This is a genomic window from Paraburkholderia sp. GAS199, assembly GCF_050436585.1.
Lineage (GTDB): Bacteria > Pseudomonadota > Gammaproteobacteria > Burkholderiales > Burkholderiaceae > Paraburkholderia.
Genome location: NZ_JBNDMM010000004.1, coordinates 287,453 through 345,123 on the forward strand (window position 1 = coordinate 287,453; position 57,671 = coordinate 345,123).

Consider the following 57,671-nt stretch of genomic DNA (forward strand, 5'->3'; position numbering starts at 1 on the left):
GACGAATTGCCGCTGCTGGTCGATCTGTTGCGTCTACTGCAGGGCGTGGGCCTTTCGCTCGATCAGAGCCTGCAGGTCATGGTCAACGATTTCCGCAGCATGCTGCCGGTTTTGTCGAGCGAACTCGAAATCGCCCAGCGCCAGTTCGCGACGGGCCGCACGCGCGAGCAGTCGTTGAACCGTCTCGCGGCGAGCTACGACAACGAAGATCTGCGCGCGATCGTGCGGCTGCTGATTCAGGTGGACCGGCACGGCGGCGCCGTGCAGGAGCCGCTCAAACAGTTCGGCGACCGTCTGCGCGAGTCGCGCCGCTCGATGCTGCGCGAACGCATCGGCCGGCTCGCCGTGAAGATGACGGGCGTGATGATCGTGACGTTGCTGCCCGCGCTGATGATCATCACCGCGGGCCCCGGCGTGCTGTCCGTCATGCACTCGTTGCACACGATGCACCGGTAAGGATTTTTTATGAAACACCTTCTGTCGTCCCATTCTTCCAGCGTGCCGCGTCAGGGCGCGCGGCACACGGTTCGCCGTGCGACGACGCTCGCTGCATTCGCCACGCTCGCGTTGCTGGGCGCCTGCGCGGCCAATCCGTCCGGCTATGGCGTGGGGCCGCAAGCGGAGCGCGCGGCGATGGCGCAGCAGCAGTCCAATCGTGAGCCCGCGCCGGATACGCCCGGCATGTATCTCGGCCTGATCGATCAGATGCAGTCGCAAGGGCTTTACTTCGCTTCGCTCGCACACATCGACGCCTACGAAAAGCAGTATGGCGCGAGTCCCGACACGATTCTGCTACGCGCCGACGCGCTGCGCATGACGGACCAGACCGTGCCCGCCGCGAGCGCTTACGAGCAATTGCTGAACACGCCGCTTGCCGCCGCCGGCTACCGCGGTCTCGGTCTGATCGCGGGCGGCGCGGGCGACTTCGCGCGCGCCGCGCAGCAACTGGAGCAGGCCGCGCAGCGTACGCCGACCAATGCGTCCACCTTGTCGGACCTCGGCTATGCGCGCCTTCGCAATGGCGACGTCGCCGGCGCGCGCGTGCCGCTGCTCAAGGCGGTCGAACTCGATCAGAACAACACGAAGATTCTCAGCAACGTCGCGCTGTATCTGCTCGCGAGCGGCGATCAGGCACAAGCGCTGGCGCTGATGAACCGGCAGAAATTCGGCGCCGACGTGCGCACGGCGATACGCGCCGACGCGGCGCGGGTCGCCGCGGCAGGCCGCGAACAGATGCGCGGCCAGACATCACAACAACAGTCCGGACAGCCAGCGGCGGGAACAGTCGCGAGCGTGCAGGGCACACAGGGCATCGAACCCGCGCCGCGTCTTTTGCAGCGGTTCTCGCAATGAGCGGTGCGGTAATCAGGGGAAGAAAAATGAAGTCTGGAACGAAGGGACGGGTAGGGGTCATGTCGCTGCTGTGCGCCGGCATGCTGATGGGCGCGGCCAGTCTCGCCACGGCGCAGACGACCGACACGCCTGCCGTGCAGGCCAGCGAAGTGGGTCACGCGACCCGCACGTGGCTTGATCTGCAGAGCAGCAATCGCGAAGCCGCGCCGGCCCAGCCGATGCTCGGCGCGGAAGCGGGGCTCGCCTATCGGCGCTACATGGAGTCGTTCAAAAACAAGATTCCCGATCTCTACGGTTCGATGCTGAGCGGTAGTGGCGGCGGGGGCGGCGGCTCGTCCGGCGGCTCGGGGTCCATGCCGGGTGGTTCCGGTGCAGGCGCAGGCGCTTACTGAGATGCCCCGGCTTCGATCGTCCGCTGCTTTTGCCGCGCGCCGCTGGCGCACGCCCGGCGTGCGGCATGACGTGCCCCGCGAATCACGGCACGAGACACGGCACGAATCGCGGCACGAGACGCGACTCGCGACGCGTCGCGAACGCGGTGCCGTCGCCGTGCTGGCGGCAATCTGGCTGAGCGTGGCCATCGCGGCGCTGGGCGTGCTGGATGTCGGCAACGTGTATTTCGCGCGCCGTCAATTGCAGCGCACGGCCGACATGGCGGCAATGGCGGGCGTGCAGGTCATCAGCACGGCCGGCGCGTGTTCGACCGCGAACACGGCCGCGCAGCAGAACGCCTCGATCAACGGCTTCACGGCTAACGGTACGACCACCACGCTCACGACCACCTGCGGCCGCTGGGACACCACCAGCGCCACGCATTTCGGCACCAGCGGCAGTCCGTTCAACGCGGTCCAGGTGCAGGCCACGCAAACCGTGCCGTATTTCTTTCTCGGTCCGCGCCGCAATGTGACGGCCACGGCGACCGCCTACGCGTCGAACATCGATGCGTTCTCGCTCGGCACCGGCATCGCGACAATCAACACGCAGCAGTCCGCGCTGCTCAACGCGATTCTCAGCGGCCTGCTGAAAACCAGCGTTTCGCTGAGCGTGGGTGACATCCAGAGTCTCGCGACCGCGCAGATCAAACTGCAAAACCTGATGGTGGCGCTCGGTGCGTCGACCATGCAGGGCTTGCTCTCCACCACCGTGAGTTATCAGACGCTGATGCTCGCGATGGTGAAGGCCTTGCAGACCGGCGGCGACACGATCAACGCGGCGATTCTGCAAACCGTGGCGGTCGCGGTGCCGGGCGGCCAGAACATCACGCTCGGCGACAACGGCACGGGCGCGCCGGGTCTGCTGGCGCTCGGGCTTGCCAATCCGAACGCCGCGATGACCGCCAACATCAACGCGTTCGACGCCTTGACGGTGGCCGCGCAGATGGCGAGGCGCAGCCCGGACGGCACGCCGGCCAACGCGCCGATCATCAACGCGGCGGTCGGGCTGACGGGTGTCGCGGGCGTGTCGTTGCAGGTCATCAATCCGCCCGTGATTGCGGTGGGCGAAGCGGGTTACACCACGAGCGGCGGCGTTTCCACGCCGCGCACGGCGGCGCGTACCGCCGCGGTGAACGCCACCATTACTTTGCTGCCGGTCGGCTTGCCGCCGTTGACGATTGGCTTGCCGCCGTTGCTGTCGGTGTCGATCGCGGCGGTGAGCACGCCGATCGTGATCCAGGTTGGCGTGGCGCCCGGCCAGGGCATTCTCAGCTCGGTTGGGTGTGAAAGTACGAAGCCTGCGACCACGGCAACGATCAATACGACGCCGGGTATTGCCACGCTGTGTCTGTCGGGTAATAGCTCGGCGGCGTGCTCGGCGCCGATCACCGTGGCGTCGATCAAGGCGTCGCTGGGGGTTCTCAGTGGGACAGTTGCGAACATAGGGCTGAACCCGCTGAGATTGCAGCTTCAGCCCGGCATGACGCCGCTGACGTTCAGTGGATCGTCCGGCAGTTTCGATTCGAGCCAGAGCGTCAACACGAATAACCTCGGCAGCGCAGCCGGTTTCATGACTTCGCAACTGCTCAACGCTTTGCCCGGTACGTTGAGCATTTCGCTGCTGAGCAATCTGATCGACATCTCGTCGCTGCTCACCCCCATCCTGACGCTCGTCGGAACCACCTTGACGCCGCTGCTGCAACCGGTCTTCGCGCTGCTCGACTCGGTACTGGTCCCGACGCTCAACCTGCTCGGGGCGCAGATCGGTGTCGCCACGGTCCACAACATGTCGCTGACGTGCGGCGTTTCGCAACTGGTCAACTAGCCTAACCACGATGAGAACCACCACCAAAATCGAGGAACTCGATATCTACGTCTGGGAAGGCAAGGCCGACATCGTCGACCGGGTCGCGCGCTGCATGGCGAGCTTCGATGTCGAAGTGATCCGCGCGGACGATATCGCGATCTCGCCGGAACGGACTGCGCTGCGGCCGTCGCTCGCGATCATCAGCGTCTCGGTGATCGACAGCGGCGCGCTGATGATGCGCGACTGGCAGGCGGCGCACGGTATCCCGGTCGTGTGGGTCGGCGCGGCGCCGCGCGAGCACGATCCGGCCGCGTATCCCGCCGACTATTCGCACATCCTGCCGCTCGATTTCACCTGCGCGGAATTGCGCGGCATGGTGATGAAGCTCGTGCTGCAACTGCGCGCGCACAGCGCGAAGACGCACGAGTCGGACACGATGATCGCCAACTCGGAATGCATGCAGGCGCTGCTGCACGAGGTCGATACTTTCGCCGACTGCGACACCAGCGTGCTGGTTCACGGCGAGACCGGCGTGGGCAAGGAACGCATCGCGCAACTGCTGCACGAAAAGCACACGCGCTACGGCCAGGGGCCGTTCGTCGCGGTGAACTGCGGGGCGATTCCGGACGGCCTGTTCGAGTCGCTGTTTTTCGGTCACTCGAAAGGCTCGTTCACCGGCGCGGTGGTCGCGCACAAAGGCTATTTCGAACAGGCCGACGGCGGCACGCTATTCCTCGACGAAATCGGCGATCTGCCGCTTTATCAGCAGGTCAAGCTGCTGCGCGTGCTGGAAGACAGCGCGGTCACGCGGATCGGTTCGGCCACGCCCGTCAAGCTCGATTTCCGGCTGGTGGCGGCCACCAACAAGCTGCTGCCGCAGCTCGTGAAAGAAGGCACGTTCCGCGCCGACCTCTACTACCGGCTTGCGGTGATCGAACTGAAAATTCCGTCGCTGGAAGAGCGCGGCGCGGTCGACAAGATCGCCATCTTCAAGGCGTTCATTTCGCAGGTGGTGGGTTCCGAGCGGCTCTCGAGTTTGCCGGATCTGCCGTACTGGCTCGCGGACGCCGTCGCCGACACGTATTTCCCCGGCAACGTGCGCGAACTGCGCAACCTCGCCGAGCGAATCGGCGTGACGGTGCGTCAGATCGGGGCGTGGGACGCGGCGCGTTTGCAGCGTCTGCTGGCGCTCGCGCGCACGAGTCAGCCGGTGCCGGCGGAGAGCGTCGCGGAGGTGCTGGTCGATCGCAGTAAATGGGACATGGCGGAACGCAATAGGGTGCTTGCCGCACTCGACGCAAACGGCTGGCGACGGCAGGATACGGCGCTTTACCTCGGCATCAGCCGCAAGGTGTTGTGGGAGAAGATGCGCAAGTACCAAATTTTCGACGAGGAGCCCGAAACCCGAGAAAGTGAGTAATAATGAGACGGTTGTACTAAAACAAAAACTGTTCAAGCAGGAATTACATGGACCACAAGTCGAAACTACGACAGATTGCCCTGGCCGCATTGTTCGCGATGGGGGCCGTGCAGGGCGTGAATGCGCAGGCTCTGCAAGATAGCGGAGCGAGCGCTGGCGTCGTTTCCCAACCCGGCACCACCACCGCGTTGCCGGCAAATTCGCAGGCGCCGCAGGTGCAGACCGGTGCGCTGACCACTGACGAGGCAAAGCAGTCGGCGGCGGGCAACGTGGCGGAATTGCAGCAGATGATCCACGGTTCGGATCTGAGCGAATTGCGCACCACGTACAACGGCAGCTATGGAGCAAGTCTGCTGTTCTACGGCAAGGAAATGACGTACTACGTCGCCTTGTTCCAGCAGAAGAACTTCTGGCGCGTGATCAAGACGCAGGACCCGACTCGGGCCGACATGATCTACAAGGATTTCGTGCGTCAGACGGTGCAGCTGTCGGATGTCGAGATTCGCCGCACGCAGCTCGAAGCGCAGAAGGCGTTCACGGAGCGCATGATCGCGCTGTCGCAAGACCGTGCGAACCGCCTGCAAGCCGACCTCGACGTGGCGCATCAGCAGCAGAACATCGTGGCGACCCAGCAGCAGCAAACGCGTGCCGAAGCCACGGCGCTCGCGCAGCAGAAGGCGGCGGCGCAAGACCAGTTGCGTGCGGCACAGCGTCAGGTGCGCGAGTTGCAGCGTCAACTGGAAAGCGGACTGCCTTCGCACTGAGCGTGGTGTAGTCGCCCGGCGGTGGCCGCAAAGGCCGCGCTGGGCCAGAGAGAGAGCGAACGAGGGCGCCGTTGCGCCCAGCCTCGCTTTTCTGCAATTGCTTCCGGGCGCAGGTTTTATTGCAAGGCTGCCGCGATCGCGCGGCGGCCTTTTTCATTTCTACTCGGGTCGCACCGCGCCGGGTTATGCGGTTCAGTGTCGTTTCTTTCCCACGCCCGATGTTTTCGCGGATTCCGTGCGCGGCGGGTCATCGTCGTCCGGATCGATCGCGACCGGATCACTCGCCGGAAAACTTTCCATCAGCGCTTCATCGAGACGGCTATCGGCGTCGTCGGACGGTTCGTCTTTCTCGGCGCCGTGAGCGGGCGTTTTCGGCTTGGACATGAGCGTGCTCCACGTGGACAGGATTGATTGTCCAGCATAGACCATCGCGTCACTGCACGTTGCCTGGCTGCCGCGCCACGCTCGACGCCGTCGCCGCGCACGAAAAAAATCGCGTTGGGAAGTAAAAGCTTAAAACCAGCGCGCATAGCGTCGTTTTCCCGTTGTCGCTGCCGGAATCGAAGCATTGGCCGGTTGGCCGGGTGCGCCGACGGCCGGCGACTTTCTGCCCAGCACTTGGCGATCGGTCAGCCGCGCTGTCTAGCCGGTTGCTGGCCGAGTTGCCAGCAAGTTGCCAGCCGAACGGCCAGCCGTACTGCCAGCGAACGTGCCCGACAAGATAACCGGCGGACGAAAACCAGCGGATACCATGAACGCGAAAAAACCTGCACCTGGGAAGCGACTGAACGCCTCGCACGTCGTGGAGGCGGAACTGGACCATCTGGATTGGGCAACGCGGCAACCGGCGCTGCGCATGCTGGACGCCGTCTACTGGCGGCGCCGCGTGCTGGCGGTCGAGGGGAAGTTCGAGCTGACGGAGCAGCAGGGGATGCGTCTCGCGAAAATCTTGCAGCGGCTCGGTCAGACGGGTGACTAGCGAGCCGCCGCGGCGGACTGTCTGGCTAACTTGTGGCGAATGCTTTCTGGCGAAGGTCGATTCGCGCTTATTCCTGGCCGCCGGAAGTGCCGCCGCCATTGTTGCCGCTGCCGCCACCATGATGACCGCCGCCGTGGTTGCCGCCGCCGTGATTGCCACCATCACCGCCGCCCGTGCCGAACAGACGCCGGCGACGCGTGACGACCACCGGGCCGTCCGACGAACCGCTGCGGTCGGACGAAGCCGGCCGGTCCGACGAAGACTGCGAGCCATACGACTCGCGCGGCTCACGCGGTTCCCGATGATCGCGCGGCTCGCGTGAACCGTGCGGTCCGCGCGTGGTGTGCTCGCCATGCGACGGGCGCCCCGTGCGCGGCGCGGGACGCGTGCCCGTGTCGAGCTGGATCGTGGAGATCGCGCGCTTGTAGATACCTTGCAGGCCGACGGGCGTGCGCAGCATCACCAGGTACTGATCGAACGACTCGATGCAACCTGTCAGGCGAATGCCGTTGACAAGATAGATCTCGACGCGCTTTCGTTCTTTGCGCGCAGCGTTCATGAAGTCGTTTTGCGGGTGCGATTCTGCGGAAGCCATGGACAATTCTGGTTAGTAAGACGGTTGTTCGCCGCGATTCTACCCTGTGCGGGGGCAGAACGCGTCGACGGGCGAACTGCAACCACTATAACGGCTTGCGCGGACATAAGCATCCGATAACTATTGGCTGTAACGTTGAGTTACGAATATAGGGACGATTTGCTGCTTTGGCAGTCAGCCTTGCGCACTTGTCGGACAGACGGCGGAAAAAAATGGCGCATGAAGACGAGGCGCATGGAATAAAAGCTCGCCGGGCCACGTTAAGTCAGTGTGGCTACCGCGCATCGTGCGCGTGCCGCGCGCGGCCCCGCGCAGGCGGTTCCCCGCCGTGCCGGCCAGCGCCGCCCAGGATGTCTTCAGGAGACTCGTCATGAAAGCAACCCGCCTTTTTTCCGCCGTCTTTTTGCTGCTTGCCCTCGCGCTCGGTTCGCTCGCCACCACCGCCTGCACGTCGGCGACCGACGGCGGCGCGTCCAGTAGCAGCGGCAGCAGCGGCGGCTATTGAGCGTCCGTACACCGGGTGAACTTCGAAGCCGAAGTCATATCGTGGCTCCCGCAGTTGCGCCGCTACGCGCGCGCACTGACGGGCGACCGCGCGTGGGCCGACGATCTCGTGCAGGATACGGCGGAGCGCGCGCTCGCGCGCTGGTCCGCGTTCCGCCCGAACAGCAACCTGCGCGCATGGCTGCTGACGATCCTTCGGCATCTGTATATCGACCAGTTGCGCGGCCGTCGCGAAATCGCCGTCGACGACGAAAGCGCACCCTGGCGCAATCTCGAAGCGCCGCATGGAGAAGTCGACGGCCTGGTGCTGCGCGATCTTCAGCGGGCACTGTATTGTTTGCCGGTGGAGCAGCGTGAGGTGCTATTGCTCGTGTGTGTGGAGGAACTGACTTATCAGGAAGCGTCGAGCGCGCTCGGCGTTCCGATCGGCACGGTGATGTCGCGCCTGTCGCGCGCACGTGAGCACATGCGCGTACTGCTGACCGAGGGAACGGCCGAGGGCCCGGCGCGCAAAGTCCCGCCGCTGAAAGTTGTGAGAAACCCGTGATGAATAACGACGACCACGATTCCAGCTTGCCCGACGGGCTCGATCTGCGAGCGCTGTCGGCGTTCGTCGACGGCGAGTTGCCGCCGCACGAGCGCGCCGCGATCGAGGCGCTGCTCGCGCAAAATCCGCAAGCTGCCGCGCGGGTGGCCGCATGGCGCGCGCAGAAAGCGGCGCTGCGAGCACTGTGCGGCGCGCCGCAGCCGTTCGAGCGCAGTGTGCACGACGAACGCGGCGAGCGTGGCGAACGCGACGGCGGGCCGTCCTTCATCGTGGTGCGGCGCGGTGCGCCGTGGTGGCAGCGCGCCGGCCTCGCGGCCTGCTGGCTCGCACTCGGCGCGGGACTCGCACTGGCGCTCGGGCCGCTCGCGCCGCGTCTGACCGGCGGCGCGTGGAACGGTATCGGCGGGCAGCCGATGAATTTTGCGCAGCGCGCCGACATCGCCTACGCGGTGTACACGCCCGAGCAGCGTCATCCGGTGGAGGTGGCGGCGAGCGAAGAGGCGCATCTGATCGGCTGGCTTTCGAAGCGGCTGAACCGGCCGTTGTCGGTGCCGTCGCTGCAGGAATACGGCTACTCGCTGGTGGGCGGCCGGTTGTTGCCGGGCGAGGCGGGGCCAGCCGCGCAGTTCATGTACGAGAATCGCAACGGCGCGCGCCTCACGCTCTACATCACCGGCATTTCGCGCGACGAGACCGCGTTCCGGCTGTTTCGCGACGGCAACCGGCGCACCTTCTACTGGGTCAGCGACGGCATGGGCTACGCGCTCTCGGGGCCGATCGCCGAGGGCAAACTGCGCTCGATTGCCGTCGACGTATGCAGCGCGCTCGGCGGCAAGCCGGAAGCGTGGCAGTAGCCGCGGCACTCGTATCCCGACATCGCGCCGCGAGAGACATGCCTTGACACGCAGCTTGCCGCCCACGCTCAGCGCCGCGCAGTTCGACCAGGCGCTCGCCGGCTGGCGGGCGATCGTCGGCGAGGCGCACGTGGTGACGTCGGAGGCGGGGCTCGCGGCGTATAGCGACCCGTTCGCGCCCGGCGGGTCGATGGAGGCCGTGGCGTTTTCGGCTTCCGCCGCGCTGCTGCCCGCATCCGTCGACGACATTCGCGCAGTGTTACGGATTGCCAATCAATTTCGCATTCCGCTATGGACGGTGTCCACGGGACGCAATTTTGCATACGGCGGTGCGGCGCCGCGTTTGCCGGGTTCCGTGGTGCTCGATCTGCAGCGGATGAACCGCATTGTCGACGTCGACGAGACGCTTGCCTATGCACTGGTCGAACCGGGTGTGACGTACTTCGATCTGTACGCGCATCTGCGCGACAAAGGCTACCGGCTGTGGGTCGATCCGCCCGCGGCGGGATGGGGCAGCGTGGTCGGCAATACGCTGGAGCGCGGTTTCGGCTACACCGATTACGGCGATCACGCCGCGCGGCAATGCGGCATGGAAGTCGTGCTCGCCAATGGCGACGTGCTGCGCACCGGCATGGGCGGCATCGAGACCGGCACCGCGTGGCAGCTTTTCCAGCCGGGTTTCGGGCCATCGTTCGACGCCATGTTCATGCAGTCGAATTTCGGCATCGTCACCAAACTGGGTATCTGGCTGATGCCTGCGCCGCCGGCTTATCTGCTCGGCGAAATCCAGTTCCGTCATGAAGCGGACCTCGAAGCGATCGTCGAGACGCTGCGGCCGCTGCGACTCGACGAGACGATTCGAAATCATGCGGTGATCGAGGGCGGCTTGCGTCGCGCGGCCGGTTTGTCGGCGCGTGCGCAATGGTACGAGGGCAAGGGCGCAATGCCCGAAGCGGCGATCACGGCCATGCTCGACAAGCTCGATGTCGGCCGCTGGAATCTGCATTTCGCGCTGTACGGTACGCCCGAAACGATCGACGCACGCTACGCGATCGTGCAACGCGCGTTTGCGAAAGTGCCGCAGGCGAGACTGTCCGCCACACGTTATGCGGGCGACGCGCAGCCGGTGGCGGGCGGCGATCGCAATCTCGCGGGCATTCCGGCCATGAGCGCGTTTCGCATGCTCGACTGGCGCGGTGGCGCGGGCGCGCACGTCGATTTCGCGCCGGTGTGTCCGGCGACCGGACGCGACGCGCTGCGTCAGTACACCATGGTCAAAACGCGCGCGGCCGAATATGGCTTCGATTATTACGGCGGCTTCACGGCGGGCGCGCGTCATTTGCATCATATTTTCGCGGCCATTTTCGACCGCGACGACGCCGGTCAGGTCGAGCAGGCCGGTGCGCTGCTGCGCTCGTTGATGAGCGACGCGCGTGCGGCGGGATACGGCCAGTACCGCACGCATCTCGCCTACATGGACTTCGCGGCGGCGCAATACAGTTTCAACGACGGCGCGCTGTTGCGTCTGTCGGAAACGATCAAGGACGCACTCGACCCGAACGGTATTCTCGCGCCCGGCAAGCAGGGCATCTGGCCGGCCGCGTGGCGCGACCGTCGCGGTTATACATGAGCAGGAGTGCTCGAATGGACCGGCGCATGTTCATCACCGGCGGTGTCTGTTTGCCGGCCATCGTGGCGGAAGCGGCGAACCTGTGGCCGTTTCGCGCAATGAGCGAGCCGCACACGCTGGCCGTGGTGGATATCACGCTGACGCGCGGCGCGGCATTCGCGGACCATCTCGCGCGCGCGAACCAGCCCGTGATGGCGAGCGGCGACGATATCGGCACGCTCTGGTACACGACGCTCGCGCCGCGTCTTGCACGAACGCCTTGTTCGCTGCTCGGCCTGACGCGCGCATCCGACTATTTCGTGCTCCGGCACCTTGCCGTTCGCGCGGGACTGATCGAGTGCCGTCACGAGCGTCACGGCGGAAATAACAGCGCGCATTGCAGCACGCATTACGGTGCGCAACACAGCAAACCCGCAGCCGAATCCGCCTTCCTGCTGAGCCCGCGTTTGGCCCGCTAGAACTTGTATTCCTTATTCTTCGGATCGAACGTCGAATCGTCGAAGGTTTTCGGCGTGATGGTTTCGAAGACGATTTTCTCGAAGATCTTGCCGTCGTTATCGTAAGACTCGACGGTGCGGAAATACGGGTGCTGCAGATCGAGGCCGAGCGTTTCCTTCTTCGCGTAGAACTGCGGCTGACCGACCGGCGTCTCGAACGTGAAAGCCACCACGCGCACACCGTCGATGGTTTTGACTTCGACCTGCGTCGAGCGCGGCAGACCTGCCTCGATGTATTTCTTGCCCTCGGCCAGGTATTGGTCGGCGATGTACTCGGTGCCGAGATCGCGCACGTGATGGTTCGATTGCGAACGGGCAAGCGCGCCGTTCACGGAGGTCCACAGCGGCATGACATTGAGCATGCCGCCAAGATGCCCGTACATTTCGTCGGTGCGTTTGCTTTCGTCGTAGATGATTTCCTGACCGGCATGCGCGCCGTCCGGCAGCCACTTCGCGTAGATTCGCAGCGGGTCGTGCGCAATGCGCACCAGCATGTGATCGGCCTTGTCGGGCCATTGTCCGCGAATCCGCTCCGAGCGCGCCATGGTGAACTCGTACGAGGGATAGCCGTTCGGCCCTTCCTTGATGTAGCGCGGCAACGCGAGCGGATCGAGCGACTTGAACAGCGCGACGAGCTGGTCGTCGTCGAGCTTCGCCATGGCGCCGCTTTGCTGCGCCGAGCGCAGCCACTTGACCTGCTGGTCGAGCGTGAGCTTGCCCACCTGCGACGAAGGCGTGGTGGGCGGCATCTTGACCGCGCTGGCGGCATCGAGCGGCGGCGGTGTCGCGTCGTTCTGCGCGAAGGCGGGTGCACAGGCGAAAGCCGCGCAGGCAGCCAGCGCGCCGGCCGCCACCATGCGCCGGGCCCGAACGATCCGGCGCGGTACGACATGCAGTGGTCTCGCCGCGCGGACGTTGGCGGCGTTCGAAGGCTGGAGGTGCATGAAGCCCGGCCATTGAAGCAGACGGCGCGAGCGTGCAGACAGGCTGTGCTTCATGAATCTCTCCGAAAGGTGACGGCGCGCAAACGCCTTGCCTGTCAGGCAGACTTTTGCTTCGCGAGTTCCTCGTCGCGCAGCGCGCGGCGCAGAATCTTGCCCACATTGGTCTGCGGCAGCTCGTCACGGAACTCGACGAGCTTCGGCACCTTGTAACCCGTCAGGTTCTTGCGGCAATGCGCGATCACCTGTTCCGCGGTGAGCGCCGCATTGCGTTTGACGATGAACACCTTCACGCGCTCGCCTTGGGCCGCATCGGGCACACCGATTGCGGCCACTTCGCGCACGTCCGGATGCATCGCGATCACGTCTTCGATTTCGTTCGGATAAACGTTGAAGCCCGAGACGAGAATCATGTCCTTCTTGCGGTCGATCAGACGCATGTAGCCGCGCGAATCCATCACGCCGATGTCGCCGGTGGCGAGCCAGCCGTCGGCGTCGATCACCTTGGCCGTTTCTTCCGGACGATTCCAGTAGCCTTTCATGACCTGCGGGCCTTTCACGCAGAGTTCACCTGCTTCGCCGATGTTCGCCCACGTGCCGTCGTCCTTGCGAAAGCGCACTTGCGTGGACGGCGCGGGCAGTCCGATCGAACCTTCGAAGTCGCGCAGATTGGTGAGGTCGACCGGATTCATCGAGACGATCGGCGAGCATTCGGTGAGGCCGTAGCCTTCGATGATCGGCTTGCCGGTCACCGCCTTGAAGCGGTCGGCGACGGCCTTTTGCGTGGCCATGCCGCCCGCCATCGCGAGCTTGAGGTTGGAGAAATCGCGTTTGCAGAATTCCTCGTTTTCGAGGAACGCGTTGTAGAGCGTGTTCACGGCGGTGATGCCGGTGAATTTCTCGTGACGGATGATCATCATCACGCGTTTCATGTCGCGCGGATTGGCGATCAGGATATTGCGCCCGCCGAGTCCCATGAAGATCAGCGCGTTCACGGTGAGCGAATAGATGTGATAGAGCGGCAGCGGCGTGAGCACGGTTTCGATCTCGCCGCTCAACTGGCCTTCGGACCACACCTTCGCCTGGAGCAGATTGGCGATGATGTTCTTGTGGGTGAGCATCGCGCCTTTGGCGACGCCGGTGGTGCCGCCGGTGTATTGCAGGAATGCGATGTCGTCGTGCGTGCAGCGTACCGGCTTGAGCTGGTGGCGGTAGCCGCTCGCGAGCGCGTCGAGCAGCGGCACGGCTTGCGGCAGCTTGTACGGCGGCACCATCTTCTTCACGTGACGCAGCACGAAATTGAGCATACGTCCCTTCAGATTCAGACCGTCGGCCAGCAGATCACCGAGTCCCGTGACGATCACCCGCTGCACCCTGGTGCCCGGCAGCGCGTCTTCCACGGTCTTCGCAAAGTTCTCGAACACGATGATGGTTTGCGCGCCGCTGTCTTTCAGTTGATGCGCGAGTTCGCGCACCGTGTAGAGCGGATTCACGTTGACCACCACGGCGCCCGCCTTGAGCACACCGAACAGCGCCACGGGATACTGGAACGTGTTGGGCAGCATGATGGCGACGCGCTCGCCGGCCTGCACGCCCACGCTCTGAAGGTAGGCGGCGAACGCGCTCGCCTTGCGGCCCAGTTCGCCGTATGTCATGTTCGCGCCCACGCTCACGTAGGCCACACGTTCGCGGAACTGCGCGACGCATTCGTCGAAGAACTGCACGATGGACTCGTACTGCGTGACGTCGATCTCGTGCGGCACGTCGGCGGGATACGACGCGTACCAGATGCCGTCGGTGTTCGGCGCGTACGCTGCCGCGTGAGAAGCAGGTGCTGCTGCCGCATCAGGCGACAGCGGGGCTTGAGTGGGCTGGGTCATGGTCGTCTCCTGAAGCAGTGGCTTCGTATGTTTATGTGCTGGTTTTGCAGCCAGTCATTGAAGCAGTCAAAGCAGTTCAAGCAATCCGGGTGATCCGTCAGCGGCTCAGCGTTCGAGAATCGCCACCACGCCCTGGCCGCCCGCCGCGCAGATCGAGATCAGGCCGCGCGCGGTGCCGGCCGGTTTGTCGAGTTGCGCGAGCATTTTCGCGAGCCCCGCGACGATACGGCCGCCGGTTGCCGCGAACGGATGACCGGTGGCGAGCGAACTGCCGTTCACGTTCAGCTTCGCGCGGTCGATGGCGCCGAGCGGGCCGTCGAGTCCGAGTTGCGTGCGGCAGTACTCGTCATCCTGCCACGCCGCGAGCGTGCACAACACCTGCGCGGCGAACGCTTCGTGAATCTCGTACAGATCGAAGTCCTGCAAGGTGAGGCCGGCGCGCGCGAGCATGCGCGGCACGGCGTAGGCCGGCGCCATCAGTAGGCCTTCCTTCTTGTCGAAGAAGTCGACGGCGGCGGTTTCCGACCAGCTTAGATAGGCCAGCACCGGCAAGCCGCGTTCGGCCGCCCATTGTTCGCTCGCGAGCAGCACGGCGGACGCGCCGTCGGTCAGCGGCGTGGAATTGCCGGCGGTGAGCGTGCCGGCGTCGCGATCGAAAACGGGCTTGAGTCCCGAGAGTTTTTCGAGCGTGAGGTCGGCGCGCAGATTGTTGTCGCGCGCGAGACCGCGATACGGCGTCATCAGGTCGTTGACGAAACCGCGCGCGTACGCGTCGGTCAGTTTGCGATGGCTCTCGAACGCGAGCACGTCTTGCGCTTCACGCGAAATGTTCCAGCGCTTGGCCATCAGTTCGCAATGCTCGCCCATCGACAGGCCCGTGCGCGGTTCGCCGTTTCGCGGCAAGAGCGGCTTGAAAAACATGCCGGGGCGCAGCTTGGTCAGCGCACCCACGCGCTGGCCGGTGCTACGGCCGCGATTCGCTTCCAGCAGAATCTTGCGCATGCGTTCGTTCACGCCGATCGGCGCGTCCGAGGTCGTATCCACGCCACCGGCAATACCCGCTTCGATCTGTCCGAGCGCGATCTTGTTGGCGACCAGAATCGCCGCTTCGAGACCGGTGCCGCAGGCCTGCTGCACGTCGTACGCGGGCGTTTCCTTCGCGAGCGTGGTGGAGAGCACCGATTCGCGCGTCAGGTTGAAGTCGCGCGAATGCTTGATGACGGCGCCCGCCGCCACTTCGCCAAGCCGCACGCCGTGCAGATCGAAACGGTCGATCAAACCTTGCAGCGTGAAGGTCAGCATGTCCTGATTCGAGGCGGTCGCGTAAGCGGTATTCGAACGCGCAAACGGAATCCGGTTTCCGCCGATGATGGCGACGCGGCGCACGGCGGGCAGCGGGTGGGACATGCGAGGCTCCTGGGTCGTGTGATCGGTCATTGCAGCTTCCATTGCATGCGTCCGCGCAAATGCGGCTTTTCGCCGGCGATGTCGCGCACTTCGATATCGCGCTCGATCAGCGAGGACGACGCGCTCCACAGCGTCGCTTCGCCCGGTAGCAGCATCGGCAATTTGAATTCGGCGCTCAAGGTGGCTTCGGCGAGCGGCTTGGGCGGTTGCAGCGCGGAGGCGGCGCGCGCCAGCGTCCACATGCCGTGCGCGATGGCGCGCGGAAAGCCGAACGCTTTGGCCGTGAGCGCGGTCAGGTGAATCGGGTTGTAGTCGCCGGAGACGCTGGCGTAATCGCGCCCGAGTTGCGGCGCGAGTTGCCAGCGCGCGATGCGTTGCAACGGGTCGGGGCCGAGTTCGAGCGGATCGAGCGCGCTGCCGCTCGCCGGCACGCCGCGTTTCAGATAGACGCTGTCGCCGTCCCAGACCGCTTCGCCGCGCCGGTACATGCGCGTGTGCAGCACGAACGCCTGGCCTTTGTCGTGACGCAGCAGCGCGCCGAATTCGACCTCGACACGCAGCATCTCCTTGTAGGCGAGCGGGCGGCGCAGGCGCACGTGATTCGCCAGATGCACGAGGCCGAGCGCGGGCCACGGAAAAGCCGGATCGGTGAGCATCAGCAGATGCAAAGGAAAGGCGAGCAGATGCGGATACGTGAGCGGGACGCCGTGTTCGGGAATGAAGCCGCACACGCGCGCATAACGCCAGATCGGGCCCGCTTCCAGGGCGACGGCGGGGCGCACGAGGCGCAGCGCCGGCAAGCGGATTTCGCGGTTGCGCTTGACGATGCCCGACAACGCGCGCCCATAGAGTTTGGCCGGGGCGGGCAGTTGCTCGATCACGACCGTTTTCGGCCGCACGGCATCGGAGTTGACCGTGCCGAATTCAGGACCTGTTCCGAACGGCTCACCCATGCTTACGCTCCAATCAGACTCTGTCCGCACACGCGCACGATCTGCCCGGTCACGCCGGCCGCGCCTGGATGCGCGAGCCACGCGATGGTCTGCGCGACGTCGACCGGCTGGCCGCCCTGGCTCATCGAGTTCATGCGCCGTCCGGCTTCGCGGATCGTCAGCGGAATCTTTGCGGTCATCTGCGTTTCGATGAAGCCGGGTGCGACCGCGTTGATCGTGATGCCGCGTGCGCGCAGATGCGGCGCCATGCTCTGCACGCGGCCGATCACGCCGGCCTTCGAGGTGGCGTAATTGGTCTGGCCGAGATTGCCGGCAATGCCGCTGATCGACGAGACGCCAATGATGCGTCCGCCGTCGCGCAGAATGCCGGCGGCGAGGAGGGCGTCGTCGATACGCTCCTGCGCGGACAGATTGATGTCGATGACGTTTTGCCACGCCGCGTCGGTCATCTTCGCGATGGTTTTGTCTTTCGTGATGCCGGCGTTGTGCACGACGATATCCACGCCGAGTTCGTCCAGTGCGGCGGCGATCTGCGCGGGCGCTTCGGGTGCGGCGATGTCGAAGGCGAGCGCCGTGCCGTTCAACTGCTGCATGGTCGATTCGAGCGCGTCGCGAGCCGGGGGAATGTCGATGCCGATCACGTGCGCGCCTTCCGCGGCGAGCACGCCGGCAATCGCCGCACCGATGCCGCGCGCGGCGCCCGTCACGACCGCGCGCTTGCCCGCGAGCGGTTGCGTCCAGTCGAACGCCGGCGCGTTCGCTACGTTTGCCGCATTAGCGCCGATACGCACGACCTGACCCGACACATAGGCCGAGCGCGGCGAGAGGAAGAAACGCAGCGTCGCGTCGAGCGCGTGATCGCTGCTTCCGGCGCCTTTCTCCACGTACAGCAGATTCGCCGTGATGCCGCGCCGAGCTTCCTTGCCGAGCGAGCGCGTGAGACCTTCCAGCGCGCGTTGCGCCGTCCATTGACGCGGCGTGTCGCAAGTTTCCGGCGTGCGGCCGAGCACGACGATACGTCCGCATTTGCCGAGCGAGCGCAACGTGTCGTGAAAGAACGCGTGCAGCGGTTCGAGTTGCGTGCTGTCTTCGATGCCGCTCGCGTCGAACAGCAGCGCGGCGAGTCTGGCGGACGAGCCGGAATCGGCCGGTTCGAAGCGGCCCGTCATCAACCCATGCCGGTTCGCGAGCGCGACCCACGGCGTTGCGCTTTCGTGTGCGACGCTGGTCACGCCGATGCTGGCGACCAGACTCGCGAGCGCATCGAGCAGTTGCGGTTCGCGCCCCGCGCCGATCGCCACCATGCCCTCGAACTCGGGACGGTCGGCGCGATAGCGGCGCAACACTTCGGGCTTCGGCAAGCCCAGCGAACGCGCGAAGCGCGCACCGAAGGGCGAGTTGACGAACTTCAGATAGGAGTCGCTCATGGTGTCGGTCGCTCTGCTGGCCACAGCCGAAGACAGTCCCGTTTCAGGGCGTCGAGTGTGTCGGATGTGTGCCAGTGTGCACTGAGTCGGGCCGGGCGTGTGGCCCGGCCGCGTGTCTTTTTAGGTTGCCCGGCGCTTGCTTCAGCCGGGATGCATCAGGCCGCGAGTTCCAGCGCCTTTTCGAGCGCGTCCTTGCGTTTTTGCAGACCGGCCAGCATGTCGAAGTCGGCGGGGAAATCGTCCACCTTCACCACTTCCGCGCCGTAGCGGGCGTAGTCTTCGAGCACGCGGCGGTCGTCGGCGTCGATCAGGCCTTTCTGCTGCGCCGTGTCGGTCCATGCGGCCAGTTGCGGCAGGCTCTGCGGCATCGGCGCGAGCAATCCCTGCTTCACCGCGTCGCGCAACTTCTGGTCGATCTGCGTGAAGCGCGGGTTCAGCTCGAACACCAGCTCGCCGTAGCCGAGCGCGTCGACATCCGGATGCGGTACGTACGAATCCGACACGAGGCGATTGCGCGCCGCGCCCGGCGTTTGCATCAGTTCGGCGATGTCAGTGCCGAGACGATCCGACGGTTCGCGATGCGGCAAGCCGAACGGAAAGGCGAGCAGACGCACGAGGCCGGCCGCGAAACGGTTCGGATAATTGGCGAGCACGCCGTCGAGCGCGTGCTGCGCCTTGTACAGCGAATCTTCCACGCCCCAGCGCACCAGCGGCAGGTCTTCTTCCTGACGGCCTTCGTCTTCGAAACGCTTGAGCGTGGCCGAGATCAGGTAAAGCTGGGACAGCACGTCGCCAAGCCGTCCCGAGATGCGCTCGCGCCGTTTCAGATCGCCGCCGAGCACGAACATGGACACGTCGGCGAGCAGGGCGAACGCGGTGGAAATGCGGGTGGCGGCGCGGTAGTAAGCGTGCAGCGGCGCATGCGCCATGCGCGGCTTCGCGATGAAGGCGCCGCCCGTGATGCCGTAGAAAAAACTGCGCACCACGTTCGACACCGTGAAGCTGACGTGGCCGAAGAACGCCGAGTCGAAATCGCGCAGTGCCTTGGCGCGATCGGTCTCGCGCGTCGCGGCCATTTCCTTGAGCACGTACGGATGACAGCGGATCGCGCCCTGCCCGAAGATGATCAGGCAGCGCGTGAGAATGTTCGCGCCTTCCACCGTGATCGCGATCGGCACCTGCTGATAAGCGCGAGCGAGAAAGTTGGACGGTCCCATGCAGATGCCCTTGCCGGCGGCAATGTCCATGCCGTCGTTGATGACCATGCGGGCGCGTTCGGTGATGTGATACTTCGCGATGGCCGAGATCACCGAAGGCTTTTCGCCGAGGTCCACCGCATGCGCGGAGAGACGGCGCGCGGCATCCATCACGTACAGGTTGCCGCCCATGCGGCCGAGCGCTTCCTGCACGCCCTCGAACTTGCCGACGGCGGTGCGGAACTGGCGGCGGATCGCGGCGTAGGCGCCGGTGCCGCGCACGGCGATTTTCGCCATCCCGACGTTCGACGAAGGCAGCGAGATCGCGCGGCCGGCCGCCAGACATTCCATCAGCATGCGCCAGCCGTTGCCGACCTGGGCGCGGCCGCCGATCACCCAGTCGAGCGGAATGAAGACGTCCTTGCCGGAGTTCGGGCCGTTCTGGAACACCGCATTCAGCGGCCAGTGGCGGCGGCCAATGTTCACGCCGGGGTGGTCGGTCGGAATGAGCGCACAGGTGATGCCGGGCTCTTCCTCCGAGCCGAGCAGATGGTCGGGATCGAGCGCGCGGAAGGCGAGGCCGAGCACCGTGGCGATCGGGCCGAGCGTGATGTAGCGCTTGTCCCACGTCACGCGAAAACCGAGCGTTTCGCGGCCTTCGTGCATGCCCTTGCAGACCACGCCGACGTCGGGAATCGCGGCGGCGTCCGAGCCGGCGTAGGGGCTCGTCAAGGCAAAGCAGGGAATCTCTTCGCCGCGCGCGAGCCGCGGCAAATAATGGTTTTTCTGTTCTTCGGTGCCGTAATGCATCAGCAGTTCGGCCGGGCCGAGCGAGTTCGGCACCATCACCGAGACGGCGGCCGCCGAGCAGCGCGTGGCGAGCTTCATGATGACCTGCGAATGCGCGTAAGCGGAGAACTGCTTGCCGCCGTACTGCTTCGGAATGATCATGCCGAGAAAGCCGCTCTGCTTGATGTACTGCCAGGTTTTCGGCGAGAGGTCCTGCCACACGACGGTGGTTTCCCAGTCGTTGGCGAGGTCGCACAGATGCTCGCATTCGACGTCGAGGAAAGACTGTTCTTCCGCGGTGAGCGTGGCCGGTCCGTAGCCGAGCAGGGTGTCCCAGTGCGGACGGCCGGAGAACAGTTGGGCGTCCCACCAGACGGTGCCGGCTTCGATCGCATCGCGTTCGGTCGGCGACATCTCCGGCAGGATCTTGCGGAAGATATCGAGCACGGGTTTGCTGAGCCACGCGCGGCGCAGCGGCTTGAGCGTCAGCACGAGCGCGGGCAGTACGAACAGGATGGCGAGGATCGTCGTGGCCACCGGACCGGCCGCGCCGCTCACGTGTGCCGCGGCCACCCAGACGATCATGAAAGCCAGCCACCAGGAGGCGCGCGCCTGAACGTACGTGAGCGCCAGAGCGGCGATAACCAGCACAAGGATGAACCACGGCATGACGTTTCCTCCTGTTTCGATGGTGCGTGCGAACGCCTCCACATGGCGCGGACGGTTCGCGTTCTAGTGATCTACGACGGGCGGCGTGCTGTGCCGCGTGCGGCGCGCGGCGGGTCCGCGCTATCCGCTCATGTTTCTGTCACGTCCGGGTCGTGTGGCCCGGAACGACCGCTGTGCCGACGTTGCGGCGCGCTGTCTGTCTGGTGCGGCCCGTATGCCGTCGTGCGTCGACGGCTTCGCGTCCTGTGTATTGCACGTTCCGTTCCCGGTTGCGCGGACGGCCATCGTGGTGCCGTCCGCGCTGACCGGATTGCGTCAGCCCGGCTTATGCCGTGCCGTGCAGCGCGTGATGCAAGGCGCTCGCTTCGACGTTGCCGCCGCGGCGTTCGTCGTTGGGCGACGTGGCTTCGCTCGTTGCGCTCGTTGCTGCGCTCGCTGCTGCACTCGACGCTGCGCTCGTGCCCGCGCCGTTCGGCTCTGTCGTCGAACCCGACGTGGCCTGCTCGCCTTCCAGGCCTTCCGCGCCGCTCTCGGTCGCGTCGCCCAGTACCGCGGCGAAGGCGGCGAGTTGCGAGCCGTCGGGCAGCGGCGCCTTGAGCGCGGCGACCATCAACGAAGCGAGACGTGCGATCAGTTGCAGGTCGTTCATCGACTTGCCCTGCGAGAACTCCGAGATCAGGCTGTCCGTATCGGTGCCGGCCAGAACGCCCGACAGCGCGCCGATCGCGAAGTGCAGACGCCAGCCGAGCTCCTCGCGCGGCAGATGCGGCAGCGCGCGCTGGAACGCATCGAAAAAGCGCACCGCGACCGAGGCGTAGTGTCCATTCAGGAAGTCGCGAATGAACGACGACGGATCGGTGTAAGCGCGTCCGAGCAGACGCAGGAACGCCTTGCCGCCCACACGCGGATCGCGCGAGAGGCGCAGCGCCGGAATGAACATCGCGCCGAGCACGTGCTCGCAGGTGAGGCGCGCGCCGAGCATTTCGTCGAAGCGGTCGAGCAGCTTGAGCCGCTCCTGGTTGAGCCGGTCGAGGCGGCGCGACAGCATCGAGTGAATCAGCGATTCCTTGCTGCCGAAGTGATAGTTGACTGCCGCGAGATTCACCTCGGCGCGCGAAGTGATCTGGCGCAGTGACATGGCCTCGTAGCCGCATTCGATGAAGAGTGTTTCGGCGGCGTCGAGGATGCGGGACTTCGTGTCGCCGGCGTGCCGGCCTGTTGTGCGAACTGCCATGTTGCGTCTCCCAGTTGCCGGGCATCCGGCCCGCAAACAAGCGATTCAAATGTCGATTTGAAACAGCCGTTTTTTTCAGGATAAAGAAGAGTAGGGACTGCGATCAAGGTTTCTCTGTCGATTAACTCCTCTAGAAGACCCGACGCCGGTCTACCCGCCCGATGTCACGCGTGCGTCAAATCGCGGACAATAAAAAAGGCCGTTCCGATGAAAATCGGAACGGCCTCGTATTGCTTGTTACCGTGTTTGGCCTTGCGTACTGCTGCTTTTATGCGTCTTGCCGACGCCTGCGGTTCGAGCCGCGTTTGCAGCTATTGTGCACGATATCGCGTTAGCAAAATAGCTGTTTAGTTCGAACGCTTAAAGCTGTGCCGCCACCTGCTTCGCCGACTGCGTCATATCGATGCCGCGACGCTCGCGGCTGAACGGAATCAGCGCCGCGATCACCACCGCCACCACGCCGATCACCACGGCCATGACGAGCGCGTAGTTGTTGCCGTGAGCTTCGGCCGCGCTCGCCTGCAACGGACCGTTGACCGACGCGATCAGATTGCCGAGTTGATACACGAGACCGGGGAAGGTCGCGCGAATTTCGTCGGGCGAGATTTCGTTCAGGTGCACCGGAATCACGCCCCAGGCGCCTTGCACGGAAATCTGCATCAGGAACGCGCCGACTGCGAGCAGCACCGGCGTGGACGAGAAAGCCCACAGCGGCAGCACCGGCAGCGCGATCAATGCCGCGATGAAGATGGCGCGCTTGCGGCCGATCTTCTCCGAGATCCAGCCGAAAAACAGACCGCCGCACATCGCGCCGACGTTCAGCGTGATCGTGATGAGCGAGACCGTGTGTGCGTCGAACTGATGCTGGATGCGCAGGAAGGTCGGATACAGATCCTGCGAGCCGTGCGAGAAGAAGTTGAAGGCCGTCATCAGCACGATGGCGTACAGCGAGAGGCCGACGTTCTGCTTCAGCGTGGCGACGAGGCCCGGACGCTCCTTCTTTTCGAGCGTCTTGAAGGCGGGCGATTCCGGCACGTGAGCGCGCACGTAGAGCACGAGCAGCGCCGGCAGCACGCCGACGAAGAACATGCCGCGCCAGCCGATGTACTGATAGAACACGCCGAACACCACCGAAGCGAGCAGGTAGCCGCTCGGGTAGCCGGCCTGCAGCAGACCCGACACGATGCCGCGCGACTTTGGCGGCACGGTCTCCATGGTCAGTGCGCCGCCGACGCCCCATTCGCCGCCCATCGCAATGCCGAACAGGGCGCGCAGCACGAGCAGGGTGGTGAGATTGGGCGAAAAGCCGGACAGCAGTTCGAGCAGCGAGAAGCACGCGATGTTGACCATCAGCGTGGGACGGCGCCCGTATTTGTCGGCAAGCCAGCCGAAGATCAATGCGCCGACCGGGCGCATCATGAGCGTCAACATAATGCCGAAGGCGACCGCCGGTATTTTCGTATTGAATTCCGCTGCGATATCTTTCAATACGAACACCATTAGAAAGAAATCGAATGCGTCCAGCGTCCAGCCGAGATAGGCCGCGATCGTGACGTTTCTCTGTTCCCGTGTCCAGCTCATTGATTGTTCTCCTGAGTCTCCGAATACCCGTGTTCGACGACGGGCGGCTTTGCAACCCCGTGCGCCCCGTGGCGCGGGCTTCGAGGCAGTGTACGCCGACTGTTAAACGCTTGCATGAATGAACGGGGTTTTATCCGTATTAATCCCGACAGCAAAATTCATGCTTAATTCCAATGCATGGTTTATGTCGGCTTAATGTAATTATTGTATTGATTATGTTTGCAGCTCGATTCGTCATTTGTAATGCGAATTTGTTACCGGATTAGGTCGGCGAAAAGGTTTTGAATGCGGTGGTTTTTACGTGGCGGCTAGAAGGGTTACTCCTGAAATCCGGTGGCCGCGGCGCGAAGGCGCCGGTATAAAAGCGGCTCGTCATCCGCTGCCAAATCAACAAAAAAGGGAGATCCACGCATGACCGTTCCGCATCTTTGCCTGCTGATCGTTGCGCTTTTGCCATTTACATGGACCGTGCTGGCCAAAGCCAGCCGGCATTACGACAACGGCACGCCGCGCGCGTATCTCGCCGGTCTCGACGGTTGGCGCGGCCGCGCGCAGGCCGCACATCAGAACGCCTGGGAAGCGCTGGCCATGTTCACGGCGGCGATCGTCGTGGCGGGGCAGGCGGGCGGCGCGAGTCAATGGATCAACTGGCTGGCGATCACCTTCGTGGTCACGCGTGTGCTGCACGGCGTCCTGTACGTGGCGAATCTCGCGTCGCTGCGCTCGCTCGTCTGGTTCGTCGGCGTGGCGTGCGTGGTGTCGATGTTCTTCGTCTCGGCCGCCTGAGTCGACGCACCTGGCCCGCGTGCAGCGCATGTGGACCGTGGTTTCGCGCCTTATATGCTGTTTGCGCATCAGTCGAGCAGAAAAATCAATTTGACTCATGTTGCAGTGCTTCCTATTCTGTCCGTTATTCCTTCGATTTCCGGCAGAGCACGCGTCATGTCAGTCAAATCCATCACTACGAAGCCGGTCCGCCGTGAGCGCAGTCCCTTGACAGCGCTCGCTGTCGTCACTTTATTGACGGGAGTGGGCGCCGGTCTGGGCGGCATGCTGCTCGCTTTGCTGCTGCACGGCATTCAGCATCTGGCGTACGGCTACGGCGCGGCGCATCTCATCAGCAGCGAGAGCTTCCTGCAGGGCGTGACCGATGCGTCGCCGGAGCGGCGCGTGATCGTGCTGGTCGTTGGCGGACTGGTGGCGGGCCTCGGGTGGTGGGCGCTGTATCGATTCGGCCGGCCGCTCGTCAGCATTCGCGCGGCCATCAAGTCGGACGATCCGCGCATGCCGGTGTTGAGCACGACGGTGCATGCGCTGCTGCAGATCGTGACGGTGGCGCTCGGTTCGCCGCTCGGGCGCGAGGTGGCGCCGCGCGAGATCGGGTCCGCGTTGGCCGGCTGGCTTTCGCGGCGCGCGGGTCTGTCGGTCGCGGACAGCCGCATCATGGTGGCGTGCGGCGCGGGCGCGGGTCTCGCCGCGGTGTACAACGTGCCGCTCGGCGGCGCCGTGTTCGTGCTCGAAGTGCTGCTCGGCACGTTCGGCTGGAAGGCGTTCGTGCCGGCGGTGGTGACGTCGGCGGTGGCGGCACTGGTGGCGCAGGCGGGTCTGGGCAACGAGCATCAGTATGTCGTGCCGGCCATGACGTCCGATATGTCGCTCGTGGTGTGGTCGGTCGTGTGTGGGCCGCTGTTCGGCGCCGCCGCATGGGCCTTCACGTCGCTCATGAAGCGTTCGCGCGCTCAGGCGCCGAAAGACTGGCGCTTGCCGGTGTTGTCCGTGCTGAACTTTGCGATCATCGGCGTGCTGGCCATGCATTTTCCGCAGTTGCTCGGCAACGGCAAAGGGCCTGCGGGCCTCGCGTTCGACGGCGGCTTGAGCATGAGCCTCGCGGCCACGCTGCTGGTGTTGAAGGTCGTGATCACCGCGAGCAGTCTGCGCGCGGGCGCCGAGGGCGGCTTGCTGACGCCGGGCCTCGCCAATGGCGCGCTGCTGGCCATCGTGCTCGGCGGCGTCTGGAGCATGGTCTGGCCGGGGGCGTCCGTCGGTGCGTTTGCGATTGTCGGCGCGGCGGCGTTCCTCGCGGCGTCGATGCAGATGCCGGTGACGGCCGTCGTGCTGGTCTTCGAATTCACGCGCGTCGGTCAGGACTTTTTGATTCCCGTGCTGCTCGCGGTGGGCGGCTCGGTGTTGGCTTACCAGGCGTGCGTGAAATGGGCGCCCGCCTTGCAGAACAGTTTCGGATTCGGCTGGGGCGGAGCGGGCAACGTGCCGTGAGGGCCGTGTAACCGGCGTCCGGCATTGGACATCGACGGCCTTGCGGGCAATGCCTGCAAGGCCTTTTCCTTTTTGAGCGCCCATTGGCCGCGCAGATTTGCGGTCGATTCGCCTCTGCGACCCTCGATCGACGATCGCAGGAGAGTAGAATTCGCGCCGGGAAACATCATTTGCTAGCGGTTGCCTATTCAGCCCTATTTTTGCCGGGCGTTATGTTCTGGATTGCTGCCGGATCGTTCTCGCATTCCGACGAATGTTTGAGGAAATCGTGGCATTCGGGTCTCGGAAAACCGGACCTGACGATGGATATGACGGCTTCATTATTTCGAGCACCGTTTTTAGGATTCCATCATGGAAATCAAAGTCAACTTTCTCGACAAGCTACGTCTCGAAGCCAAATTCGACGACTTCACTGTCGTGGCCGATCAACCGATCCGCTATAAAGGCGATGGTTCGGCGCCGGGTCCGTTCGATTATTTTCTGGCTTCGTCGGCTTTGTGCGCGGCTTATTTCGTGAAGCTGTACTGCAACACCCGAAATATCCCCACGGAAAATATCCGTCTTTCGCAGAATAATATCGTCGATCCGGAAAACCGTTATCAGCAGATATTCAAGATTCAGGTCGAATTGCCGGCGGATATTTCGGAAGCGGATCGCCGCGGTATTTTGCGCTCCATCGAGCGGTGTACGGTAAAAAAAGTGGTGCAGGCCGGACCGGAATTCGTCATTGAAGAAGTCGAAAACCTCGATGCCGATGCCCAGTCCCTATTGACGCTCAAGCCCGAAGCCGGTGCGAGCACCTATATTCCGGGCAAGGATCTGCCGCTGGAACAAACCATCGCCAATATGTCGGCCATTCTGGCCGGCCTGGGGATGAAAATCGAAATCGCATCGTGGCGCAATATCGTGCCGAATGTGTGGTCGCTGCATATCCGCGACGCGCATTCGCCGATGTGCTTTACCAACGGTAAAGGCTCGACCAAAGAAAGCGCGCTGGCGTCGGCGCTGGGCGAATTCATCGAACGCCTGAATTGCAATCACTTTTACGGCGGTGCATTCTGGGGCGAAGAAATCGCCAATGCGGAATTCGTTCATTATCCGAACGAGCGCTGGTTCAAGCCCGGCCGCAAAGATGCGCTGCCGGCCGGCATTCTCGACGAATACTGCCTGGAAATTTATAACCCCGACGGCGAATTGCGTGGCTCGCATCTGTACGACACGAATTCCGGCAACGTGGAGCGCGGCATCTGTTCGCTGCCGTTCGTGCGGAAGTCGGACGGCGAAACGGTGTATTTCCCGTCGAACCTGATCGAGAATCTGTACGTCAGCAACGGCATGAGCGCGGGTAATACGCTGGCCGAAGCGCAGGTGCAATGTCTGTCGGAAATTTTCGAGCGGGCGGTCAAGCGTGAAATTCTGGAAGGCGAAATCGCCTTGCCGGACGTGCCGGCCGACGTGCTCGCGAAATACCCCGGCATTCAGGCCGGGATTCAGGCATTGGAAGATCAGGGCTTTCCGGTGCTGGTCAAGGACGCCTCGCTCGGCGGGGTTTATCCGCTGATGTGCGTGACCTTGATGAATCCGCGCACGGGCGGTGTTTTTGCTTCCTTCGGCGCCCATCCGAGTTTCGAGGTGGCGCTGGAACGCAGTCTGACGGAATTGCTTCAGGGCCGCAGCTTCGAAGGCCTGAACGATTTGCCTCCGCCTACTTTCGTCAGTAATGCGGTGACCGAATCGAATAACTTTGTCGAGCACTTCATCGATTCCAGCGGTGTCGTGTCGTGGCGCTTTTTCAGCGCCAAGGCGAATTACGAATTCGTCGAATGGGATTTTTCGGGCAAGGGCGAAGATTCAAATGCCGTGGAAGCCGCGACCTTGTTCGGCATTCTCGAAGGCATGGGCAAGGAAGTTTATACGGCGGTGTACGACCAACTGGGCGCGGTAGCCTGCCGCATTCTGGTGCCGGGTTATTCGGAGGTCTATCCGGTCGAAGATCTGATCTGGGACAACACGAACAAATCGCTGTTGTTCCGCGCCGATATCCTGAACCTGCATCGTCTGGACGACGCGAGTCTCACCGCCTTGCTCGACCGGCTGGAAAACAACGAGCTGGATGAATACTCGGATATCGCGACGCTGATCGGCATCGAATTCGACGAGAACACGGACTGGGGTCAGCTGACGGTCATCGAACTGAAGCTGCTGATCAATCTCGCCTTGCAGCAATTCGAGGCGGCGCAGGAACTGGTCGGCGCCTTCCTGCAGTACAACGACAACACGGTCGAACGCGGCCTGTTCTATCAGGCCTTGAACGTGGTGCTGGAAGTGCTGCTCGACGACGAACTCGAAATGGACGACTACGAGGCCGCCTTCCGCCGGATGTTCGGCAATGCGCGGATGGACGCGGTCATGGGATCGGTGGACGGCAGCGTTCGCTTCCATGGTCTGACGCCGACGAGCATGAAGCTGGAAGGTCTCGACCGGCATCATCGTCTGATCGACAGTTACCGCAAGTTGCATCAGGCGAGGGCGAAAGCGGCGCTTGTGCTGAGCTAGTGTGTGAGTCGCGGACGGACGCGTCGATGGCGTTCGTCCGCGACTTCAGGCGTGCATCGTGCGATGCCGCTGGCGTCGATAGACGAGGCCGGCGTGACGCAAGAAGCGCGTGCAAAACAAAAACCCCCGTAAGATTTGAATCTTACGGGGTTTCTCGAACTACTTCGGCTTACGCCGGAACAACTGATGGTGCCCAGGAGAGGACTCGAACCTCCACGGTGTTGCCACCGCTAGGACCTGAACCTAGTGCGTCTACCAATTCCGCCACCTGGGCACGTTTTCAAGCTAGACCGCTATTTTAGCGGGATGATGCAGCGTGTCAATCCCTACCAGCAAACTACACAGCGCTTTATCTACCGCCCGGTTATGTCGTTCAGCGAAGTCGAACTTCACTGCATGACCACCGTCTTGCCACCTCATGGTGCGATCGAAATAGACCCGAACGACCATAAGGCTTCACACTAAAAGTAAAGCCGCCCGAAGGCGGCTTTACTTTTGAATCTGGTGCCCAAGAGAGGACTCGAACCTCCACAGTGTTGCCACCGCTAGGACCTGAACCTAGTGCGTCTACCAATTTCGCCACCTGGGCAGGTGATGAACAACGAAGACCGCCATTATAGCGACCCGATCAGGCCTGTCAAGCCTTTCTCAAAAACTACCGGAGCGCGCCGACAACGAGGCTGCGTGAGCCTTCCCGCGATGTTCGCCGTCTCGGCCACAGCGACTATTGACGGGCCGCGTAGCGCGCAAGACGGGTGTTAGAATGCCTCGCAGCAGTGTGTTGGAACGGTGCACACGCCCGTCGGACTCAGCCTTGAACGAGCCGGACCCGAGTAGTCATTTGCAAGTGCAACTCAAGCGCGTCTCATGCGCTTCCTAAGCCGAGCCACATCGCCGACCGACGTCCATGCAACGAGAAAAAATCATCGACAAGCCCTTGAGCAAATTCCCGTATCCGATTCCAAGCCGCGAAGAGATCCTTGGCGTCCTGCGCACCAGTGAAGCGCCGCTTGCGGCCAACGACATCGCCGAAGCCTTGTCGATTAAGCGCCAGGAGCGCGAAGGATTTTTCAAGCGCCTCGGCGCGATGGAGCGCGACGGCCAGATCCGGCTCGATCAGCGCAATCTCTATCAACTCACTCACCCTTCGAACTTCGTCGCCGGCCGCGTGCAGGGTCATCGCGACGGCTACGGTTTCCTGATCCGCGACGACGGTCAGGACGACCTGTTCCTGCCCACCGGCGAGATGCAGAAGGTCATGCACAACGACCGCGTGCTTGCGCGCATCGTCGGTTATGACCGTCGCGGGCGTCCGGAAGGGCACATCGTCGAAGTCACGGATCGCGCCAACAAGCGTGTGATCGGTCGCCTGCTCAACGAGAACGGTGCGTTGATCGTCGCGCCCGAAGACAAGCGCATCGGCCACGACATCCTGATCAACCAGAACACCAAGAAGGCCAAGGTCGGCCAGGTGGTGGTGGTCGAGCTGACCGATTTCCCGAGCCGTCATTCGCAGCCGCTTGGCCGCGTGGTGGAAGTGCTGGGCGATATCGACGACCCCGGCATGGAAATCGAAATCGCGGTGCGCAAGTACGGCGTGCCGCACGAGTTCAGCCAGGCCGCGCTCGACGAAGCCGCTAAACTGCCCGACGAAGTGCGTCCGGTCGACGCGCGTCATCGCATCGATCTGCGCGACGTGCCGCTCGTCACCATCGACGGCGAAGACGCCCGCGACTTCGACGACGCCGTGTATTGCGAGCCGGTGCAGGTCGGACGCGGCGAGGGCTTCCGCCTGATCGTCGCGATCGCCGACGTCTCGCATTACGTGCTGCCGAAAAGCGGTCTCGACGCCGACGCGCTCGAGCGCAGCACCTCGGTGTACTTCCCGCGCCGCGTGATTCCGATGCTGCCGGAAAAGCTCTCGAACGGGCTGTGCTCGCTGAACCCGCATGTGGATCGTTGCGTGCTCGTGTGCGACATGATCGTCACGGCGCGCGGCGAAGTGAAGGCGTATCAGTTCTATCCGGGCGTGATCAATTCCGCCGCGCGTCTGACCTACACGGAAGTCGCCGCGGTGCTGAAGAACACCAAGGGTCCGGAGGCCGCGCGCCGCGCCGCGCTGCTGCCGCAGTTGCAGAACCTGTACGGCGTGTACAAGTCGCTGTTCGCGGCGCGTCAGAAGCGCGGTGCGATCGACTTCGACACCACCGAGACGTACATCGTCTGCAATGCGCAAGGCAAGATCGAGCAGATCGTGCCGCGCACGCGCAACGACGCGCACAAGCTGATCGAGGAGTGCATGCTCGCCGCGAACGTCTGCGCGGCCGACTTCCTCAAGCGCAACAAGCATCCGGGTCTGTTCCGCGTGCACGCCGGACCGACCGCGGAGAAGCTCGAAAATCTGCGCACCTTCCTGCGCGGCATGGGCCTCTCGCTGGCCGGCGGCGACAAGCCGCACGCGAGCGACTACGCCGCGCTGATGGCGCAGATCCGCGAGCGGCCGGACGCGCAGATGCTGCAGACCATGCTGCTGCGTTCGATGCAGCAAGCGGTCTACAGCCCGGACAACATCGGTCACTTCGGTCTCGCGTACGAGGCGTATGCCCACTTCACGAGCCCGATCCGCCGTTATCCCGACCTGCTCACGCACCGCGCCATCTACGCGATCCTGCAAGGCCGCAAGTATCAGCCCGAGCCGCCGCAAGGCGTCGAACTGAACACGGCGTTGTCGCCGCGTGCTCGCGCCATGCAGCAGTCCGACGAAGAGAAGCGTGGCCGCGCGCGCGCCAACAACGTCGCGATCTGGGAAGAACTCGGCCTGCATTGCTCGGCCAACGAACGCCGCGCCGACGAAGCCTCGCGCGACGTCGAAGCATGGCTGAAGTGCTATTTCATGCGCGACAAGCTCGGCGAAGAGTACGGCGGCATGGTGAACGGCGTGACGTCGTTCGGCATCTTCGTGCAACTCGACGCGCTGTTCATCGAAGGTCTCGTGCACGTCACCGAACTCGGCTCGGATTACTTCCAGTACGACGAGATCAAGAACGAGTTGCGCGGCGAGCGTACGGGCATTCGTTACCGGTTGTCCGATCGCGTGCGGGTGCAGGTGAGCCGCGTCGATCTGGACGCGCGCAAGATCGATTTCCGCCTCGTGCGCGATACGCCGATCAAACCGCCGGTCAATCGCGCGGCGCTGGCAGACAAATCGTCGGGCGAAAGCGGCGGTGCGCGTGTCCGTTCGCTGCCGCCGGTCGAGGGCGGCGCGCCGGGCGCGGGTGCGGGCGGTCGTCGCAAGAAGGCGGCGCCGGCACAAACCGCGGCGGTCAAGGAAGCGCGCGCTGCGCGCGGTGCGGCCAGAAAGCACGGCGCGCCGGTCAAGGCGGCATCCAAGACGCAGGCTCGCAAGAAGCGCTGAGCTTGCAGCAGGGCTTGAACCGCGCGCATCGGGTACGTCGCAACGTGCCGGTTGCGCGCGGTCTTCGTTTCATCGCGGGGAAGCTGCGCGAGCGCTGTCCCGGCAAGATTCAGCCGTTTCGTATTCATCACAGCAGCGCGCGTTCATGGCGCGCTCAATCAAAGGTTTTTCAGTCATGTCACGTCTCAAGGTTCTATACGGTTTCCACGCAGTGACCGCGCGTATGCGGCACGACGCGTCGACGGTCGAAGAGGTTTACTACGACGCGACGCGCAAAGACCGTCGCATGACCGAATTCCTGCACGCCGCAAAAGAAGCCGGCGTGCGCCTGATCGCGGCCGACGAAACGCGTCTGTGGGGTCTCGCGCACACGGAGCGTCACCAGGGCGTGGTGGCGCGCGCAACCGACATGCCGCTCGCGCAGAATCTCGCCGAGCTGCTCGACGGCATCAACGGCTCGCCGCTGATCCTCGTGCTGGACGGCGTGACCGATCCGCACAACCTCGGCGCCTGTCTGCGGGTGGCCGACGCTGCCGGCGCGCACGCGGTGATCGTGCCGCGCGACCGCGCCGTGGGTCTGAACGCCACCGCCGCGAAGGTGGCGAGCGGCGCGGCCGACACGGTGCCGTACATCACCGTCACGAATCTGGCGCGCGCGCTGCGCGAGTTGAAGGACGCGGGCGTGTGGGTGGTCGGCACGGCGGGCGAAGCCACCAAGAGCCTCTACGAGACCGAACTCGACGGTCCGGTGGCGCTGGTGATGGGCGCCGAAGGCGAGGGCATGCGCCGCCTCACGCGCGACACCTGCGACGTGGTCATGCAGATTCCGATGGCGGGCACGGTGGAAAGCCTGAACGTTTCCGTGGCGTCGGGCGTGTGTCTGTTCGAAGCGGTGCGGCAGCGGGCGGTGAAGGCCAAGGCGAAGTAATCGGGGTATCAGGCGGCGGGGCGCGGCGGCAGCGAGAAACTGCGCCGCGCCCTGTTTCGTTTACATGGCTGCGGTTTGCGCTTCGGCGTTGCTGGCTCAATTCACCGGCGCTTGTCCCGTCGCCATGATCGTGCTGAGTTTTGTGCCGCCGATCGATTCGCAATCGGCCTGTTTCGGTTCTGTCCACTGAACGGCGACGCCGCGCACCACCGGCCTGACCATACGCCACGGCCAGAAGCCGAAGCGCTGCGAGCCCGTGTAGTCGACAATTGCGTCGGCGCCGCGCAACTGCGCATCCTCGGCCATTTTCGGAAGGATATCTTCCACGCTCCCGTAGGTGCCCTTGCCGATCTTCAGGTTCCTGACGATCTTGTATTTCTGGCTGGCAGGCGGAAGGTGCGCGAAGAAGCAGAAGTTCGCGATACTGGCCGGCAGGTCGACTGGCACATGTGGTGACGCACCGGTAGAGGCGACTGGCTCAGCACCGGAGGCGGCGTCCGATGCCGATGTTATTGATTGCGCTGATGGCTCTGCGGCCACGGCGGCGGTTGACGCGGCGAGCGCCAGCAGAGTGGCGATCAGGCGAAGAGGAATGGTCCGTGTGTGGTTCATTGGAATAGTTTTAATGACGTGAGCGCAGGCTGGCTAGCCTGTCCAAATGATGTCCTTGCGACGCCTGGATATTAAGGTAGCGCAGCGAGGTTGGCTATATGGGGCGACCGGAATTGCACCATTCCCCGCTCACTCATCCGCCACTCCGGTAAACTCGTGTTTTTTACTGCTCGCCCGCATTCCCCATGACTCAAGACGAACTCAAGCAACTGGTCGGCCAGGCCGCCGCCGACTATGTCAACGCCACCGTACCGGAAGGCTCGGTGATCGGCGTTGGAACCGGCTCCACCGCGAACTGTTTCATCGACGCGCTCGCGGCCAACAAGGCCCGCTATCGCGGCGCGGTGTCGAGCTCGCTCGCCACCACGGCGCGTTTGCAGTCGCACGGCATCAAGGTGCTCGACCTGAACGAAATCGATTCGCTGCCGGTGTATGTCGACGGCGCCGACGAAATCGACCATGGCGGCGCGATGATCAAAGGCGGCGGCGGTGCGCTGACGCGCGAGAAAATCGTCGCGTCGGTGTCGGACGTGTTCGTTTGTATCGCCGACGCGAGCAAGCTGGTCGACACGCTCGGCAACTTCCCGCTGCCGATCGAAGTCGTGCCGATGGCGCGCACGGCAATCGGCCGGCGCATCACGGCGCTCGGCGGCGTGCCGGTCGTGCGCGTGACGAAGGAAGGCGTGCCGTTCATCACGGACAACGGCAACGAAATCATCGACGTCAAAGGTCTGCGCATCAGCGACCCGCGCACGCTGGAAACGCATGTGAACGCGTGGCCGGGCGTCGTGACGGTCGGTCTGTTTGCCGGTCGCGGCGCGAATCTGTGTCTGCTCGGCACGGATACGGGTGTCGAGACGATCGAATACAGCAAGGATTGAGCGGCTGTTCGAAGCAGGCCTGCTGGATGCCGCCGTATAACGGCATCCAGACCTCGGCCTGAATCTCCTTCAGGCCGCGTTCAACGCGCGGCTTGTCCGATGGCCTGCGTCATCCGCTGCACGTAGCGCTCCATCGAAAATTCGGTATGCGCGTCGATCTGCGCCTGCGTCGCGAGACGCTGCGCCATCGACGGATCGGCGCGCAATACGCCGATTGCCTCGGCCAGCGCGGCCACGTCGCCCGGCTTCACCAGCCAGCCGTTCTTGCCGTGCCGCACGATTTCCGTCACGCCGCCCGCGGCCGCGGCAATCACCGGCTTCACGGCGGCCATCCCTTCCACGATCACGCGACCGAACGGCTCCGGCTCCGTCGAGGTGTGCAGGATCACGTCCATGGCTTTCATCCACGCCGGCACGTCGTCCTGAAAGCCGGCGAAATGCACGCGGTCGGCGATGCCCAAGGCGGCCGCCTGATCGCGCAGTCGCTGCGCGTAGGCGTCTTCGCCGAACAGCGGCGCACCCACCAGCACGAGATGCGCGTCGGGCAGCCGCGCCAGCGCATCGAGCGCGACGTGCTGACCCTTCCACGGCGCGAGGCGGCCGAACAATCCTGCCAGCCACGCCTGCTCGGGCAGTCCGAGACGGCGGCGCAGGGCGGCGACATCGGTGCCGTCGAAACGCCCGAACGCGCCCGCGCCGATGCCGTTGTAGATCACCGGCACGCGTTGCACGTCGATGCCCGTCAGCGCCGCGAGCGAGTTGGCCGAAGCCTGCGAATTCGCCACCACCAGATCGACGGCGAAACGCACCAGCCATTTGACGACAGTCAGTTGCGCGCGCCCGAAATGCTCGCGCGTCAGTATGTCGTGCTGATACCAGATCACTGGTCTGCGATGCAGCGGCTTGCCGAGCGCGCCGAGCACCAGCGCCTTCTGCGTGTTCAGAAACAGCACGTCGAATGCACGCGCGCGCTGCGCGATCGCGCGGACCTGACGCAGGATGCCCGGCACCACGCGCAGACAGTTCAACCCCGACGCCTGCCGCACGATGCCCGAGACGCGCGCGTCGTTCATCACCTGCACGCGCGCGCCGATCGCTTCGAGCCGCGTACGGAACGGGCCGTCGGAAAGCAGCACGACTTCGCTGCGTGTCACACAGCTTCCCGCCAGCTCCAGCAGCGCGAATTCGGCGCCGCCGAGTTGTCCGCTCTGATCGACGAACAGCACGTTCGGCGTCGCGCTCACGTGAGCGGCGGAGGCCGCGGGTGGCGCGGACGGATCGAGCGCGGCGGGACGGCTGCTGAGCGGTAGCGAATGGGCGAGCGGTGTGGCGTCGATAGTCGGGCGCATAGAAGGGCGAAGTGAATGAATGGAGCGCTTCGCAACAGGCGAATGGCGAGCCTTCATTATTCGCGTACTGTCGCGCGTCGAATGTGGTCATACGCACGCACGACAAATGAAGCGGCACATACACTCTTTCCCATGACCAAAGGTCGTTTCTAATAAGTCGGGGGGAACATGAAAGTGGCGATCGTGCACGACTGGCTCGTCGCACCAGGCGGGGCGGAGAAGGTGCTCGAACAGATCATTGCGTGCTTCCCGGATGCAGATCTCTTCAGCCTCGTCGATTTTCTCGACGATCGCAAACCGCTTGGCGGCAAGCCCGTCACGACATCTTTTATCCAGCGTCTGCCGTTCGCTCGGCGTCGCTATCGCGCGTATCTGCCGCTCATGCCGCTCGCCATCGAGCAGTTCGATCTGTCCAGTTACGACCTCATCATCACCAGCTCTTATGCGGTGGCGAAGGGCGTGCTGGTCGGACCCGATCAGACGCATGTGAGCTACGTCCATTCGCCGATGCGCTACGCGTGGGACCTGCAACATCAGTACCTGCGCGAAGCGAAGCTGACACACGGGCCGAAATCGTGGGCCGTGCGCGCGTTGCTGCACTATCTGCGCGGCTGGGATTCGCATTCGGCGAACGGTGTAGACCGTCTCATCGCCAATTCACATTTCGTCGCGCGACGCGTGATGAAAACATACCGGCGCGACGCGGCCGTGGTTCCGCCGCCTGTCGACGTGCACCGCTTCGAAGTGTGCGCGCAGAAGGACGATTTCTATCTGACCGCGTCGCGCATGGTGCCTTACAAGCGCATCGATCTGATCGTCGACACCTTCAACGCAACGCCGCACCGCAAGCTCGTGGTGATCGGTGACGGCCCTGAAATGGCCGCGATTCGCGCGAAGGCCGGTCCGAACGTGACGATCCTCGGCTATCAGCCGTTCAAGGTACTCAAGGATTATCTGCAACGCGCGCGGGCTTTCGTGTTCGCCGCCGAAGAAGATTTCGGCATCGTCGCGCTCGAAGCGCAAGCCTGTGGCACGCCGGTGATCGCGTTCGGCAAGGGCGGCGCGCTGGAAACCGTGGTACCGATCGGCGAGCCGCATCCGACCGGCGTGTATTTCGCACGCCAGACGGTCGTGTCGATGCTCGATGCGATCGACCGCTTCGAGCGGCAGCGCGACCAGATCACGGCAGCGGCCTGCCGCGCGAATGCCGAGCGTTTTTCGGCGACGGTTTTCCGGCGCGCGTTCATGAGCGAAGTGACGCGCACGATCGCTGCCGCCGGTTTGCGTTATCGCGCGGGAGCAAGCGAGCGCGTCGAATACGAACGCTCCACCGAAGACCTCGCGTGGCCGGGCGAAGCAGTGAAGGGAAGCAGTTGGGGACGCTGAAGTAAGGAAGGTGCGGTTGTGCTGTCGCTGTACTGCAATAGGCCGTGGTCATTCGTTCCGGTGCCGTGCTTCGACCGGTTCGACTGACGTCGGCGCTGGAATCAATAAAGAGACATCCGGGTGCTCGCAATGCGTCGCTGAAAAGAAGTCCGGCGGCGCAGGCGAGCTTCGCGTATGCCCATAACGACCTGAAGCAGACCTTCGCGGACGTGGACGACGTGCCGCCGCCACACACGGCTTTCGACGTGGGCGGTCATCGTGGTCGGGAGCGTCGCGGCGATTCACTACAACAGGCAGTCGTAATTCGTGCGCCATGTACCGGCGCACGCTGAACACGACCTTTGGACGAGGAAGAATTTAAACTCATGAATGCCGATCGCCTTCCGGGAGCCTTTCCCGACATTGCCCAAACCTGGGCAAGCCTGCAGGCCGAACTGCCACTCACGCCTATTCGCAACGAGCAGGATTACCAGCAGATGGTGCGGGTTGCGAATTCGCTCGCCGATCATCTGAAGGGTCACGAGCAGGACCCGCTGGCCGATCTTCTCGCGATCGTCAGCGATCTGGTCGAGAACTGGGAAATCAGCCACGTGACCATTCCGAAAGCGGAGCCGCGCGAGGTGCTGCGGCATCTGCTGGAGACGCATGGCCTGAAGCAGAAGGACCTGATGGGAATCGCGTCGCCTACAGTGGTGAGCGATATTCTCGCGGGTCGCCGGGCCATCAGCAAGAAAGTGGCAAAGGCGCTTGCCGTGCGTTTTCATACGGACGTCAGCGCGTTTCTCTAAAGCTTGAAAGTACTGCTCGCCAGTACTTTCAACGCGTCCTCATCGATCCGCAGGCGGCAATCGGGCCGGCTGCGGATTCGTCGTTTTTCCGTTCCGCATTCGCTGATGTCTGGTTGCCGGTGTGTGGGTCGATGCGTGCTTATGATGGCTCGCCGGGTGTTCCGTAGTTCTTCTCTTTCCAGATCACGGGTAACAGGTAACAGGTAACAGATAACGAGGCTCATGAGCGGACCGCCATGAGCGCGATTTCGCTCGCGTGCGCCGTGGCATGACCGGACCTGTCCGCACCGCCAACGCCAACGCCAACGTAAAAAAAGGGCTGCGCCGTATTGCGGCGCAGCCCTTCACGTTACAGCGGTTCTTCTAATCGACGTCCCGCTTATTGCGGTGCCATCGGGTCGACCGGATCAGCGGACGAGTACGTATAGGCATACGCGTAATCGTACGTGCCGTAGCGGTTGCGGCTCTTCAGCGGCACGGCATTCATCACGCCGCCCACCACGCGCGCGCGGGCTCGGCGCAACTTCTTCAACGCCTCGGCCAGATGACCCTCGGTGTGCGCGCCGGCGCGCATCACCAGCACCGTCGAACCCGCGATGTTGGCGACCACGGCGGCGTCGGCCACGGCCAGCAGCGGCGGTGTGTCGACGATCACCAGATCGAACTCCTGTTCGAAGCGCGCGAGAATTTCACCAAATCGCGCCGACGTCAGAATCTCGGACGGATTCGGCGGATAAGCGCCCGCGGCGATGAAGTGCAGACCATCCACGCCGGTGGCGCGTGCGGCCACGTCCAGATCGACCTGACCGGTGAGCAGTTCCGTCAGGCCGCCGTTGGGCGAGCGTCCCATGTATTGCGCGAGGCGTCCGCGTCGCAGATCGGCGTCGATCAGCAGCACGCGCTTGCCGGATTCCGCGATCAGCGCCGCGAGATTGGCGCACAGGAAGCTCTTGCCGTCGGACGGCGCCGGGCTGGTGATCGCCACCACGCGATTGGGTGCATCGACGAGGCCGAACTGCAAGGTGGCGCGCAAGCCGCGCAAACCTTCGACCGTCGTGTCGTACGGATGCGTTTTCACGAGCAGCGGGCGCAGCGGCGCCTTGCTGGAACCGATCACGGTTTGCGTGCCTACCGGCGCGGCGGCCGTGGTGGCGCGCGAACGGATCAGTCCCATCAGACCGCCTGCCTTCGACTCGATGGCGCGCACTTCCGTCGGCGTGGAGCGTGGCGCCGGCAAGGCCGCGGCGCGCGCGGCGCTCAACTGCCGGTCGTTGCGTTCCTGTTCCGGGCTGAAGGCGATCGAACCGAAGATCGGCAACTGGAAGCGGCGTTCCACGAGTTCCGGATCGCTCACGCCGGTAAAGAACGTGCGACGGCAGATTGCGAACAGAATGCCGCCGACGATACCGAGCAACGTGCCCGCCGAAATGATGAGCGCCGATTTCGGACGCACCGGTTGCGAAGGCAGCAGCGCGTTGTCGATGATGTGCACGTTGCCGATGGTGCCGGCGCGCGAGATCGACAGTTCCTGCGTTTTGTTCAGGAGAGCCACGTAGATTTCTTCGGCAACCTTCGCGTCGCGTTGCAAGGCGAGGGCGTTGCGCTCGGAACTCGGCAGCGCGGCGAAGCGGCTTTCGAACGTGGCTTTTTCGCGCGACATGGCCGCGATTTGCGCGTCGACCTGTTGCACGTCGCGACTCGCTTCCGTGAAGCGCAGCAACAACTGCGAACGCTGGATACGCAACGCGGCGATCTGCTTTTCGTAGTCGAGGCCGCCGGCGAGATAGAGTCCCGCTTCCTGGGTCGGCTGGAACGAAGCCGAGCCGACACGCGACTGATACTCCGACAGCGCCGTTTCGGTCTTCTTCACTTCGGCCCGCAGACGCGGCAGTTCGCCGCTCAGAAAGCTGAGCATGCGGCTCGCTTCTTCCTGGGCGCGCTCGGTGCGCTGTTTCAGATACGAAGCCGCCACCGCGTTGGTGATGTCGGTGATCGCATGCGGATCGGCGCCCATGTACGACAGCTGCACGACACCTGTGTCACGGCCTTTCTCGCTGACCTGCAGGCCGGACGACAGCGCCGAGACGGCGTCGAGCTGGTTGAAGCGCGTCACGTAGAACTCGGTGCCGGGATTGGCCACCAGCGTCTTCACGAACAGCGTGACACCGTTGCCGCTCGCTTCCTGACCGGCCACGCCGGTGAGAAGCTGCTCGCCGAACGGGTCGGTGACTTCGTAGCGGTTGTCGCCGAGCGCACGCAGCGTCAGACGCGTGCCTTCGAGCGATTTCGGCACGGTGATGGAGTCGACCGCGAACTGCTCGCCGCCCCATGCATACGAACGCATGCCGAAGCCCGCGCCGAGCGGATGACCCGGACGCGCGAACAACGCGGAGATCTTGCCGAGCACCGGCATGGTCTTCGCGGTCGCGCTGAAGTTCAGCTTGAACTGTTCGACCACCGGCTCGACCACCGCGCGGCTCTTGATGATTTCAATTTCCGCGTCGGTCTGCACCGGTCCGGACTGCGGCACGACCGAGGGCGTGTTCTGCGGCGGCGCGTTGTTGCCGGTTTGCGCGTCGACCTGAAGCAGGGCGTCGGCGGAATAGATCGGCGTGGCGACGCGCGTGTAGAGCACGGCCGCGAGAATCACGCAGGCGGCAATGCCGACTACCCACCAGATCTGTTCGAGTACGACGCGCAGCATGTCGCGCATCACGGCGTCTTCGTCGCTGGCGGGCGCCGGTCGGTGGTCCAGCATGTCATAGGTACTCATGGCGTCACTCCGTCACGGAACTGCGCTTGACGGGCGCAATGAGATACGGCCGCGAGCCTGGCGGCAATCGTTTTGATGGTCATCGTTTGGTCCCTCGCGTGAAGCAGCGCTGTATTGGGTTAGCGCGCCGCTTCCTGCCATGCCCCGCGCATCGCGCGTAAACCGACTCGCCATTTGCGAAGCGCAAGTGCCACGCCGCCGCGTTCGAATGCCAACGACAATGCACGCAGGAACCCCGGGTCCGCGCGATCGCCGATCAGCGTCGAGTAAGCGACGAACGCCCATCGGCCGGGTGGCGTCAGGTATTCGCACATGATGAGTCGGAGATTGAAAGACGCGTTATAGAAAGCCGCGTCGTTGAATGAAAAACGCTGGTCTTCATCGCTGCGTTGAGCCGGGAAGTGCTCCACCAGCAGCGAAGGGTCGTAAATCAGGGTCCAGCCGCGCCGTTCGATGTCGAGACTGAAGCCCATTTCGCAATGGACCTGGGCGCCGGTGCCGCGCAGTCGCGCGTCGAAGCGCAAGGTGCCGATCGCTTCGCGGCGAAACGCCATGTTCACGCCCTTGAGCACCTGCACTTCGCGCGGGCCGCCATGACCGATATGGTGATTGCCGATGGCGCGGCCATACCAGCGCACCAGTCCCACGCGCGGCTTTTGCCCCTGCAGGATGCCGTTGCGTTCGTGCACGATGTCGCGTCCGCCGAGACCGCCGAGCGCTGCGTCGTTCTCGAAGGCGAGCGCGATCCGCTCGATCCAGTCGGGATGCGGGGCGGCGTCGTCGTCGGTGAAGCAGAGCACGTCGCCGCTCGCGCTTTCGATGCCGAGGTTATAGGCGGCCACCACGCCGGGCGTCTGCACGAGCACGAGCCACAGGCGCGTATCGGGGCGGCTGGCTTCGCGTGTGCGCAGCCAGTCGAGCGTGGCGTAATCGTCGTGGCGCGCGATCACGATCACTTCGTCGGCACGGCGGCGTTGCGCGTCGAGCGCGGCGAGGCAGCGAGCGAGATCAACGGTGCGCCGGTAGGTCGGCACGATCACGGAGACTTTCACGGGCGTTTCCCGAGTTGGCATGGTCAAAACGCGTTCCGGTTGATGAAACCCTTGAAGATGGTGATGAGCACGATCTTCATGTCGAAGGAGAACGACCAGTTGTGGATATAGAACAGATCGAACTTGACGCGCGCTTCCATCTTTTCCACCTTGGTGGTCGCGCCGCGATAACCGTTGACCTGCGCCCAGCCGGTGATGCCGGGCTTGATGCGATAGCGGTGCATGTAGCCGTACACCTGATCCTTGTAGAGATCGTCGTGTTCGAGCGCATGCGGACGCGGACCGACCACCGACATCTGTCCGAGCAGCACGTTCAGGAACTGCGGCAGTTCGTCGAGGCTGGTGCGGCGCATGAAGCCGCCGATCTTCGTGACGCGCGCGTCGTTGCGCGTCGCCTGCGTGAGCGTGCCGTGCGATTCCTGATGCACCGTCATCGAACGGAACTTGTAGATCGCGAACGGCTGGCCGTCGACACCCTTGCGCGTCTGCCGGAAAAACACCGGTCCCGGCGAGGTTGCCTTGATCGCGGCCGCCAGCACGATGAACACCGGTGCGAGCGCGAGCAGGGCAGTGGCGGCGAACAGCCGGTCGAACATCAGCTTGGGCCACATCTGCGGCGGCGAGAGCGGTGTCGCGCTCAGGTTGATGGTCGGCAGGCCGACCACGTCGACCATGGCGTGATTGAACAGCGAAAGGCTGCGCACGTCCGGGATGAAACGCAGATTCACGAAGTCATGCCGGAACATGCGCGTGAACCGGTAAATCGTATGTTCTTCCGAGAGCGGCAACGCCAGCCACACTTCGTTCACGCGTTCGTCGCGCACCCGGGAGGCGAAGGCGTTCAGATCGGTCAGCACTGGCAGGCGGTTCAGACGCGCGCCGAAGGTGCCGGGGCCGTTTGCGGTCGGGTCGCTCGTGTCGAGCACGAAGACGGGTTTGAAGCCGGCTTGCGGTGCGCCTTCGAGATGCGCGAGCAAGGTGCGGGCGAAACCCGGCGCACCGACGATAGCCACGGTGCGATAGTTCATGCCACGCCGCCGGACGCTGCGCAGCGCGACGTGCACGAGACACTTCGTCACCACGATCAGGGCGCCGGAAATCAGCGTCGAATAGCCGAACCACAGGCGCGAAACCGCATCCATGCGATGCAGCGTGAAAGCCAGCACCAGCGCGGTGGCAACCACCACCATCCACGCGGCGGCAACGCGCGCCAGCATGGCGGGCAAGGCCTTGCCGCGCCAGGTGTCGTACACGCCGAAGCCTGGAAAGAGCAGCAGTACCAGCACGCAATTGAATGCGATCAGCAGGCGCTCGGTATCCGATAAGGCAATCGGCGGAGAAAAGCGCATCCAGTGAGCGAGCAATCCCCCCGCAATCACAAAGAGTGCGTCGAGGAATCGCGCAGTATTCCTGAACATTTGGATCTACCCGGTAGTCGAAGGAAACGCCGTTCTTATTCGACGGCTTCAGCCTGGCGCAGACGCGGCAGCAGCCGGTCGAATTCGCGCTTCACGAGGCCGTAGCACTCGCAGGCACGCGCTTCGAGGCCCTTGCGGTCGAGAATCTTGATGTGTCCGCGGCTATGGTGAATCAGGCCTTCGTCGTGCAACTTGCCGGCCGCTTCCGTAATGCCTTCGCGGCGCACGCCGAGCATGTCGGCGATCAGTTGCTGGGTGACCGTCAGGTCGTTGGAGGCCACGCGGTCCACTTCGATCAGCAGCCAGCGGCACAGTTGCTTGTTGAGCGCGTGGTGGCGGTTGCAGGCAGCCGTTTGCGCGACTTGCGTGAGCAGGGCGTGCATGTAAAGCAGCATCAGGCGGCGCAGAAAGTCGGAGCGGGCGAAGTGCTGTTTCAGCGCCTGGGCGCTCATACGGTAAGCGAAGCCGGCCGATTGCACCTGTACGCGGTTCGGCATGGTTTCGCCGCCCGTGAGCACCGGCACGCCGGTCATGCCTTCACGGCCCACTGCCGCGATTTCGACCGAGCTGCCGTCTTCCATCGTCGAGAGCATGGAAATGATGGCGGTGGTCGGGAAGTACACGTGATGAATGCGCTGACCGGAATCGCACAGCAGTTGTTCGGTGCGCAGATGAACGAGTTCGAGATGCGGGGCAAGCGCCTGCCATTCATGGGACGGCAATGCGCCGAGCAAATGGTTGCCGTGCAGATCTGATTGAAGTGTCAACATGATCGGTCCTCGCGTGAAGTCGCGCTCTGCGTGACTTCCTGTTTTTTGACCCGATGCCTGCATCCTTTAAATAACGACGTGCTGCCTGGCGAGCAGCGAAGGATGAACAGGACCGGCCCCGTATTGGCCTTTATGCGTCGTCGCCATTGTTGTTGATGTCTTTAGCGGCGCCGCGGTGTTGCGATCTCTCTTTAGCGAGGAGCGTGCCAGGGATAGGGAAAACGAGGACTGGTGCGGCGCAACGATTCTGCCGTTAGCACTGCGCGAAGCCAAACGTGTCTTTTTGTTTCAATTCTGTACAACCCCAGGTGCCTGGGCTATCGCCGCGATAGCCTTTTCAATCGACGCCAAGTCCTTGATCGGATTGACTTAACGGTTGCTGGTAAAGGCTTCGGGGCGGTTGTTTCAGTTATGCGACGCGCTTCATCGCCCTGTTTCGCGGGCGCGTCCGGGATGTGCCGGAATTGATTCAGAAGTGTTCTATGCCCTTGGTTCGCTGCCGAACGGTGTGACTTATTGGCGTCGCAAAAGTCGCGAAAAAGCCGACAGTGATTCTGCAGCCCAGACACCACGATTCGCGCAGCGCGAGCTTTTATGCGGGCTGCGAAGGATTCCCTGTATCGGTCGGACACTCACCCATAGAAGGTGGCGGATAAAGCATTGATGGCCCGCACCTCACCCGCCGGTGTCGAAGTTGTTGCGTCTGAGTTAAACGGCGCACTCGATGTACGTGCAACGAGTTGGTCCAGCGCGATAAGCGGCACCACCTGTACATGGTTTGGCGCAAGATGAAACCAGTCGCGTGCGGCGCGATAGTGTGGATCGACGATGTGTACGAAGCGCGCGAAGCGCTTCGCTTCGATCGCGAGTTGCCAGCCGTCGTCGTTGCCGTTGCGTTGCACGCTGACCTTCAGACCGAGATCGTGCCGTTCGGTCGCACGCCGCTCGGGCAGGTGAAACGATTGCGCAAGCACGTGGCCATGCGTCGCGTCGCGCAGCGTGGCGATCGTCACGTCGTGCGCGCGCGGTCCGAAGCGATAGGCGTGAGTGAAGTCGAAGAACTGGCCGAGGCATTCGGCCGCGCCGAGACGCTGCGCGCTGCGCGGCGCAAGCTCGACCGCTCGGCTGGCCGACGCGACCTTGACCGCGCCGTCGCGCAGACACAGCAACTCCAGTTGTGCGTGCACGGTTTGCGCACGCTCGTTCAGCAAATGAATATCGAGGCCGTTGAGGCCTTCGTCGGTGATGACCGTCTGGATGGGTTGCAACGTTTGCGCGAGCCCGTGGAGGGCGCTTTTAGGCCGTCCTGTGGCGTCGATCAAGCCCCACCCGGCCCCCGGCCGCAAATCCTGCAACTGCCAGACCAGTGCGCCGCCGCAACCCGAGCCACCGCGCCGCCATTCGGAGAACACGTCGGTCATCAGTTCCGCCACCACCGCGCGCGACAGTTCCAGGTAGCGCGCGGGGTCTTCGTAACGCAGGCGCGCGGGCTCCACGCCGTAATGCGTCTGAAGATAATGATCGCGCACGTCGTCGAAATCCCAGCCGGCGCCCGGATCGCGCGGCACGGCCGCTTTCCAGCGTGGATCGTGCGCGGCTATCGTGCCGAGCGCATCGTGCAGGGTGGTATCGTCGGGTACGTTGGCGAAAGCCAGACACTCCGCGGCGAAACGCACCTGCGAGCGCCGCACGTCGTCGAGCGAACGTTGATACGCGCCCACGCCGTAATAATGGGTGATGCCTTCGTTAGTCGAAAACGGCCACACGCCGCTGGTGGGCGAGTTGGCGACGAACGGCACATCGGGTCGTTCGCGCGCGGCCAGCGAGGGCAGCAGTTCGCTGAAGAGCGCCTGACCTCGCAGCGCGGGCGGCAGGCCGAACATGGCCGCCTGCTGGTCGACTTCGCTGCCGCCGCACAGCACGGCCAGCGACGCGAAGCGGCGCGTGCGCATCATGAACTGGGTGGCTTCGCGCGCCACCGACTCGCTGAATGCGGCGTCGTTCGGGTAGTCGAAATTCGCCAGGGCGAAGTCCTGCCACACCATGATGCCGAACTCGTCGGCGAGCGCGTAGAACGTATCGGACTCGTACACCATCGTGCCGCCCACGCGCAGCATGTTCATGCCGGCGTCGCGAGCGAGCGCGAAGGCGTGACGTAACTGCGCTTCGGTGCCGGCGAGGGTGACGAGATCGGCACTGGTCCAGCACGCACCGCGGCAGAAAACGTTTGCGCCGTTCACGCGCAAGGCGAAGCCCGCGCCGTCGGCGCCGCGATCCACGTCGAGATGACGGAAGCCCACCGCACCCAGATCGTGGGACGTCGCGCTGCCGTCATCGAGTTGCAACGTCAGCGGATATAAACTCGGCGTGCCGTGCGTATGCGGCCACCAGAGATCGGCTTGCGGCACGCGCACGCTGCCCGTCAATGTATGGGCGTCATGCCACTGCAAGGACGAAACAGCGTCGCCGCATTTCAACGCGGCGCGGCAACTGGTTGCATCGTGCGAATCGACAAAACGTAGCGTGAGCGAAACAATACCGTCGTCGCCGTCGAGTCCGGTTTTCAGATCGATCGAATCGATCGCATGCGGTGCGCCGCTCAGCAATTCCACGGGACGCCAGGGTCCCACGGCATGAATCGACGGACACCAGCCGGGCATATGACCGAGCAGCGTGGTTCGCACGTTGCGTAGTGTTGCGGGTGTGACGAGTCGCGGGCGCCAGCGGGCGCGCGATCGTTTCGCGGCGAGCGCGGGAGTCAGCGAGCGAAAACAGATCGCGAGACTCGTGTTTTCGTGCAGATCGATGTCGAGATCGTGCGTGACGAACATCGAATCGGAGTCGAGACGCTTCGCGCCGTCCACCCAGATTTCCGCGATCGTCGCGAGGCCGTGCAGACGCAAACGGCGCGTGCCGTTGCCGCTCAAGGTCAGTCGATACCAGTGATCGTCGAAGGCGAGCGGGGCGGGCTGCGCGGCGTCGAAAAGGCCCGCATCGCGTCGTGCGCCGGCCACCGTGCCGGGCACGGGCGCGGCAATCCAGCCTTGCATGTCGACGAGATCGGCGGGCGTCGCGCAGGCGCCCGCCGCCGTCGTGATGCATTGCCAGCCGCAATCGAGCCGCTGCGGCCAGATGTCGTAGGCGGCCGCGTTCTGCGCCGCCCCCATGTCGCCGGTCAGGCCCATCGAGCGGGCTACGTCGGCCGCGTCGGCATTCGGCGCGACGTCGAGTGTCAGCACATCCACGGCGAGTTCCTGAGACTTGATACGCGTGCCTTACAACACCAGGGCGGCGAGCGGCGGCAGCGTCTTTTCATAGGCGCTTTCGAGCACGTCGAAGCAGTCTTCGCACAGATCGCGGCGTTTGCGGGCAATCGCGCGCACGAGCCTGAACTGCATCACCATCGATTCCGACGCGATGCTCTGCGCGGCGGCCGGAATCGTCGCAGGAATCTCGAAGCCTTGCGCGGTGAGCCACAGCAGATACTTCGAGAGAAACTCGAAGTTCGCGCCGAGCTGCCGCATCAGGTTGAACGAGTACGGATGGAAGAACGGCTCACCGCGTTCGAGCAGCGTGTCGAGATGCGCGGCAAACGCGGCACGCCATTGCGAAACCGGATTGCCGAGCGGACGGCGGCTCAAGTGCGCGCACAGAATTTCCGCCGACGCTTCGGCGAGCTCCGTGCCTTCCAGCGCCGGACGCGCCTGCTTGGCGAATTCCACGTACGGGAACAGCAGATCGGGCTGTTGCGCAAATTGCGGCAGCTTGCGGAACACGCCGTCGTAGTCGTCGCCGTCGAGCGTGTGATAGCCCGTGTTGTGAAAATAACCGAGGCGTCGCGCGGCCGGGTCGATGAAATCGATGCCCACGGTGGTCTTCGGATGCTCGCGCCGGTACGACGTGGCGCGTGTATTCGGCAGGTAGAAGCCGTCGACTTCGACGAGCACCGTATGGCCGCGTTGCGTTTGTGCGAGCACGCGCGCTTCGAGCGAGTCGTAGATCGCGAGTTCCTGCACCTGAATGCCGTACAGTCTTTCGAGGTCTTCGAGCGGAAACTTGAAGAAGGTGAACTGGTCGCCTTCGAAGTCCTGCGTGACGGTGAAGCCGAGCGCCGCGCGCGGATCGAGTCCGAAGCCGTGCAGCAATTCGATCCACAGATCGACGTAGCAATTGGTTTCCTGCCAGACGCGTTCGCCCTGATGCAACGCATGCGGCGCGTGCTCACGAAGCGGCGTCGACGGCATGAGCGAGGGCATGACGCCGCCGCTCTGCAAGTCGAGGCGCGAGCGCAGCGGGAAAGACGATTGCACGCCGGCCTGCACGCCGGTTTGAACGTTCTTCGCGACGGGAACGAGTGACGGGTTCATGCGCCGGCCTCCGTACGCGACTGGGCGAGCGTATCGAGGCCCTGCGCGACGCGTGCGTGGGTATCGCCCCACAGGAGCGCGCGCACGTCGTCCGGCCACGCGTTGACATCGAGACCGTGATGGCGGAACAGCGCGAGCGTGATGCGCTCCATGCCGAAGCCGACACAACCCGTGTGCGCCACCGAGCCGTCTTCGCAGGCGATCTTCCAGATCGCGCCGAAGTGCTCCATGTGATAGTTGAACGACAGGCACGCCGTCTTGCCGCGCGGATCGGCCACCGGAATCAGCAACTCGAACTTGAGCGCCTGGGCACGCTGGCTGTCGGCGACGATCTTGCCGCCGCGTCCGAAGAACGGGTCGTTGGCGAGATCCACTTCTACCGGCAATTGCAGCAGCGTCACCAGCAGCGAGCCGCGGTCGATCCACTTCTGCCGGAACGCCATGACCTGTTCGGCGCTGCCGAGGCGCACGTACTCGCGCTGACGGAACATCTGCATGCGGCCCGGATCGAGCGAAGGCTCGTGACGGAAGCAGTACGACAGCACGTCGACGGTGCGGCCGTCGGCGGGCAGCGGACCGCGCCGCGCCATGACGGGATAGATCGGATAGCAGGCGGCCGGCGTGAGGACCACGCGAGTCGGCTTCTGCTGCGCCATCCATTCGTCGCTGCGATCGTCGTCGCGTTCGTCCATGGCCTGATCGAGCGCGCGCAACAGACGCTGGTGACCCATGTCGTTGCCGCAGAACGAGTGGATGGTGCCGGCGAGATTGGGGAAGCTCTTCAGATATTCGCTGTCTTCGAAATCGGTGCGGCGCATGGCGGGCGGAAAGCGCAGCACTTCCGGCGCCTGATCCGCGCCCAGATGCGTGATCGCCACGTTCAGGCGGTCCACTACGTCCTCGAAGGTCTGGCTGCGGCCATACAGACCGTTTTCACCGGTGTCGATCAGCAGGCCGGCGGCGAGCAGTTCGTCGCGAAAGCCCGGCGCAGTGGCTTCGGCAACGGCCGCGAGCGCGGCGGTATCGGTCATCGTGTTCATCTCAGGCTCTCCCCGGCGCCGCCGGCCGTTGCGCGAGCAACAGGCTGGCGGTGTTCTGTGCGATGCGGTCGTTGTTGATCATCAGCGGTGCGGAGTACAGGTCGCGCAGGTGTCGTCCCACGCTGTATTCCGTGCCGTTCTTGTAGCCCGCCATGCCGCAGATCATCAGCACTTCCTGCACGACCTGCAACGCGGTGGCGGAAATGCTGGTCTTCAGCGTGTTCATGTCGGCGGCGAAGCCCAGCATTGCGGCGAGCGGCGCATCGGCTTGCGCGTCGCTGTGCAGATCGAGCCGCCGTGCGTGGTGGGCGCTGTGCGCGGCGTCCGCTGCGCGCAAGGCCACCGACACGCGCGCCTGCATCATCTGCAGGAGCCCGACGGCTTCGGCGAGCCGCAAGCCCGCGGGCGGAACCGCGCCGGGTTTGGCGCGAGCCTGCGCGCGGAAGAAACCCTTCGCGCGATTCACGGCGTCGCCGGCAATGCCGGTCCAGACCGACGCCCACAGCGTGTGCGAAACCGGCAGCATGGTCTGGTCGGCGATCTCGGCGAAGGGCGTGGCCAGAATCTGTTCGGCGCGGCCGGTGGCGACGAGGCGAAAGCCTTCGCTGCAGGTGCCGCGCATGCCCATCGAGTCCCAGCCGCCGCGTTTTTCCAGTTGCGTGTCATCGCGCAACGCCACGATCAGCACCTGATCGGCGGCGGCCGACTCGGCCGTGCGGCGTGCGGTGACGAGAATGCCGTCGGCGTGTGCGCCGTACGAAATGGTCGGCGCGAGCTTCTCGATGCGAAAGCGTGTGTGCGCTGCCGCACCTTCGGCGTCATCCGACTCTTCCAGTACGACCGAACATGCGCTAGTGCGCATGTTGCCGCCGATGGTCTCCTCGGAGGTGGCCGACGCGAGCAGCCATTGATGCTCGACCAGTTGCGCGAGCAGGCGCTCGTGCCATGCCGAGCCAGTGCCGTGCATCTCGATGCAGGCGACCTGGATCTGATGCATGGCGTACACCATCGCGGTCGACGCGCAGCCCTGCGCCAGCGTTTCGCAGATCGCGCCGGTCTCTTCGAGCGACAGACCCGCGCCGCCGAATGCAGCCGGCACCATTGCCGAGAGCAGACGTTCGCGCTTGAGCGCGTCGAACGCTTCGCGCGGAAAGCGCGCTTCACGATCCACCGAGTCGGCGAATTGCGCGGCCACCGCGGCGCAACGGCGTGCCGCGGCGCGCCAGCCGGCTTCGGCTTCCACCGCGCTCAGCGTGACGCCGGCCGCCTGCTGAGCGGCAGCGTCGGCCATGCCGGCCGACCTGTCCAGCAGCGGGGCGTTCATGCTGCCGCCTTCGCCTGTTGAAGCTCGGTGACGGCGGCCGCCATCGAATCGATGGTGGAAAACAGCCGGCGCGTCAGCATGCGGTCCGGAATCTCGATGCCGAATTCGTCTTCGATGGCCAGCATCAGATGCACGGTCGCAAGCGAGGAGAGGCCGGCGGCGTAGAGATCGGCGTCGTCCGCCAGCGTGTTTGCCGGAACGTCCAGACGTGCCGATTCGGAAAGGATGCGTCGCAATGCGTCTTTCATGGTGGTTGCCCCCGTTGACCTGTGATCTCTTGAACGTTGCTTGTAATCGGTCGGCGCGCTTGCCGAGCCGATGCCTCGTATTAAAGGATCGCGAAAGGCCAGCGTCAGTGCGATGGCGCACGGAAACAGGGCTTTTGCGCACGTACCGTGTAGCCATGACAAACGGAGCGGTCCATTGAACCGTTCCTCGAGAGCGGCACACGATGCCCGCTTCGTGCAACTTAAATACCGCTGGGGAAACGTGATGAACTGGAAAACGCTGGAATTCGATCAGCTTTCGGCACGCGAGTTGTATCTGATCCTGCGAGCACGCAGTGCGGTGTTCGTGGTCGAACAGTCGCATGTCTGTCTCGACGCGGACGGTCGCGACGAGAGCGCGCTGCACGTCTTCGCGGTCGAGGACATGGCGCGTCCGATGCCGGTTCTCGCCTATGCGCGTCTGCAACCGGGCGATGCGGAAGACCCCGAGATCACCATCGACAAGGTGCTGACGAGCCCGCTGCGGCGCGGCGACGGCACCGCCGAGATGCTGATCGAGCGCGTGCTGCTGACGATCGCCGAACGCTGGCCGGGCCACGCCGTGCGTGTCAGCGCGCCGGCGGGATTGCGCGATTTCTACGAACAGTTCGGCTTTCGCAAGACCGAAGGCCCGTATCTGGAGCATGGCGTACCGTTCATCGGTCTCACGCGGCAAATGCGCACGAGCCGTCAGTCGCTGTTCGGCGGCCGCCGCCGTGAACGCTCGGGCGTCGCGCTCGTCAACACGTTCGAGCTTCTGTGATGGGGCGCATGCTGGTCACGCCGTCGACCTCCGGCAATCTCGCGCTGCCGTCCGCGTCGCGCTCTCACGCGTTTTACGGCGACGCGGCGGCCCGCGTCGATCACGCGTTTCGTACTGCGCCGCCGGCCGGGGCGATGCGTGCGGGTCTGCGCCATCCGATGCTTTTGCCGGTGCTTCTGTTCGTGCTCACGCTCGGTCTCGTGCTGCTGCGTCAGGGGCGGCTCGTCGAATATATCTATCCGGTGTGCGCGATCGGCATCGCGGCATGGCTGTACATGCGCTCGCCTTCGCATTACCTCGGCTTCGTCTGCTGGCTGGTGTTTCTTTCGCCGGAAGTGCGCCGTCTCGCCGACTACTCCAACGGTGCGTTCAATCCGCAGAGCCCGATCATGGTCGCGCCGCTCGCGGCAGTCGCCCTGACGGGACTGACCTTGCTCAGACACGTGCAGCTGCTCGGCCAGCGGCGCGCGGCGCCGCTCGTGCTGATCATCGTGGCGCTGTTGTACGCCTACGTCGTGGGTGTCGCGCAGGTCGGTCCGGCTGCGGCCACGTTCACGCTGATCGTCTGGCTGTATCCGGTGATGGTGTCGTTCTATCTGCTCGTCACGTGGCGCCACTATCCGGACTACCACCGCGTTCTGCTCAAGACCTTCGTGTACGGCGGCCTGCTGATGAGCGCATATGGTCTGCTCGAATTCATTTCTCCGATGCCGTGGGACGCGTTCTGGCTCACCGCCTCGCAGATGCATTCGGAGGGGCAGGCCGTGCCATTCGGCATGCGCGTGAGCAGCACGATGAATTCGTGCGGCCCGTTCGCCGCCACGCTCATGGTGTTGCTGCTGATGTCGTTCGCGGCGCGCGGCAAGACGCGCATTCTGCTCGGTTGCATCGGCATTCCTGTGTTGCTGCTGACCGGCGTGCGCAGTTCGTGGGGCGGTTTCGCGATCGCGCTGCTGTATCCGCTCGCCATGCTCGACGGCAGGAGCCGTATGCGCCTGATCGCCGGTCTGCTGGGCGTGGCCGTACTGGCCGCGCCGCTGATGATGATCGATCAGGTTTCCGAACCGGTGCTCAAACGTTTCGAGTCGATGCAGAACCTCGGCGACGACAACAGCTACCAGGCGCGCGCCGATTTCTACCGCAATTTCATGAGTTCCGCGCTGACCGACATCGCCGGGCAAGGCTTCGGTTCGATCGGTGCGGGCAGCAAGCTCTCGGATGACAAAACCGCGCAGACCATGGTCGATTTCGACAGCGGCTTGATGGAAGTGCCGTACGTGATGGGTTGGCCGGGCACGCTCCTCTACGTCAGCGGCATCCTGATGATGCTATGGCGCGGTTTTCGCGCGAGCCGTCTGCGCCCCAACGATCTGCTCGCGGTATGCGGCGTCGGTGTGGCGATGGCCACGCTCGCGATGATGGTCATGATCAATACGTTGACCGCCACCTCGGGGATGTTCTTCTTTATCGGCGTCACGTTGCCGGTCATTTCCCTGCGCTATGCGCGGGAGCGGACCGGCGCCTCTCCGAAATTTTAAAAAAAGCTATTCGATGATGGAGAACAGAATGCGGATTCTGATCGTCACGCACGTCGTGAAGAAAAACGATGGGCAAGGACGCGTCAATTACGAGGTCGTGCAAGGCGCGCTCGCGGCAGGTCATGACGTGACCTTGCTGGCCCGCGAAGTGGCGCCCGAACTCACCCAGCACCCGCGCCTGCATTTCGTGCAGATCGAAGCGAGCCGCCTGCCGTCGCGGCTATTGCAATACCAGATGTTCGCCTTGCGTTGCGGCGCGTGGATTCGCGCGCATCGGCACGAATTCGACGTAGTGCACGTGAACGGCTTCATTGCGTGGGCGCGCGCCGATGTGAACTCGGTGCATTTCGTCCACGACGGCTGGTATCGCTGCGGCTTCTATCCGTTTCGTCTTGCACGCGGTCTCTATCACGCCTATCAGGTTATCTATACGCGGCTGAACATCGTCTGCGAGAAATGGGCGCTGCGTCATGCCGAAGTCGTCGTGCCGGTATCGGCGAAGGTCGGCACGGAAGTGCGCGCGCTCGGCATCGACATCAAACGCATGCAGGTCATTCATAACGGCGTGGACGTCAACGAGTTTGCGCCGGGCGAATCGCAGCGCGCGCGTTTCGGTTTGCCCGACGCGCCGTTCATGCTGCTGTTCGCCGGCGACCTGCGCATGCCGCGCAAAAATCTCGACACGCTGCTGCACGCGCTCGTTAAGACTTCGCCGGACATTCATCTGGCCGTCGCGGGCATTTTGCAGAACAGCCCGTATCCGGCACTCGCGGAATCGCTCGGTTTGAAGGAGCGCGTGCATTTCACCGACATGGTGATGGACATGCCGGCACTGATGCGCTCGGTGGACGCGTTCGTCTATCCGTCCCGTTATGAAGCGATGGGACTCGTGTTGCTCGAAGCGTTGGCGACCGGTTTGCCGATCATCACTGTGCATACGGCTGGCGGTGCGGAAGTGATTACGCCGGAGAGCGGCATCGTGCTGGACGATCCCGACGACGCCGCCGCGCTGGCGATTGCGATCGACCGTCTCGCCGGCAATCGCGACGACGCGCGCCGTCTGGGCGTGGCCGCGCGCGAAGTGGCGGGAACGCTGAGCTGGCAGGCGATGGCCGGACGCTATCTGGCGGTCTACGAGCAGGTGCATGCGCAACGCGGCGCGCGTCCTTTGCCGGTCAACTGCACGACTGCATCGGTGGAACTATGAGCACCGCCATCGATTCCTTGCAGATCGGCATGCACTGGTTTACCGAGCGGCCGGGCGGACTCGACCGCATGTTCAAGTCGCTGATCGACACGTTGCCGCAGCAGGGCGTGAACGTGCGCGGCATGGTGGCGGGCAGCGCGAACGTGCTGAGCGATTCCGGCGGCAGCGTCCACGCGTTTGCCAGTGCGCAGGCGCAACTCGGCACGCGCCTGTGGCGCTCGCGCACGCAGTCGCAGGTGTTGCGCGACGCGAAGATGCCCGACGTGGTGGCCTCGCATTTCGCGCTATACGCAGCGCCGACGGCGGGCGTGTTCAGCCGTGTGCCGAAGGTCACGCATTTTCACGGACCGTGGGCGGCCGAATCGTATCCGGGCGGCGGCGGTGGCTGGTCGCGAGCGTTCCGTCTCGCGCTGGAGCGTTTCGTGTATCGCGGCGCCACGCGTCATATCGTGCTCTCGCAGGCGTTCGGACAGATTCTGCACGAGACGTATGGCGTGCGGCGGGACACCATTCGCGTGGTGCCCGGTTGTGTCGACGTCGCGCAATTTGCCATTCGCGCGACACAGCAGCAGGCGCGTCAACGTCTGCGGGTGCCGAAGGATCGGCCGCTGGTGTTTTGCGTGCGGCGGCTCGTGTCGCGCATGGGCCTCGAAGACCTGATCGACGCGATCGCCATCGTCAAGCCGATGCTGCCCGACGTACTCCTGACGATTGCCGGAAAAGGGCCGCTGGAAGAGCAGTTGCAGGCGCGCATCGTTGCGCGGGGCCTGGAGCAGCACGTCCGTCTCGCCGGCTACGTTCCGGACGCGCAATTGCCGCTGTGGTATCGCGCCGCGGATATGACGGTGGTGCCGACAGTCTCGCTCGAAGGCTTCGGACTCACCACGATCGAATCGCTCGCGGCCGGCACGCCCGTGCTGGTGACGCCCGTGGGCGGTCTGCCGGAAGCGGTCGCGCCGTTGTCGTCGGAACTGGTGTTGCCGTCCGGCGGTTTCAAGGAAATCGGCGCGGGTATCGCCGATATCCTGCTCGGCCGGCGCACGGTGCCCGATGGTGCCGCGTGCCGCAGCTACGCGCGCAAGCATTTCGATCGCCCGGTGGTGGCCGCGCAGGTCGCGCAAATCTACCGCGAGGCGATCGGCGCGTTCTGACGCGTCACGTGCACGCCATGCGACGCCCGGACCGCAAGACTTTCGAACGCCTCGTGTGCGCTGCGGCCGTTGCGCTGCCGGCGGTGGTGCTCGTCATCGGCGGTGCGTCGGACGGCAAGCCGCTGGGGCCTGCGGCGACGCAGGCGCTCGCCACCGTCGCTGCCACTGCCACTGCCACTGCCACTGCCACTGCCGCTACCTCTGCGGACAAGGAGCCGGTGGCGGGCAACGACGTGCTCGCGGTCGCCTCGGTCGTCAAACCCGCGGCCGAAGTGCAGGCGGTGGCGGCCCATCCCACCTTGTCGTACCGGACTTCGTGGATCGGCAATACGTGGGGCTACGGCGATCATCGCTGGATGCAGATCGACGTGCAGGCGATGGCCGTCACGCCGGAAGGCGACGTCTTCACCAATGCGCCGTGGGACGAAGGCGGCGGCGAGATCGGGCAATACCGTAACGGACAAATCGTGCGCCACGGCGGCGAGTCGCACGGCTGGGGCATGCTCGGCGGCGATGCGATCGCTGTGAATCGCGAGTACGTGTACGTCGCGCAATCGATCGTCAGTCTCGGCAGCGAACTGGTGAAAGGCGCGCGCATGCCGCCCGAGGGTGAGCAATGGAGCGGCGTGTCACGCCGCAGCCGCGCCGACATTCGCGACGGCGTACCATTCTCCGGACAACTGAAGGTTCCGGAAGGCAGCCATCTCGCGTTTCTGCTGATCGACAAATATCCGGCTAAACAGGACGGCGCGATTCGCGGACTCGCTGCCGACGATAGCCGTCTGTTCGTCGCCGATCCACTGGACGACCGCGTGCGGATTTTCGACGCGCAGACCATGCAGCCGGCAGGCGACTTCGTCGCGCACGAGCCGGGACGTCTCACGCTCGCAATCGATGGATCGTTGTGGATCATCGAAGGAAGCCGTACGGGAAGCGTGCGGCGAGTCGCGCATTATTCGCGTGACGGTGTGCGTCTGGGCGAATTGAGTTTGCCGCCCGATGCGGTGCCCGTCGATCTGAGCGTGGATGCGCGAGGCCGCGTGCTGATTGCAGACAACGGGCCGCGTCAGCAGATTCTGATCTACACCGCCGATGCCAACGCGCAAGCGTCGAGCGCGGCGGCGAGCGGCACGGCCATGCGCTGGACGTCGAGCTTCGGCGAGCGGGGCGGCATCTACGCCGGACGTGCCGGCGCACCTGGACCGCAACGCTTTAACGGACTCACCGGCGTGGGCGCGGACCGTGCCGGCAATCTATATGTCTCGATGAACGGCGCCGGCCCGCGTCGCGGCGGCACGGCGCCGGACACTTACGACGGCGCATTGATCGAAAGCTATACGCCGGACGGCGAGCGTCGTTTCAGTTTGCAGGGCTTGCTGTTCGTCGACGGCGCCCAATTCGTCGACGGTGAGCCGCCTTCGGTTTATAGCGGCAGCAAACGCTTCACGCTCGATCTGAGCCGGCCGGTGGGCAGAGAATGGACCTACGCCGGGTATACCGCTGACCGTTTCCGCTATCCGTACGACCCTTACTTTCATTTGCCGCTCGGCGGCCAGCGCGGCATGCCGATGGTGCGCGACGTGCGTGGACACCGTCTGCTGTTCACCACCGACATGTACTCGTCGTTCCTGCGCATTTATCGCTTCGCCGCCGATCGCGAGACCGCGATTCCGTCGGGCCTGTTCGCGCTGTCGCATCTCGACGGCGCGTGGCCGCCCAACCAGCCGCAGCATGGCGAATGGATCTGGCGCGATGTGAGCGGTGCGGGCGATTTTTCAGCGGCGGCCTTCGATCAGCATGCCGGCAAGACGGACGCGCCTGGCTTGCGCGGCTGGTGGGTCGATAGCGCGGGCGATATCTGGCAAGGCACGGATTCGGAAGGCATCCGCCATTTTCCGTTGCAAGGTTTCGACCGTGTGGGCAATCCCGTTTATCGCTATGCGTCGATGCGGCAGACGCCACCGCCCGCGCCGTTCAATCGTATCGCACGTCTAACTTATTTTCCCGACAGCGACACGATGTATCTCTCCGGATCGACGCCGTCGCATCCCTATGTGAAAGACAACTGGAACGGCGCGGGCTCGCAACTCGCGCGCTACGACCGGTGGAAAAGTGGCAAGCCCTTGCTGCGCTACACGATCGGGCTGCCCGATCACGGCGGCGCGCAGTCGCTGTCCATCGAAGGATATGCCGTGGCGGGCGACTACATCTTCGCCGTCGAAACGAAGAGCGCGATCGTGCGTGTCTACGACAGCGCGACCGGTCGCGATGTCGGACGGCTCGCGCCGGGCAAGGAAGTCGGCTCCGCGAGCGGCTGGACCGATGTGCCGATGCCGATCACGGCGCACCGTC

46 protein-coding genes and 2 tRNA genes (2 of these 48 running past the window's edge) are annotated in these 57,671 nt (G+C 64.1%); 25 read left to right on the top strand and 23 right to left on the bottom strand.

What is annotated here, in order from left to right; all coding sequences use genetic code 11:
• The 6 genes in view from P3T18_RS18160 to P3T18_RS18185 are tightly spaced (at most 47 nt apart) and all read left to right on the top strand, a layout consistent with a single transcriptional unit that may run on beyond the window.
• Positions 1-456, top strand: partial view of a type II secretion system F family protein gene (locus tag P3T18_RS18160; protein WP_429301345.1) — the end only. 567 nt of this gene lie to the left of the window's left edge; 456 of the gene's 1,023 nt are visible here — the last part of the coding sequence; the start codon falls outside the window, past its left edge; the stop codon is at positions 454-456.
• Between the two features lie 9 nt (positions 457-465).
• Entirely contained in the window at positions 466-1,353 is an 888-nt protein-coding gene (locus P3T18_RS18165) for a tetratricopeptide repeat protein (RefSeq protein WP_429301346.1), read from the top strand.
• 26 nt (positions 1,354-1,379) lie between these two features.
• Positions 1,380-1,745, top strand: a complete 366-nt coding sequence (locus tag P3T18_RS18170) for a DUF3613 domain-containing protein (RefSeq protein ID WP_429301347.1) — start codon at positions 1,380-1,382, stop codon at positions 1,743-1,745.
• A 1-nt stretch (position 1,746) separates the two neighbouring features.
• A complete protein-coding gene (locus P3T18_RS18175; protein ID WP_429301348.1) occupies positions 1,747-3,612 on the top strand; it encodes a TadG family pilus assembly protein in 1,866 nt (621 codons plus the stop codon).
• 10 nt (positions 3,613-3,622) lie between these two features.
• Positions 3,623-5,014 carry a sigma 54-interacting transcriptional regulator gene (locus tag P3T18_RS18180; RefSeq protein ID WP_429301349.1) on the top strand — a complete coding sequence of 464 codons (1,392 nt, stop codon included), beginning with the start codon at positions 3,623-3,625 and terminating at the stop codon, positions 5,012-5,014.
• Positions 5,015-5,061: 47 nt separating this feature from the next.
• Positions 5,062-5,778, top strand: coding sequence for a DUF2968 domain-containing protein (locus tag P3T18_RS18185; RefSeq protein WP_429301350.1), 717 nt, complete (start codon positions 5,062-5,064; stop codon positions 5,776-5,778).
• Positions 5,779-5,970: 192 nt separating this feature from the next.
• Here the strand turns inward: P3T18_RS18185 and P3T18_RS18190 are convergent, their stop codons facing one another.
• Positions 5,971-6,162, bottom strand: a complete 192-nt coding sequence (locus P3T18_RS18190) for a hypothetical protein (RefSeq protein WP_429301351.1) — start codon at positions 6,160-6,162, stop codon at positions 5,971-5,973.
• Positions 6,163-6,529: 367 nt separating this feature from the next.
• On the opposite strand from P3T18_RS18190, the gene P3T18_RS18195 reads away from it, so the two are divergent.
• The gene (locus P3T18_RS18195; RefSeq protein WP_429301352.1) at positions 6,530-6,757 is read left to right on the top strand and encodes a hypothetical protein; all 228 of its coding nucleotides are present in this window, start codon (positions 6,530-6,532) and stop codon (positions 6,755-6,757) included.
• Between the two features lie 67 nt (positions 6,758-6,824).
• Here the strand turns inward: P3T18_RS18195 and hfq are convergent, their stop codons facing one another.
• On the bottom strand, positions 6,825-7,352 hold the full coding sequence (gene hfq, locus P3T18_RS18200) for an RNA chaperone Hfq (RefSeq protein WP_429301353.1): 528 nt from the start codon (positions 7,350-7,352) through the stop codon (positions 6,825-6,827).
• Between the two features lie 370 nt (positions 7,353-7,722).
• Between hfq and P3T18_RS18205 the strand changes: the two genes are divergently transcribed.
• Genes P3T18_RS18205 through P3T18_RS18225 form a run of 5 tightly spaced genes read left to right on the top strand, consistent with a single transcriptional unit; the run spans position 7,723 to position 11,345 of the window.
• Positions 7,723-7,857 (top strand): hypothetical protein, encoded by a 135-nt coding sequence (locus P3T18_RS18205; protein ID WP_429301354.1) that lies wholly within the window; start codon positions 7,723-7,725, stop codon positions 7,855-7,857.
• A gap of 15 nt (positions 7,858-7,872) precedes the next feature.
• On the top strand, positions 7,873-8,403 hold the full coding sequence (locus P3T18_RS18210; RefSeq protein WP_429301355.1) for a sigma-70 family RNA polymerase sigma factor: 531 nt from the start codon (positions 7,873-7,875) through the stop codon (positions 8,401-8,403).
• Entirely contained in the window at positions 8,403-9,257 is an 855-nt protein-coding gene (locus P3T18_RS18215) for an anti-sigma factor family protein (RefSeq protein WP_429301356.1), read from the top strand. Before P3T18_RS18210 ends, P3T18_RS18215 begins: the two co-directional genes overlap by 1 nt.
• Before the next feature lie 43 nt (positions 9,258-9,300).
• The gene (locus P3T18_RS18220) at positions 9,301-10,887 is read left to right on the top strand and encodes an FAD-binding oxidoreductase (protein ID WP_429301357.1); all 1,587 of its coding nucleotides are present in this window, start codon (positions 9,301-9,303) and stop codon (positions 10,885-10,887) included.
• 14 nt (positions 10,888-10,901) lie between these two features.
• Positions 10,902-11,345 carry a hypothetical protein gene (locus tag P3T18_RS18225; RefSeq protein ID WP_429301358.1) on the top strand — a complete coding sequence of 148 codons (444 nt, stop codon included), beginning with the start codon at positions 10,902-10,904 and terminating at the stop codon, positions 11,343-11,345.
• Here P3T18_RS18225 and P3T18_RS18230 read toward each other — a convergent pair.
• The 8 genes from P3T18_RS18230 to P3T18_RS18265 form a co-directional block, all read right to left on the bottom strand.
• On the bottom strand, positions 11,342-12,382 hold the full coding sequence (locus P3T18_RS18230) for a DUF1571 domain-containing protein (RefSeq protein WP_429301359.1): 1,041 nt from the start codon (positions 12,380-12,382) through the stop codon (positions 11,342-11,344). The two genes, P3T18_RS18225 and P3T18_RS18230, sit on opposite strands and share 4 nt — an antisense overlap.
• Before the next feature lie 41 nt (positions 12,383-12,423).
• Entirely contained in the window at positions 12,424-14,205 is a 1,782-nt protein-coding gene (locus P3T18_RS18235) for an AMP-binding protein (RefSeq protein ID WP_429301360.1), read from the bottom strand.
• A 105-nt stretch (positions 14,206-14,310) separates the two neighbouring features.
• Complete coding sequence (locus P3T18_RS18240) at positions 14,311-15,612, bottom strand: acetyl-CoA C-acetyltransferase (protein ID WP_429301361.1); 1,302 nt, start codon at positions 15,610-15,612, stop codon at positions 14,311-14,313.
• A 26-nt stretch (positions 15,613-15,638) separates the two neighbouring features.
• On the bottom strand, positions 15,639-16,565 hold the full coding sequence (locus tag P3T18_RS18245; RefSeq protein WP_429301362.1) for a MaoC/PaaZ C-terminal domain-containing protein: 927 nt from the start codon (positions 16,563-16,565) through the stop codon (positions 15,639-15,641).
• A gap of 2 nt (positions 16,566-16,567) precedes the next feature.
• A complete protein-coding gene (locus P3T18_RS18250) occupies positions 16,568-17,992 on the bottom strand; it encodes a 3-oxoacyl-ACP reductase (RefSeq protein ID WP_429301363.1) in 1,425 nt (474 codons plus the stop codon).
• Positions 17,993-18,147: 155 nt separating this feature from the next.
• The gene (locus P3T18_RS18255; protein ID WP_429301364.1) at positions 18,148-20,646 is read right to left on the bottom strand and encodes an acyl-CoA dehydrogenase; all 2,499 of its coding nucleotides are present in this window, start codon (positions 20,644-20,646) and stop codon (positions 18,148-18,150) included.
• Between the two features lie 325 nt (positions 20,647-20,971).
• Positions 20,972-21,880 carry a TetR/AcrR family transcriptional regulator gene (locus P3T18_RS18260; protein WP_429301365.1) on the bottom strand — a complete coding sequence of 303 codons (909 nt, stop codon included), beginning with the start codon at positions 21,878-21,880 and terminating at the stop codon, positions 20,972-20,974.
• A gap of 360 nt (positions 21,881-22,240) precedes the next feature.
• Positions 22,241-23,461: an MFS transporter gene (locus P3T18_RS18265; RefSeq protein WP_429301366.1), complete on the bottom strand. Its 1,221-nt coding sequence runs from the start codon at positions 23,459-23,461 to the stop codon at positions 22,241-22,243.
• Positions 23,462-23,872: 411 nt separating this feature from the next.
• On the opposite strand from P3T18_RS18265, the gene P3T18_RS18270 reads away from it, so the two are divergent.
• The 3 genes from P3T18_RS18270 (at position 23,873) to P3T18_RS18280 (ending at position 28,291) form a co-directional block, all read left to right on the top strand.
• Positions 23,873-24,247, top strand: a complete 375-nt coding sequence (locus tag P3T18_RS18270; RefSeq protein ID WP_429301367.1) for an MAPEG family protein — start codon at positions 23,873-23,875, stop codon at positions 24,245-24,247.
• A 156-nt stretch (positions 24,248-24,403) separates the two neighbouring features.
• Complete coding sequence (locus P3T18_RS18275; RefSeq protein WP_429301368.1) at positions 24,404-25,735, top strand: chloride channel protein; 1,332 nt, start codon at positions 24,404-24,406, stop codon at positions 25,733-25,735.
• 351 nt (positions 25,736-26,086) lie between these two features.
• On the top strand, positions 26,087-28,291 hold the full coding sequence (locus P3T18_RS18280) for an OsmC domain/YcaO domain-containing protein (RefSeq protein WP_429301369.1): 2,205 nt from the start codon (positions 26,087-26,089) through the stop codon (positions 28,289-28,291).
• A gap of 187 nt (positions 28,292-28,478) precedes the next feature.
• Here the strand turns inward: P3T18_RS18280 and P3T18_RS18285 are convergent.
• Together P3T18_RS18285 and P3T18_RS18290 are read right to left on the bottom strand one after the other, a co-directional pair.
• Positions 28,479-28,565, bottom strand: a tRNA-Leu gene (locus tag P3T18_RS18285).
• A gap of 228 nt (positions 28,566-28,793) precedes the next feature.
• Positions 28,794-28,880, bottom strand: a tRNA-Leu gene (locus P3T18_RS18290).
• A gap of 318 nt (positions 28,881-29,198) precedes the next feature.
• Here P3T18_RS18290 and rnr point away from each other — a divergent pair.
• Positions 29,199-31,706 carry a ribonuclease R gene (gene rnr, locus P3T18_RS18295; protein ID WP_429301370.1) on the top strand — a complete coding sequence of 836 codons (2,508 nt, stop codon included), beginning with the start codon at positions 29,199-29,201 and terminating at the stop codon, positions 31,704-31,706.
• Between the two features lie 175 nt (positions 31,707-31,881).
• Positions 31,882-32,634, top strand: a complete 753-nt coding sequence (rlmB, locus tag P3T18_RS18300; protein ID WP_429301371.1) for a 23S rRNA (guanosine(2251)-2'-O)-methyltransferase RlmB — start codon at positions 31,882-31,884, stop codon at positions 32,632-32,634.
• A 96-nt stretch (positions 32,635-32,730) separates the two neighbouring features.
• Here the strand turns inward: rlmB and P3T18_RS18305 are convergent, their stop codons facing one another.
• Positions 32,731-33,246, bottom strand: a complete 516-nt coding sequence (locus P3T18_RS18305) for a hypothetical protein (RefSeq protein ID WP_429301372.1) — start codon at positions 33,244-33,246, stop codon at positions 32,731-32,733.
• A 185-nt stretch (positions 33,247-33,431) separates the two neighbouring features.
• Between P3T18_RS18305 and rpiA the strand changes: the two genes are divergently transcribed.
• Positions 33,432-34,127, top strand: a complete 696-nt coding sequence (gene rpiA / locus P3T18_RS18310; protein WP_429301373.1) for a ribose-5-phosphate isomerase RpiA — start codon at positions 33,432-33,434, stop codon at positions 34,125-34,127.
• A gap of 80 nt (positions 34,128-34,207) precedes the next feature.
• Here rpiA and P3T18_RS18315 read toward each other — a convergent pair whose 3' ends face one another.
• Positions 34,208-35,476 (bottom strand): glycosyltransferase, encoded by a 1,269-nt coding sequence (locus P3T18_RS18315; RefSeq protein WP_429301374.1) that lies wholly within the window; start codon positions 35,474-35,476, stop codon positions 34,208-34,210.
• Positions 35,477-35,644: 168 nt separating this feature from the next.
• On the opposite strand from P3T18_RS18315, the gene P3T18_RS18320 reads away from it, so the two are divergent.
• Together P3T18_RS18320 and P3T18_RS18325 are read left to right on the top strand one after the other, a co-directional pair.
• On the top strand, positions 35,645-36,862 hold the full coding sequence (locus P3T18_RS18320; protein ID WP_429301375.1) for a glycosyltransferase family 4 protein: 1,218 nt from the start codon (positions 35,645-35,647) through the stop codon (positions 36,860-36,862).
• A 365-nt stretch (positions 36,863-37,227) separates the two neighbouring features.
• Positions 37,228-37,650 (top strand): helix-turn-helix domain-containing protein, encoded by a 423-nt coding sequence (locus P3T18_RS18325; RefSeq protein WP_429301376.1) that lies wholly within the window; start codon positions 37,228-37,230, stop codon positions 37,648-37,650.
• A gap of 379 nt (positions 37,651-38,029) precedes the next feature.
• On the opposite strand, the gene P3T18_RS18330 is transcribed toward P3T18_RS18325, so the two are convergent.
• The 9 genes from P3T18_RS18330 to P3T18_RS18370 form a co-directional block, all read right to left on the bottom strand.
• A complete protein-coding gene (locus P3T18_RS18330) occupies positions 38,030-40,423 on the bottom strand; it encodes a polysaccharide biosynthesis tyrosine autokinase (RefSeq protein ID WP_429301377.1) in 2,394 nt (797 codons plus the stop codon).
• A gap of 119 nt (positions 40,424-40,542) precedes the next feature.
• Entirely contained in the window at positions 40,543-41,496 is a 954-nt protein-coding gene (locus P3T18_RS18335; protein ID WP_429301378.1) for a glycosyltransferase family 2 protein, read from the bottom strand.
• A 2-nt stretch (positions 41,497-41,498) separates the two neighbouring features.
• Positions 41,499-42,893, bottom strand: coding sequence for an undecaprenyl-phosphate glucose phosphotransferase (locus P3T18_RS18340; protein WP_429301379.1), 1,395 nt, complete (start codon positions 42,891-42,893; stop codon positions 41,499-41,501).
• Positions 42,894-42,928: 35 nt separating this feature from the next.
• Positions 42,929-43,663 carry a Crp/Fnr family transcriptional regulator gene (locus tag P3T18_RS18345; protein WP_408498792.1) on the bottom strand — a complete coding sequence of 245 codons (735 nt, stop codon included), beginning with the start codon at positions 43,661-43,663 and terminating at the stop codon, positions 42,929-42,931.
• 632 nt (positions 43,664-44,295) lie between these two features.
• Positions 44,296-46,908, bottom strand: a complete 2,613-nt coding sequence (locus P3T18_RS18350; RefSeq protein WP_429301380.1) for a glycosyl hydrolase 2 galactose-binding domain-containing protein — start codon at positions 46,906-46,908, stop codon at positions 44,296-44,298.
• Between the two features lie 30 nt (positions 46,909-46,938).
• Entirely contained in the window at positions 46,939-47,919 is a 981-nt protein-coding gene (locus tag P3T18_RS18355) for a DUF1839 family protein (RefSeq protein ID WP_429301592.1), read from the bottom strand.
• A gap of 107 nt (positions 47,920-48,026) precedes the next feature.
• Entirely contained in the window at positions 48,027-49,070 is a 1,044-nt protein-coding gene (locus tag P3T18_RS18360; RefSeq protein ID WP_429301381.1) for an amino acid--[acyl-carrier-protein] ligase, read from the bottom strand.
• 1 nt (position 49,071) lies between these two features.
• A complete protein-coding gene (locus tag P3T18_RS18365) occupies positions 49,072-50,394 on the bottom strand; it encodes an acyl-CoA dehydrogenase family protein (RefSeq protein WP_429301382.1) in 1,323 nt (440 codons plus the stop codon).
• Complete coding sequence (locus P3T18_RS18370; RefSeq protein WP_429301383.1) at positions 50,391-50,642, bottom strand: acyl carrier protein; 252 nt, start codon at positions 50,640-50,642, stop codon at positions 50,391-50,393. The genes P3T18_RS18365 and P3T18_RS18370 overlap by 4 nt, the downstream gene beginning before the upstream one ends.
• Positions 50,643-50,886: 244 nt before the next feature.
• Here P3T18_RS18370 and P3T18_RS18375 point away from each other — a divergent pair, with 244 nt between their 5' ends.
• The 5 genes in view from P3T18_RS18375 to P3T18_RS18395 are tightly spaced (at most 28 nt apart) and all read left to right on the top strand, a layout consistent with a single transcriptional unit that may run on beyond the window.
• The gene (locus P3T18_RS18375) at positions 50,887-51,423 is read left to right on the top strand and encodes a GNAT family N-acetyltransferase (RefSeq protein WP_429301593.1); all 537 of its coding nucleotides are present in this window, start codon (positions 50,887-50,889) and stop codon (positions 51,421-51,423) included.
• A complete protein-coding gene (locus P3T18_RS18380) occupies positions 51,423-52,961 on the top strand; it encodes an O-antigen ligase family protein (protein ID WP_429301384.1) in 1,539 nt (512 codons plus the stop codon). Before P3T18_RS18375 ends, P3T18_RS18380 begins: the two co-directional genes overlap by 1 nt.
• Before the next feature lie 28 nt (positions 52,962-52,989).
• The gene (locus P3T18_RS18385; protein ID WP_429301385.1) at positions 52,990-54,168 is read left to right on the top strand and encodes a glycosyltransferase family 4 protein; all 1,179 of its coding nucleotides are present in this window, start codon (positions 52,990-52,992) and stop codon (positions 54,166-54,168) included.
• On the top strand, positions 54,165-55,319 hold the full coding sequence (locus P3T18_RS18390) for a glycosyltransferase family 4 protein (RefSeq protein ID WP_429301386.1): 1,155 nt from the start codon (positions 54,165-54,167) through the stop codon (positions 55,317-55,319). The genes P3T18_RS18385 and P3T18_RS18390 overlap by 4 nt, the downstream gene beginning before the upstream one ends.
• Before the next feature lie 17 nt (positions 55,320-55,336).
• A protein-coding gene (locus tag P3T18_RS18395) for a hypothetical protein (RefSeq protein ID WP_429301387.1) crosses the window boundary here: on the top strand, positions 55,337-57,671 show its 5' portion. It continues 143 nt past the right edge of the window; the window shows 2,335 of its 2,478 coding nt (coding positions 1-2,335); its start codon is at positions 55,337-55,339; its stop codon lies beyond the right edge, outside the window.

Coding starts and splice junctions, on each gene's coding strand:
- P3T18_RS18165 (WP_429301346.1), top strand. CDS start 466: ATGAAACACCTTCTGTCGTCCCATTCTTCCAGCGTGCCGCGTCAGGGC.
- P3T18_RS18170 (WP_429301347.1), top strand. CDS start 1,380: ATGAAGTCTGGAACGAAGGGACGGGTAGGGGTCATGTCGCTGCTGTGC.
- P3T18_RS18175 (WP_429301348.1), top strand. CDS start 1,747: ATGCCCCGGCTTCGATCGTCCGCTGCTTTTGCCGCGCGCCGCTGGCGC.
- P3T18_RS18180 (WP_429301349.1), top strand. CDS start 3,623: ATGAGAACCACCACCAAAATCGAGGAACTCGATATCTACGTCTGGGAA.
- P3T18_RS18185 (WP_429301350.1), top strand. CDS start 5,062: ATGGACCACAAGTCGAAACTACGACAGATTGCCCTGGCCGCATTGTTC.
- P3T18_RS18190 (WP_429301351.1), bottom strand. CDS start 6,162: ATGTCCAAGCCGAAAACGCCCGCTCACGGCGCCGAGAAAGACGAACCG.
- P3T18_RS18195 (WP_429301352.1), top strand. CDS start 6,530: ATGAACGCGAAAAAACCTGCACCTGGGAAGCGACTGAACGCCTCGCAC.
- hfq (WP_429301353.1), bottom strand. CDS start 7,352: ATGGCTTCCGCAGAATCGCACCCGCAAAACGACTTCATGAACGCTGCG.
- P3T18_RS18205 (WP_429301354.1), top strand. CDS start 7,723: ATGAAAGCAACCCGCCTTTTTTCCGCCGTCTTTTTGCTGCTTGCCCTC.
- P3T18_RS18215 (WP_429301356.1), top strand. CDS start 8,403: ATGAATAACGACGACCACGATTCCAGCTTGCCCGACGGGCTCGATCTG.
- P3T18_RS18225 (WP_429301358.1), top strand. CDS start 10,902: ATGGACCGGCGCATGTTCATCACCGGCGGTGTCTGTTTGCCGGCCATC.
- P3T18_RS18230 (WP_429301359.1), bottom strand. CDS start 12,382: ATGAAGCACAGCCTGTCTGCACGCTCGCGCCGTCTGCTTCAATGGCCG.
- P3T18_RS18235 (WP_429301360.1), bottom strand. CDS start 14,205: ATGACCCAGCCCACTCAAGCCCCGCTGTCGCCTGATGCGGCAGCAGCA.
- P3T18_RS18240 (WP_429301361.1), bottom strand. CDS start 15,612: ATGTCCCACCCGCTGCCCGCCGTGCGCCGCGTCGCCATCATCGGCGGA.
- P3T18_RS18245 (WP_429301362.1), bottom strand. CDS start 16,565: ATGGGTGAGCCGTTCGGAACAGGTCCTGAATTCGGCACGGTCAACTCC.
- P3T18_RS18250 (WP_429301363.1), bottom strand. CDS start 17,992: ATGAGCGACTCCTATCTGAAGTTCGTCAACTCGCCCTTCGGTGCGCGC.
- P3T18_RS18255 (WP_429301364.1), bottom strand. CDS start 20,646: ATGCCGTGGTTCATCCTTGTGCTGGTTATCGCCGCTCTGGCGCTCACG.
- P3T18_RS18260 (WP_429301365.1), bottom strand. CDS start 21,880: ATGGCAGTTCGCACAACAGGCCGGCACGCCGGCGACACGAAGTCCCGC.
- P3T18_RS18265 (WP_429301366.1), bottom strand. CDS start 23,461: ATGAGCTGGACACGGGAACAGAGAAACGTCACGATCGCGGCCTATCTC.
- P3T18_RS18270 (WP_429301367.1), top strand. CDS start 23,873: ATGACCGTTCCGCATCTTTGCCTGCTGATCGTTGCGCTTTTGCCATTT.
- P3T18_RS18275 (WP_429301368.1), top strand. CDS start 24,404: ATGTCAGTCAAATCCATCACTACGAAGCCGGTCCGCCGTGAGCGCAGT.
- P3T18_RS18280 (WP_429301369.1), top strand. CDS start 26,087: ATGGAAATCAAAGTCAACTTTCTCGACAAGCTACGTCTCGAAGCCAAA.
- rnr (WP_429301370.1), top strand. CDS start 29,199: ATGCAACGAGAAAAAATCATCGACAAGCCCTTGAGCAAATTCCCGTAT.
- rlmB (WP_429301371.1), top strand. CDS start 31,882: ATGTCACGTCTCAAGGTTCTATACGGTTTCCACGCAGTGACCGCGCGT.
- P3T18_RS18305 (WP_429301372.1), bottom strand. CDS start 33,246: ATGAACCACACACGGACCATTCCTCTTCGCCTGATCGCCACTCTGCTG.
- rpiA (WP_429301373.1), top strand. CDS start 33,432: ATGACTCAAGACGAACTCAAGCAACTGGTCGGCCAGGCCGCCGCCGAC.
- P3T18_RS18315 (WP_429301374.1), bottom strand. CDS start 35,476: ATGCGCCCGACTATCGACGCCACACCGCTCGCCCATTCGCTACCGCTC.
- P3T18_RS18320 (WP_429301375.1), top strand. CDS start 35,645: ATGAAAGTGGCGATCGTGCACGACTGGCTCGTCGCACCAGGCGGGGCG.
- P3T18_RS18325 (WP_429301376.1), top strand. CDS start 37,228: ATGAATGCCGATCGCCTTCCGGGAGCCTTTCCCGACATTGCCCAAACC.
- P3T18_RS18330 (WP_429301377.1), bottom strand. CDS start 40,423: ATGAGTACCTATGACATGCTGGACCACCGACCGGCGCCCGCCAGCGAC.
- P3T18_RS18335 (WP_429301378.1), bottom strand. CDS start 41,496: ATGCCAACTCGGGAAACGCCCGTGAAAGTCTCCGTGATCGTGCCGACC.
- P3T18_RS18340 (WP_429301379.1), bottom strand. CDS start 42,893: ATGTTCAGGAATACTGCGCGATTCCTCGACGCACTCTTTGTGATTGCG.
- P3T18_RS18345 (WP_408498792.1), bottom strand. CDS start 43,663: ATGTTGACACTTCAATCAGATCTGCACGGCAACCATTTGCTCGGCGCA.
- P3T18_RS18355 (WP_429301592.1), bottom strand. CDS start 47,919: ATGCCCTCGCTCATGCCGTCGACGCCGCTTCGTGAGCACGCGCCGCAT.
- P3T18_RS18360 (WP_429301381.1), bottom strand. CDS start 49,070: ATGAACACGATGACCGATACCGCCGCGCTCGCGGCCGTTGCCGAAGCC.
- P3T18_RS18365 (WP_429301382.1), bottom strand. CDS start 50,394: ATGAACGCCCCGCTGCTGGACAGGTCGGCCGGCATGGCCGACGCTGCC.
- P3T18_RS18370 (WP_429301383.1), bottom strand. CDS start 50,642: ATGAAAGACGCATTGCGACGCATCCTTTCCGAATCGGCACGTCTGGAC.
- P3T18_RS18375 (WP_429301593.1), top strand. CDS start 50,887: ATGAACTGGAAAACGCTGGAATTCGATCAGCTTTCGGCACGCGAGTTG.
- P3T18_RS18380 (WP_429301384.1), top strand. CDS start 51,423: ATGGGGCGCATGCTGGTCACGCCGTCGACCTCCGGCAATCTCGCGCTG.
- P3T18_RS18385 (WP_429301385.1), top strand. CDS start 52,990: ATGCGGATTCTGATCGTCACGCACGTCGTGAAGAAAAACGATGGGCAA.
- P3T18_RS18390 (WP_429301386.1), top strand. CDS start 54,165: ATGAGCACCGCCATCGATTCCTTGCAGATCGGCATGCACTGGTTTACC.